The organism is Halobacillus sp. Marseille-Q1614, assembly GCF_902809865.1.
Classification (GTDB): Bacteria; Bacillota; Bacilli; order Bacillales; family Halobacillaceae; genus Halobacillus_A.
Genome location: NZ_CADDWH010000001.1, coordinates 1034505 through 1090606, shown reverse-complemented (window position 1 = coordinate 1090606; position 56102 = coordinate 1034505). Strand labels below are relative to the sequence as shown.

General features: G+C 41.5%; 65 protein-coding genes, 5 tRNA genes and 1 riboswitch (2 of these 71 cut by a window edge). Of the genes, 17 read left to right on the top strand and 53 right to left on the bottom strand.

Translation table 11 applies throughout. The annotated features are described in order from the left end of the window. From folD to HUS26_RS05365, 17 genes are all read right to left on the bottom strand, one after another. Positions 1-375: the start of a bifunctional methylenetetrahydrofolate dehydrogenase/methenyltetrahydrofolate cyclohydrolase FolD gene (gene folD, locus HUS26_RS05445; RefSeq protein WP_173916190.1), read on the bottom strand. The gene continues 477 nt to the left of window position 1, outside the view; 375 of the gene's 852 nt are visible here — the first part of the coding sequence; the start codon lies at positions 373-375; its stop codon lies off the left edge, out of view. Between the two features lie 26 nt (positions 376-401). Beyond that, complete coding sequence (gene nusB, locus HUS26_RS05440) at positions 402-782, bottom strand: transcription antitermination factor NusB (RefSeq protein WP_173916189.1); 381 nt, start codon at positions 780-782, stop codon at positions 402-404. A 112-nt stretch (positions 783-894) separates the two neighbouring features. Next, the gene (locus HUS26_RS05435) at positions 895-1293 is read right to left on the bottom strand and encodes an Asp23/Gls24 family envelope stress response protein (RefSeq protein ID WP_173916188.1); all 399 of its coding nucleotides are present in this window, start codon (positions 1291-1293) and stop codon (positions 895-897) included. Positions 1294-1301: 8 nt separating this feature from the next. Further along, on the bottom strand, positions 1302-2669 hold the full coding sequence (gene accC, locus HUS26_RS05430; RefSeq protein WP_173916187.1) for an acetyl-CoA carboxylase biotin carboxylase subunit: 1368 nt from the start codon (positions 2667-2669) through the stop codon (positions 1302-1304). A 15-nt stretch (positions 2670-2684) separates the two neighbouring features. Beyond that, on the bottom strand, positions 2685-3182 hold the full coding sequence (accB, locus tag HUS26_RS05425; protein ID WP_173916186.1) for an acetyl-CoA carboxylase biotin carboxyl carrier protein: 498 nt from the start codon (positions 3180-3182) through the stop codon (positions 2685-2687). Positions 3183-3616: 434 nt separating this feature from the next. Next, positions 3617-4153: a SpoIIIAH-like family protein gene (locus HUS26_RS05420; RefSeq protein WP_173916185.1), complete on the bottom strand. Its 537-nt coding sequence runs from the start codon at positions 4151-4153 to the stop codon at positions 3617-3619. 12 nt (positions 4154-4165) lie between these two features. Next, the gene (gene spoIIIAG / locus HUS26_RS05415) at positions 4166-4777 is read right to left on the bottom strand and encodes a stage III sporulation protein AG (RefSeq protein ID WP_173916184.1); all 612 of its coding nucleotides are present in this window, start codon (positions 4775-4777) and stop codon (positions 4166-4168) included. Beyond that, a complete protein-coding gene (gene spoIIIAF, locus HUS26_RS05410; RefSeq protein WP_173916183.1) occupies positions 4770-5372 on the bottom strand; it encodes a stage III sporulation protein AF in 603 nt (200 codons plus the stop codon). Before spoIIIAF ends, spoIIIAG begins: the two co-directional genes overlap by 8 nt. 10 nt (positions 5373-5382) lie before the next feature. Further along, positions 5383-6540 (bottom strand): stage III sporulation protein AE, encoded by a 1158-nt coding sequence (gene spoIIIAE, locus HUS26_RS05405; protein WP_173916182.1) that lies wholly within the window; start codon positions 6538-6540, stop codon positions 5383-5385. 17 nt (positions 6541-6557) lie between these two features. Continuing rightward, positions 6558-6956 carry a stage III sporulation protein AD gene (spoIIIAD, locus tag HUS26_RS05400; protein ID WP_173916181.1) on the bottom strand — a complete coding sequence of 133 codons (399 nt, stop codon included), beginning with the start codon at positions 6954-6956 and terminating at the stop codon, positions 6558-6560. Between the two features lie 6 nt (positions 6957-6962). Continuing rightward, the gene (spoIIIAC, locus tag HUS26_RS05395; protein ID WP_173916180.1) at positions 6963-7169 is read right to left on the bottom strand and encodes a stage III sporulation protein AC; all 207 of its coding nucleotides are present in this window, start codon (positions 7167-7169) and stop codon (positions 6963-6965) included. 18 nt (positions 7170-7187) lie between these two features. Further along, positions 7188-7697, bottom strand: a complete 510-nt coding sequence (gene spoIIIAB, locus HUS26_RS05390; protein WP_173916179.1) for a stage III sporulation protein SpoIIIAB — start codon at positions 7695-7697, stop codon at positions 7188-7190. Next, entirely contained in the window at positions 7642-8619 is a 978-nt protein-coding gene (gene spoIIIAA, locus HUS26_RS05385; RefSeq protein WP_173916178.1) for a stage III sporulation protein AA, read from the bottom strand. Before spoIIIAA ends, spoIIIAB begins: the two co-directional genes overlap by 56 nt. A gap of 133 nt (positions 8620-8752) precedes the next feature. Further along, the gene (efp, locus tag HUS26_RS05380; protein WP_173916177.1) at positions 8753-9310 is read right to left on the bottom strand and encodes an elongation factor P; all 558 of its coding nucleotides are present in this window, start codon (positions 9308-9310) and stop codon (positions 8753-8755) included. Between the two features lie 15 nt (positions 9311-9325). After that, positions 9326-10387 carry a Xaa-Pro peptidase family protein gene (locus tag HUS26_RS05375; RefSeq protein ID WP_173916176.1) on the bottom strand — a complete coding sequence of 354 codons (1062 nt, stop codon included), beginning with the start codon at positions 10385-10387 and terminating at the stop codon, positions 9326-9328. Further along, a complete protein-coding gene (aroQ, locus tag HUS26_RS05370) occupies positions 10387-10842 on the bottom strand; it encodes a type II 3-dehydroquinate dehydratase (RefSeq protein WP_173916175.1) in 456 nt (151 codons plus the stop codon). Before aroQ ends, HUS26_RS05375 begins: the two co-directional genes overlap by 1 nt. Before the next feature lie 69 nt (positions 10843-10911). Continuing rightward, positions 10912-11403, bottom strand: a complete 492-nt coding sequence (locus HUS26_RS05365; RefSeq protein WP_173916174.1) for a YqhR family membrane protein — start codon at positions 11401-11403, stop codon at positions 10912-10914. A gap of 364 nt (positions 11404-11767) precedes the next feature. Between HUS26_RS05365 and HUS26_RS05360 the strand changes: the two genes are divergently transcribed. Next, entirely contained in the window at positions 11768-12172 is a 405-nt protein-coding gene (locus HUS26_RS05360; protein ID WP_173916173.1) for an SA1362 family protein, read from the top strand. Between the two features lie 20 nt (positions 12173-12192). Here HUS26_RS05360 and HUS26_RS05355 read toward each other — a convergent pair whose 3' ends face one another. The 3 genes from HUS26_RS05355 to HUS26_RS05345 all read right to left on the bottom strand — a co-directional run bounded on the left by HUS26_RS05355 (position 12193) and on the right by HUS26_RS05345 (position 16778). After that, on the bottom strand, positions 12193-13086 hold the full coding sequence (locus HUS26_RS05355) for a patatin-like phospholipase family protein (RefSeq protein WP_371809552.1): 894 nt from the start codon (positions 13084-13086) through the stop codon (positions 12193-12195). 281 nt (positions 13087-13367) lie between these two features. Then, positions 13368-13802, bottom strand: coding sequence for a transcriptional regulator MntR (mntR, locus tag HUS26_RS05350; protein ID WP_173916171.1), 435 nt, complete (start codon positions 13800-13802; stop codon positions 13368-13370). Between the two features lie 399 nt (positions 13803-14201). Continuing rightward, positions 14202-16778: a vitamin B12-dependent ribonucleotide reductase gene (locus HUS26_RS05345; RefSeq protein WP_173916170.1), complete on the bottom strand. Its 2577-nt coding sequence runs from the start codon at positions 16776-16778 to the stop codon at positions 14202-14204. 391 nt (positions 16779-17169) lie between these two features. On the opposite strand from HUS26_RS05345, the gene HUS26_RS05340 reads away from it, so the two are divergent. Continuing rightward, the gene (locus HUS26_RS05340; RefSeq protein ID WP_173916169.1) at positions 17170-17550 is read left to right on the top strand and encodes a rhodanese-like domain-containing protein; all 381 of its coding nucleotides are present in this window, start codon (positions 17170-17172) and stop codon (positions 17548-17550) included. A gap of 29 nt (positions 17551-17579) precedes the next feature. Here the strand turns inward: HUS26_RS05340 and gcvPB are convergent, their stop codons facing one another. The 3 genes from gcvPB to gcvT are packed head-to-tail and all read right to left on the bottom strand — an operon-like array spanning position 17580 to position 21504. After that, positions 17580-19040, bottom strand: a complete 1461-nt coding sequence (gcvPB, locus tag HUS26_RS05335) for an aminomethyl-transferring glycine dehydrogenase subunit GcvPB (RefSeq protein WP_173916168.1) — start codon at positions 19038-19040, stop codon at positions 17580-17582. After that, positions 19033-20382 (bottom strand): aminomethyl-transferring glycine dehydrogenase subunit GcvPA, encoded by a 1350-nt coding sequence (gene gcvPA, locus HUS26_RS05330; RefSeq protein ID WP_173916167.1) that lies wholly within the window; start codon positions 20380-20382, stop codon positions 19033-19035. Before gcvPA ends, gcvPB begins: the two co-directional genes overlap by 8 nt. Positions 20383-20403: 21 nt before the next feature. Then, entirely contained in the window at positions 20404-21504 is a 1101-nt protein-coding gene (gene gcvT, locus HUS26_RS05325; protein WP_173916166.1) for a glycine cleavage system aminomethyltransferase GcvT, read from the bottom strand. 167 nt (positions 21505-21671) lie between these two features. Further along, positions 21672-21764, bottom strand: a riboswitch (glycine riboswitch). Between the two features lie 166 nt (positions 21765-21930). On the opposite strand from gcvT, the gene HUS26_RS05320 reads away from it, so the two are divergent. After that, positions 21931-23568: a DEAD/DEAH box helicase gene (locus tag HUS26_RS05320; RefSeq protein ID WP_173916165.1), complete on the top strand. Its 1638-nt coding sequence runs from the start codon at positions 21931-21933 to the stop codon at positions 23566-23568. Continuing rightward, positions 23565-24365, top strand: a complete 801-nt coding sequence (locus HUS26_RS05315) for a YqhG family protein (protein ID WP_173916164.1) — start codon at positions 23565-23567, stop codon at positions 24363-24365. Before HUS26_RS05320 ends, HUS26_RS05315 begins: the two co-directional genes overlap by 4 nt. Positions 24366-24367: 2 nt before the next feature. On the opposite strand, the gene HUS26_RS05310 is transcribed toward HUS26_RS05315, so the two are convergent. Together HUS26_RS05310 and HUS26_RS05305 are read right to left on the bottom strand one after the other, a co-directional pair. Continuing rightward, positions 24368-24544 (bottom strand): YqzE family protein, encoded by a 177-nt coding sequence (locus HUS26_RS05310; RefSeq protein WP_173916163.1) that lies wholly within the window; start codon positions 24542-24544, stop codon positions 24368-24370. A 50-nt stretch (positions 24545-24594) separates the two neighbouring features. Then, a complete protein-coding gene (locus tag HUS26_RS05305; protein WP_173916162.1) occupies positions 24595-25080 on the bottom strand; it encodes a shikimate kinase in 486 nt (161 codons plus the stop codon). Between the two features lie 100 nt (positions 25081-25180). On the opposite strand from HUS26_RS05305, the gene comGA reads away from it, so the two are divergent. The 7 genes from comGA to HUS26_RS05270 are packed head-to-tail and all read left to right on the top strand — an operon-like array spanning position 25181 to position 28980. Further along, positions 25181-26173: a competence type IV pilus ATPase ComGA gene (gene comGA, locus HUS26_RS05300; protein ID WP_173916161.1), complete on the top strand. Its 993-nt coding sequence runs from the start codon at positions 25181-25183 to the stop codon at positions 26171-26173. Then, complete coding sequence (gene comGB / locus HUS26_RS05295) at positions 26148-27200, top strand: competence type IV pilus assembly protein ComGB (protein WP_173916160.1); 1053 nt, start codon at positions 26148-26150, stop codon at positions 27198-27200. Before comGA ends, comGB begins: the two co-directional genes overlap by 26 nt. A gap of 14 nt (positions 27201-27214) precedes the next feature. Beyond that, positions 27215-27505, top strand: a complete 291-nt coding sequence (gene comGC / locus HUS26_RS05290; RefSeq protein ID WP_173916159.1) for a competence type IV pilus major pilin ComGC — start codon at positions 27215-27217, stop codon at positions 27503-27505. Then, the gene (locus HUS26_RS05285) at positions 27502-27936 is read left to right on the top strand and encodes a competence protein ComG (RefSeq protein WP_173916158.1); all 435 of its coding nucleotides are present in this window, start codon (positions 27502-27504) and stop codon (positions 27934-27936) included. The genes comGC and HUS26_RS05285 overlap by 4 nt, the downstream gene beginning before the upstream one ends. Further along, positions 27926-28243, top strand: coding sequence for a prepilin-type N-terminal cleavage/methylation domain-containing protein (locus HUS26_RS05280; protein ID WP_173916157.1), 318 nt, complete (start codon positions 27926-27928; stop codon positions 28241-28243). Before HUS26_RS05285 ends, HUS26_RS05280 begins: the two co-directional genes overlap by 11 nt. Next, a complete protein-coding gene (gene comGF, locus HUS26_RS05275; protein WP_173916156.1) occupies positions 28200-28643 on the top strand; it encodes a competence type IV pilus minor pilin ComGF in 444 nt (147 codons plus the stop codon). The genes HUS26_RS05280 and comGF overlap by 44 nt, the downstream gene beginning before the upstream one ends. Further along, entirely contained in the window at positions 28612-28980 is a 369-nt protein-coding gene (locus HUS26_RS05270) for a hypothetical protein (protein ID WP_173916155.1), read from the top strand. Before comGF ends, HUS26_RS05270 begins: the two co-directional genes overlap by 32 nt. A 27-nt stretch (positions 28981-29007) precedes the next feature. Here the strand turns inward: HUS26_RS05270 and HUS26_RS05265 are convergent, their stop codons facing one another. Beyond that, on the bottom strand, positions 29008-29391 hold the full coding sequence (locus HUS26_RS05265) for a Spx/MgsR family RNA polymerase-binding regulatory protein (RefSeq protein WP_173918745.1): 384 nt from the start codon (positions 29389-29391) through the stop codon (positions 29008-29010). A 372-nt stretch (positions 29392-29763) separates the two neighbouring features. On the opposite strand from HUS26_RS05265, the gene HUS26_RS05260 reads away from it, so the two are divergent. Continuing rightward, complete coding sequence (locus tag HUS26_RS05260) at positions 29764-30009, top strand: DUF2626 domain-containing protein (protein ID WP_173916154.1); 246 nt, start codon at positions 29764-29766, stop codon at positions 30007-30009. Between the two features lie 40 nt (positions 30010-30049). On the opposite strand, the gene HUS26_RS05255 is transcribed toward HUS26_RS05260, so the two are convergent. Beyond that, positions 30050-30673 (bottom strand): MBL fold metallo-hydrolase, encoded by a 624-nt coding sequence (locus tag HUS26_RS05255; protein WP_173916153.1) that lies wholly within the window; start codon positions 30671-30673, stop codon positions 30050-30052. A 162-nt stretch (positions 30674-30835) separates the two neighbouring features. On the opposite strand from HUS26_RS05255, the gene HUS26_RS05250 reads away from it, so the two are divergent. Continuing rightward, positions 30836-31000 carry a DUF2759 family protein gene (locus HUS26_RS05250; RefSeq protein WP_173916152.1) on the top strand — a complete coding sequence of 55 codons (165 nt, stop codon included), beginning with the start codon at positions 30836-30838 and terminating at the stop codon, positions 30998-31000. A gap of 43 nt (positions 31001-31043) precedes the next feature. On the opposite strand, the gene fetB is transcribed toward HUS26_RS05250, so the two are convergent. From fetB to HUS26_RS05220, 6 genes are all read right to left on the bottom strand, one after another. Next, a complete protein-coding gene (gene fetB, locus HUS26_RS05245) occupies positions 31044-31832 on the bottom strand; it encodes an iron export ABC transporter permease subunit FetB (protein ID WP_173916151.1) in 789 nt (262 codons plus the stop codon). A gap of 16 nt (positions 31833-31848) precedes the next feature. Next, positions 31849-32535: an ATP-binding cassette domain-containing protein gene (locus HUS26_RS05240; RefSeq protein WP_173916150.1), complete on the bottom strand. Its 687-nt coding sequence runs from the start codon at positions 32533-32535 to the stop codon at positions 31849-31851. Positions 32536-32663: 128 nt separating this feature from the next. Next, positions 32664-34523, bottom strand: coding sequence for an LTA synthase family protein (locus HUS26_RS05235; RefSeq protein WP_173916149.1), 1860 nt, complete (start codon positions 34521-34523; stop codon positions 32664-32666). Between the two features lie 214 nt (positions 34524-34737). Then, positions 34738-35691 carry an ROK family glucokinase gene (locus tag HUS26_RS05230; RefSeq protein ID WP_173916148.1) on the bottom strand — a complete coding sequence of 318 codons (954 nt, stop codon included), beginning with the start codon at positions 35689-35691 and terminating at the stop codon, positions 34738-34740. Positions 35692-35696: 5 nt separating this feature from the next. After that, the gene (locus HUS26_RS05225; RefSeq protein WP_173916147.1) at positions 35697-35906 is read right to left on the bottom strand and encodes a YqgQ family protein; all 210 of its coding nucleotides are present in this window, start codon (positions 35904-35906) and stop codon (positions 35697-35699) included. A 68-nt stretch (positions 35907-35974) separates the two neighbouring features. Further along, positions 35975-37432, bottom strand: a complete 1458-nt coding sequence (locus HUS26_RS05220; protein ID WP_173916146.1) for a spore germination protein — start codon at positions 37430-37432, stop codon at positions 35975-35977. A 148-nt stretch (positions 37433-37580) separates the two neighbouring features. Here HUS26_RS05220 and HUS26_RS05215 point away from each other — a divergent pair, with 148 nt between their 5' ends. After that, on the top strand, positions 37581-38435 hold the full coding sequence (locus HUS26_RS05215) for a hypothetical protein (protein WP_173916145.1): 855 nt from the start codon (positions 37581-37583) through the stop codon (positions 38433-38435). Here HUS26_RS05215 and HUS26_RS05210 read toward each other — a convergent pair. From HUS26_RS05210 to rpmG, 4 genes are all read right to left on the bottom strand, one after another. Further along, positions 38419-39951, bottom strand: coding sequence for a rhomboid family intramembrane serine protease (locus HUS26_RS05210; RefSeq protein WP_173916144.1), 1533 nt, complete (start codon positions 39949-39951; stop codon positions 38419-38421). The two genes, HUS26_RS05215 and HUS26_RS05210, sit on opposite strands and share 17 nt — an antisense overlap. Positions 39952-40054: 103 nt before the next feature. Continuing rightward, the gene (locus tag HUS26_RS05205) at positions 40055-40237 is read right to left on the bottom strand and encodes a hypothetical protein (RefSeq protein WP_173916143.1); all 183 of its coding nucleotides are present in this window, start codon (positions 40235-40237) and stop codon (positions 40055-40057) included. A 55-nt stretch (positions 40238-40292) separates the two neighbouring features. Continuing rightward, positions 40293-40865 carry a 5-formyltetrahydrofolate cyclo-ligase gene (locus HUS26_RS05200; RefSeq protein WP_173916142.1) on the bottom strand — a complete coding sequence of 191 codons (573 nt, stop codon included), beginning with the start codon at positions 40863-40865 and terminating at the stop codon, positions 40293-40295. Between the two features lie 213 nt (positions 40866-41078). Beyond that, positions 41079-41228 carry a 50S ribosomal protein L33 gene (rpmG, locus tag HUS26_RS05195; protein ID WP_082233831.1) on the bottom strand — a complete coding sequence of 50 codons (150 nt, stop codon included), beginning with the start codon at positions 41226-41228 and terminating at the stop codon, positions 41079-41081. Positions 41229-41404: 176 nt separating this feature from the next. Here rpmG and HUS26_RS05190 point away from each other — a divergent pair, with 176 nt between their 5' ends. Together HUS26_RS05190 and HUS26_RS05185 are read left to right on the top strand one after the other, a co-directional pair. After that, on the top strand, positions 41405-41767 hold the full coding sequence (locus HUS26_RS05190; protein WP_173916141.1) for a hypothetical protein: 363 nt from the start codon (positions 41405-41407) through the stop codon (positions 41765-41767). Beyond that, positions 41764-42261 carry an endolytic transglycosylase MltG gene (locus HUS26_RS05185; RefSeq protein WP_173916140.1) on the top strand — a complete coding sequence of 166 codons (498 nt, stop codon included), beginning with the start codon at positions 41764-41766 and terminating at the stop codon, positions 42259-42261. The genes HUS26_RS05190 and HUS26_RS05185 overlap by 4 nt, the downstream gene beginning before the upstream one ends. A gap of 32 nt (positions 42262-42293) precedes the next feature. On the opposite strand, the gene phoU is transcribed toward HUS26_RS05185, so the two are convergent. The 15 genes from phoU to HUS26_RS05110 all read right to left on the bottom strand — a co-directional run bounded on the left by phoU (position 42294) and on the right by HUS26_RS05110 (position 54675). Next, positions 42294-42953, bottom strand: coding sequence for a phosphate signaling complex protein PhoU (gene phoU / locus HUS26_RS05180; RefSeq protein WP_173916139.1), 660 nt, complete (start codon positions 42951-42953; stop codon positions 42294-42296). A 21-nt stretch (positions 42954-42974) separates the two neighbouring features. Continuing rightward, a complete protein-coding gene (pstB, locus tag HUS26_RS05175; protein WP_173916138.1) occupies positions 42975-43733 on the bottom strand; it encodes a phosphate ABC transporter ATP-binding protein PstB in 759 nt (252 codons plus the stop codon). Between the two features lie 34 nt (positions 43734-43767). Further along, positions 43768-44511, bottom strand: coding sequence for a phosphate ABC transporter ATP-binding protein PstB (gene pstB / locus HUS26_RS05170; protein ID WP_254434262.1), 744 nt, complete (start codon positions 44509-44511; stop codon positions 43768-43770). A gap of 129 nt (positions 44512-44640) precedes the next feature. Beyond that, complete coding sequence (gene pstA, locus HUS26_RS05165; RefSeq protein ID WP_173916136.1) at positions 44641-45528, bottom strand: phosphate ABC transporter permease PstA; 888 nt, start codon at positions 45526-45528, stop codon at positions 44641-44643. Continuing rightward, the gene (pstC, locus tag HUS26_RS05160; protein WP_173916135.1) at positions 45528-46448 is read right to left on the bottom strand and encodes a phosphate ABC transporter permease subunit PstC; all 921 of its coding nucleotides are present in this window, start codon (positions 46446-46448) and stop codon (positions 45528-45530) included. The genes pstA and pstC overlap by 1 nt, the downstream gene beginning before the upstream one ends. A gap of 138 nt (positions 46449-46586) precedes the next feature. Continuing rightward, positions 46587-47495, bottom strand: coding sequence for a phosphate ABC transporter substrate-binding protein (locus HUS26_RS05155; protein WP_173916134.1), 909 nt, complete (start codon positions 47493-47495; stop codon positions 46587-46589). 162 nt (positions 47496-47657) lie between these two features. Then, positions 47658-49769 (bottom strand): penicillin-binding protein 2, encoded by a 2112-nt coding sequence (locus tag HUS26_RS05150; RefSeq protein WP_173916133.1) that lies wholly within the window; start codon positions 49767-49769, stop codon positions 47658-47660. Positions 49770-49848: 79 nt separating this feature from the next. Further along, complete coding sequence (locus tag HUS26_RS05145) at positions 49849-51087, bottom strand: MFS transporter (protein ID WP_173916132.1); 1239 nt, start codon at positions 51085-51087, stop codon at positions 49849-49851. Positions 51088-51189: 102 nt separating this feature from the next. Further along, entirely contained in the window at positions 51190-51804 is a 615-nt protein-coding gene (locus HUS26_RS05140) for a superoxide dismutase (RefSeq protein ID WP_173916131.1), read from the bottom strand. 281 nt (positions 51805-52085) lie between these two features. Next, positions 52086-52158 (bottom strand) — tRNA-Phe (locus tag HUS26_RS05135). A gap of 14 nt (positions 52159-52172) precedes the next feature. Beyond that, a tRNA-Ser gene (locus tag HUS26_RS05130) sits at positions 52173-52265 on the bottom strand. A 9-nt stretch (positions 52266-52274) separates the two neighbouring features. Next, positions 52275-52351 (bottom strand) — tRNA-Ile (locus HUS26_RS05125). Positions 52352-52355: 4 nt separating this feature from the next. Beyond that, positions 52356-52431 (bottom strand) — tRNA-His (locus HUS26_RS05120). 205 nt (positions 52432-52636) lie between these two features. Further along, positions 52637-52710, bottom strand: a tRNA-Met gene (locus tag HUS26_RS05115). A 327-nt stretch (positions 52711-53037) separates the two neighbouring features. Continuing rightward, positions 53038-54675: a Na/Pi cotransporter family protein gene (locus HUS26_RS05110; RefSeq protein ID WP_173916130.1), complete on the bottom strand. Its 1638-nt coding sequence runs from the start codon at positions 54673-54675 to the stop codon at positions 53038-53040. A gap of 216 nt (positions 54676-54891) precedes the next feature. Here HUS26_RS05110 and HUS26_RS05105 point away from each other — a divergent pair, with 216 nt between their 5' ends. Further along, the gene (locus HUS26_RS05105; RefSeq protein ID WP_173916129.1) at positions 54892-55383 is read left to right on the top strand and encodes a DUF1189 family protein; all 492 of its coding nucleotides are present in this window, start codon (positions 54892-54894) and stop codon (positions 55381-55383) included. A 102-nt stretch (positions 55384-55485) separates the two neighbouring features. Here the strand turns inward: HUS26_RS05105 and HUS26_RS05100 are convergent, their stop codons facing one another. Then, positions 55486-56102, bottom strand: the 3' portion of a protein-coding gene (locus HUS26_RS05100; protein WP_173916128.1) for an NfeD family protein. Its footprint extends 28 nt past the window's final position; only the last 617 of its 645 coding nucleotides appear in the window; its start codon lies beyond the right edge, outside the window; its stop codon occupies positions 55486-55488.

The window sequence follows — 56102 nt, the reverse complement described above, 5'->3', positions numbered from 1 at the left end:
GATTGGATGAAATCCATCTACATCTTTGGCTGGATCTATCGCTTCAATTACCTTTTGTTCATCTATCTGCTTAGGAAGCGGAAGCTGAACGAGTATACCATGTACGGAAGAATCCTCATTCAAATCGTTTATAATGTTCAGAAGCTTCTCTTCGGTAGTATCTTCTGGTAGCTCGAGTAAATCAGAATTCATTCCTACATTTTCAGAAGCCCTCTGCTTTCCTTTAACATAAGACTTAGAGGCAGGATCTTCTCCGACAATTACCACAACCAGCTTTGGATGGATTCCCTGCTCTTCTAATTGAGCGACTTCTTCTTTCATTTCCTGACGCAGCTGTTGTGCCAAATCCTTACCATAAATTACTTCTGCACTCATAAATCATCTTCCCCTCTTTTTAAAATTTACTTGACCATTTTAGACAGTACACCGTTAATGAATTTGCCGGACTGTTCCTCTCCGAAAACTTTTGCCAGCTCAACTGCTTCATTAATGGCTACCTGCGGCGGCACTTCGTCCTGATGCAGCAGTTCGTAGGCTGCAATACGGAGAAGCGTCTTTTCTACTCTTGCTAAGCGGGAGAAAGACCACCGCTCCAGGTTCTTTTCTATGGCAGCATCGATTTCTTCCTTATGTTCGATCACTCCGTATACAAGTTCCGTTAGAAATTTATCTTCCTGTTCTTCTTCAATAACGTGTTCAATCGCTTCCTGTTCGGTAATTTCATGTGAATCCATTTGAAACAGGGCCTGAAAAGCTTTTTCTCTTGCTAAACGTCGTTTCATCTATCTTGCTCCTTTAAGGTCATATCCGTTAGAATCATAACATTTTCACTTATAAAATGCTATAAACCGACAAAAGACCAGCTTAGGGTTTCCCCTGCTGGCCTTTATCTCTTTATTCTTCTTCCGTATCACTGTCTTCTTTCGTCTCCATCTGGACACCGACTACGTGAACGTTTATTTCTTTAATTTCTAAAGCCGTCATGTTTTTTAGAGCCTGTCTCGTATTATCCTGGATTTTCTTAGCAGTGTCAGGTATAGAGATACCGTAATCAAGTACGACATAAGCGTCAATAGCGATTCCCTCTGCTTCCAGCTCAACTTTTACACCTTTGCCGTGGCTTTTCTTTCCTAAGCGTTCCACTACACCTGTAGCGAAATTTCCGCGCATGGAGGCAACACCCGTCACTTCAGAAACCGCAATCCCTGCGATCACTTCAATAACTTCTGGTGCAATTTCTACATTACCTAAAGTAGAACCTTCTGTAACGTTCAACAATTGTTTTTCATCCATTTTATAGACTACTCCTCTCCTGTTTCGTCACTCATTACGCTGTAATTCTCAAGGAATTTAGTATTAAAGTCTCCACCCACAAAAACCTCATGCTCCATCATGCGCTGATGGAACGGAATGGTGGTATGAACGCCTTCAATAACAAATTCATCTAAAGCACGCTTCATCCTTTGAATGGCCTCTTCACGATCCCGCCCATAAGTAATTAATTTGGCAACCATTGAATCATAATATGGCGGAATCATATAGCCCGGGTAAGCCGCGGAATCAATGCGGATTCCAAAGCCGCCCGGCGGAAGGTACATATCGATTTTTCCTGCGGAAGGCATGAAATTTTTAAAAGGGTCTTCGGCATTGATACGGCATTCAATGGCCCAGCCTTCAAACTCGATTTCCTCCTGTGTAAAGGAAAGCTTTTCATTATTAGCAACTTTCAGCTGCTCTTTAATTAAATCGACGCCTGTAACCATCTCTGTTACAGGATGCTCTACCTGAATACGAGTATTCATTTCCATAAAATAAAACTTCTGTTCATTCTGATCAAAAATAAATTCCACGGTACCTGCACCGGAATAATCTACGGCTAAAGCAGCCTTAACTGCCGCATCACCCATTTTCTCCCTGATTTCCGGTGTAACGGCAGGAGAAGGTGTTTCTTCAATCAGCTTCTGAAGACGGCGCTGAATGGAGCAGTCACGCTCGCCTAAATGAACGGCATTGCCATGATTATCCGCAAGCACCTGGATTTCGACGTGGCGGAAATCTTCAATATATTTTTCAATATAGACGCCTGGATTACCAAAGGCCGTTTCAGCTTCCTGCTGTGTCATATTAATACCTTTTACAAGTTCTTCCTCTGTTCTCGCCACGCGGATTCCTTTACCTCCACCGCCTGCCGTCGCTTTAATGATTACAGGGTAGCCGATTTCTTCAGCCACTTTCTTTCCTGCTTCTATGTTTTCAATGATCCCGGTTGAACCTGGTACGACAGGAACCCCCGCTTCTCTCATCGTTTCTCTGGCCACATCTTTCGTACCCATTTTTTGAATTGCGTAAGAAGAAGGACCGACAAAGATAATATTGCACTCTTCACACATTTCGGCGAATTCTGCATTCTCCGCTAAAAACCCGTATCCCGGGTGAATCGCATCAGTTTCCGTTAAAGTCGCCAAACTCATAATATTCGTATAGTTTAAGTAACTGTCTTTGCTTAAAGTAGGGCCGACACAGTATGCTTCATCAGCGATTTGCACGTGAAGCGCCTCACGGTCCGCTTCTGAATAAATCGCTACTGTCTCGATCCCCATTTCTTTGCAGGCACGGATAATACGAACTGCGATTTCGCCCCGGTTTGCAATTAAAACTTTCTTAATCATTTTTTCACTCCCCAATTAAGCCGATTTCACTCTGAATAAAGGCTGTCCGTATTCTACAAGCTCTCCATCATTAACTAAAATCTCAACGATTTCTCCAGAGACTTCTGCTTCGATTTCGTTAAATAGTTTCATCGCTTCTACTATACAAACAACGGAATCCTGTTTGACTTGATCGCCTACTTTAACATAAGCATCTTGATTAGGGGATGGAGACTGATAGAAGGTTCCAACCATTGGGGAAGTAATTTCTTTATCATAATTTGTGGATGCTGGCTTTTGCTCAGCTTCACTTTCTTCTTTTGGAGCTGGTTTCTCTGCTGATTCAGGTGCCGTCTGCTGAACAGGCTCAGGTTTAGGCTGGCTTGATTCCTGCTGCAAAGGGGCTTCTGTTACTACTGCTCCATTGCTCTTCTTCATGCAAACTTTCGTTCCATTTGATTCATATGAGAACTCATCAATTTGCGATTTGTCGATTAACTTAATTAATTCACGAATTTCCTGGACTTTTAACATCCTTGTCCACTCCTTTATGTAAATATACTTAGCAGGTAGTAAAATCTCCTTTTAATATTTTACGATACATTTCCACATTACTCAACTATCCTGAGAATTTGGCCCATAACCAAAACCCTTAATCTTTCTTATGGGGTCTGACTGTCGAGAAAGTCTCAACCGTTTTTTCCCATAGAATTTCCTGATAAAGCTAACGTGGTTGGCAGGATCCCATTGGCCATAAAAGAAGACTAATGGCGCGGGAACCACCTCGATTTCCTACGAGAAGACGGCAAGCCTCCTCGGGCTTTTTGCCCTGTGACTTCTTGCCAGCCTTGCGTGTCCCTTAAGGAGTCTCGCTGCACTCCCCTTCGAAAGAAAAGTCGGTCGTCAGAAAGCATGAGTTTTTTCTACAAACTAAAAACCCTTAACGGTTGTGTTAAGGGTCTTAAGCTTTAGTTCTCAGGCTGAAATTTCACTTCGACTCGTTTTTGACCAAATTCATCAGAAACCATCTGCATGATCTCTCTCGTTTCAGCTTTGGTGAGCTCGTTTGCTTTGATTGTTACTTGAATGACATCTGCTTCTGCTCTTACTAAAACGTCCTCATAAGGAACACTCGCACGAATCGTATTTTCTAAAACGGACTCTTTGGAAGCTGTTGCTTGAATAGATTCCATTTCTTCCATGGCTTCATTTTTCTCTTCCGCAGAAAAATCGCTGGATGCTACGATCTCGGATAATTGCTCGGTTTTTTGGTCACGCTCATTCTGCTTTTCAAGACGGATAGAAGCAAATAATTCTTCGGTAGATACATCTGAAGTGACTGCGTTTTCTGATGTGGCTTCGCTGTCTCCTGTTCCTTCCTCAAGCCACTGATCATCCTGAATAAATGCCATTTCTCCATTATCCGGTGACGTCATGTAATACACGCTTAACACAATTAGTAAGCTTAACATCGTTAACAACCAAACCGTTTGTTTTTTAACCAAGAGAATCCCTCCCTATGTTTTAGGCAACACTGAAACCCTATGACTAGGTACATCTAATACTCGCGACACGGCTTCCACAACCCATTCCTTTACCTTCATGTTCTCTACACCTTTAGCAGTGACAAACACTCCACTGACAGGCGGTTTATTAGTTTTTGTCAGTAATGGAACTTCGCGGTCCCCCTGCCGGATAAGTACTAGCTGCTGTTCCTTTGAATAATCCTCAATTTCTCTTTCCCCTCCGTTCTTATCTGTTTCATTCGTTGTCTGCTTTCCAATGATCAAGTTTTTGTCATATACTTTTTCTTCTGTTGCTGCTAAATTCACCATCAAATCCACTTCACTTACTCCCTGGATGTTTTCAAGCAGTGGCGTTAGCTGAGCTTCATACTCTTTTTCCAAATCAGCTACCGCCATGACGGGTGCCTCAGGCCCGCTTCCAGATGTCTGCTTATCGGCAGGCGGCTGAGGCTGTACCGTAGTATCAGGTGTCTGGAACAAGTTGCTGAGTAAAATAAAAAATACGCCAACCAAACCTATGATGATGAAATATTTTCTTTTATTTATTTTTTGTCCTTCCCCAGAAGATAAAGGGCTCAAGAGTTTATTCCACCATTTACTCATGATCTTCCTCCCACCGAATTTCAATTTGCTGCACATTTAACCCAAGTTTTCCGGCAACTAAATTCTTTATGTCTGCTTCATTCGGATGATTCGTTCCGGATGCGGTCTGGTCATTTGCAGAAATGACCACTTCTTCCACCACACTTTCTTCTTCTTGAGACGATAAAGTGAGAATCAGCTTGTCCAGTGATTCAACGCTGTAAGGTTCAGTAGAGAACTCAAAATCCGCCGTTTCTATTGATACCTTCTCTTCTTCAAGAGGGCCTTTCAGCTGGCCGGAAACTGCCTCCTCCACCTGTTGTAATGTATATGCATCTTGTCCACGCATTATTTCATTTTTCTTTTCTTCTATTTCAGCCTTTAGTTGTTCGGTTTCAAACCCTGCATTCATCTGCTGGTGAACCGATTGAACAATCTGATGGGGATTCACTTTCAATAACTGGAGGAGAGGGTCTATGATAATCAATAAAAGCAAAATGGCTAAGACCAGCCGGGCATATTTCTTCATCAATCCAGAAGGCAGAAGAGCATCAGCCAGTATCGCGAGTACTAAATAGAGTACAATTTCAGTTATCCATTGCGTAAAAACCTGCATCTTATCACCCTTATCGAACCATCATCGTAATATTGCTCGCTGCCACCATAATGACAATAACTAAGAAGAACATCATCGATACCATTAACAGCGCAGCAAATATATACATCATATGGCGGCTGACGATTACCATCGCCGTAACTACCGGTCCATCTCCAATCGGCTGGAGGATGGCGGCTGCAAACTTATAAACTAAAGCCAGGGCAAAAATTTTGAGTGCCGGAAATAGCGCGATCCCAAGTAAAATGACGACACCGGCAAGGCCTACCGTATTCTTCAACAAAAGAGAAGCTCCCAAAATAGTATCAGTGGCATCGGTGAATAGCCGGCCAACCACGGGAACAAAGTTACCGGTTACAAATCTAGCTGTCTTCATAGTGACTCCATCCTGAACAGCTGTTACGGTGCCCTGTACAGAGATCACTCCAAGAAACAGCGTTAGATAAGCTCCCATTATTGCCACCCCCACTTTTCTCAACAGTTCAGCTAACTGGTCCACCTTAAACCCACTGTTTAGAGAACCGATGACCATAAGTAAAGCAGAAGAAGTAAATAATGGAATGAGCAAATATTTTACGAGCAAACCGCTCGACTGGACAAGTGCGATGATAATCGGATGGAAAAATGAGATCGACATCAAATGGCTAAAGGAAGCCATTATTCCTAAGAGCAGAGGAAGCAGGCCGATCATAAAGCTGCTCATCTGCTCAATCGTAGCCGTCGTATATTGTATGACTTGTCCAAAGCTTTCAAGGGCCAGGCCGATCAGAACTAGATAGATCACCATGTAGGCGATTTTACTGACGACTGTGTTTTCAAACGATGACTGAATTGCCTGCAGTAAAGCACTAAACATTGTAAGAAAGAGCAGCGAACCCAACAGTTTTCCATTTGCAAGAAGCTCATGAAAGAGGAAATTAATAATTCCGGAAATCCACCCTGAAGATGGATTTCCTTGCTCGCTCCACTCAGAAATATCGTCGAATGATATGGAAGGCATGTATTCTCCGTATTGTTCGTGGAGTTTATCGTAATTCTTTTCGAGCTCTTCAGTGGAAATGTAATCAGTTAGTGTACGTACATTCTCTTCCGATGTGGAAGCATGGCTCATCATGGGATTAGTGAAAACGGCAATGATCAGGAAGCTTAGACATAATAAATATTTCATCTCGTACCTCACTATTCTCAACCTGCTGCCACAGGTATAAAGTCCAAGATTGTTTCAATAAGGGCAGTTATTATCGGTATGGCCAGCATCAGGATGAACAGTTTCCCGGCCAGCTCCACCTTGGATGCTAAAGCCCCCAGCCCGGCATCTCTGATTAATTGAGCTCCAAATTCGGTAATATAAGCGATCCCGATAATTTTTAAGATGGTTTTTAAATAAACAGCTTCTACCTGCGCCTGTTCGGCGATGTAGTGAAGAAGGGTAAAGATATATTTCACATGATCTAATACCGAGATAAAAATGAGCAGCGCTGTAAAAATAAGCAGTAAAAAAGCGATCGATGATTTTTGTTCTTTAAGCAAAACAATCAGTACAGTAGCTACCAGTCCTAAAGAGACAATCTGAACAATATCCATAGACCGCTACCCTTGATAGAGAAAAACCGACTTAATTTGCTGAAATAAATCCGCTAAACGGTGCAGCACGATAAAAAGAACGATAATAAAGCCTGTTAATGTAACGATCTGGGCAATTTCTTCTTTACCCATTTGCTTTAAAATGCTGTGAATCATGGCTACTATAATACCTATGCCGGCAATTTGAAACAGGATGGATGCGTCTTGCAGCACAACGTCCCCTCCCCCTTATCATATGAGTAGTAAAACAACTAAAAGTCCGCTTAACACACCAACCCCTCTCGCCAGTCTCTGATGCTTGCTTGATACTTCAATGGCTTCGTTTAACTGTAAATCGAGGTGATGAGATGTCAGTTTAATCTGTTTTTGCTGCTGGACTAAATCATGCTGGCCCAGCGTACTGCCAAATTGGACTAAAATGTCTAAATCACTTTTCGTCATAGAATTCCAGAACCACTGTTTCCGCAGCTCGGAAGCCCATAACGCACTAAAATCGGTACAAGTCCCTTTTTCACTTAATAGACCGGTAAAGAAATAGCATATTGGAGAAGGCAGTACTTTAGACAGCTTTTCACAGACTTCCCATAAAGAAGACTGGCTGTAAACCATTTCAGCTTCTATCATTTGCAAAGCACTTTTCCACTGCCTGATCTGCCCAGGTCTCCTTCTGAATTTAGCAGCAGTATCAAACCCGATCCACGTGGTAGCGACTAAAACGATTACGGCCCCGATCCATTCCATATCCTCTCTCCCCTTTTAATAGAGCCAGTTCCCTGCCAGATTCATTTAAAATTTGAACCCTGTTTTCTCCATCGATATTGAGACGTTCTAAAATAACATAGCGGTCAAAAATTTTTTCTTTCATCATGTGATGAATAGATGGACGTTTAGCCACAGATTCAAAACTCGAACCGTGGACACTGCAAATCACTTGCACACCTGAATAAACAGCTTCCTGTACGGCTGCAGCATCCGCTAATCCGCCCATTTCATCCACAATAATGACTTCAGGAGACATGGAACGGATCATCATCATCAGCCCCGATGCTTTCGGACACCCATCCATTACATCCGTCCTTTCCCCGACATCTAACTGCGGAACACCATCCTGACAGGCAGCAATTTCTGAGCGCTCGTCCACTATGGCGACTTTCTTAGAGCCCGGTTGATCGGCCCTTGCACCAGCCAGCTTTGCTAAGTTACGCAGTATCGTTGTTTTTCCTGAATGCGGCGGACCGACGATTAACGTGTTTAACCACTGGCCGTCTTCACATAAATAAGGCACGAGATTCTTTCCTGCTTGAAGAGAGGACCGGGCAATACGAATGTTCATAAAAGTAATATCCTTTAACGTGGCTACCTTCCCATTATCCAGGTTGGCTTTGCCAGCCAGTCCCACTCTGTGCCCGCCTTGAATCGTGATAAACCCTTCCTTCACTTCTTCTTTAAACTTATAAAGCGAAAAGTGACTGACCTGATTTAAAACGTATGACAAGTCGATCATCGTTATTTTAGAGGAGGGAATTGCGGTAACCCTGTCGGCGCTGACCACCTCAATCGGCTTTAACACCCTCAGTCTTATCTCCTGAACAGTCTTCCAATTTACGTACTGAGATAGAGTAGAATGATAGGTTTTTGGAAATAAGCGAATGACTTCCTCCATAATCAAAAGCTCCTTTTGTCAATGCTTTATCCTATATGTATGTCCAAAACTATTAAATTATGACCTCAACAAAAAGACGAAAAAAAGAGCAATCCCGATCGATGGGATTGCTCTTTCAGTTAATTATATTACCTTAGGCTCTTGAAACGTATTTGCCGTCCGTCGTACTTATTAACAGGACTTCTCCTTCATTAATAAAGAAAGGAACCTGAACCGTTAAACCTGTTTCAAGAGTAGCTGGTTTTGTTCCGCCGCTCGCCGTATCTCCTTTGATACCAGGCTCTGTCTCTGCTACTTTTAACTCAACATTTTTAGGAAGTTCGACACCGAGAGTCTCTCCCTGGAACGTCATGATCTGTACTTCCATGTTTTCTTTCAAATAGTTCAGCTGGTCGGAAATCTGAGCTCCTGGAATTTCAACCTGCTCATAAGTATCCGTATCCATAAAGGCGTGCATATCTCCTGCTGCATAAAGATACTGCATCTTTCTATTTTCTATATGAGCTTTCTCTACCTTCTCCCCGCCACGGAAGGTTTTCTCCTGAATGTTACCGTTACGTAAATTACGCAGCTTAGAACGAACAAACGCTGCTCCTTTGCCAGGCTTTACGTGCTGAAATTCCATAACCTGCCAAATCCCTCCGTCTACCTCGATCGTCAATCCTGTTTTAAAATCGTTTACTGAAATCATATACCCTGCCTCCTGTTATAAAGTAATAAGTTCTTTCGGTGCGAAACTTAATTTTTCATTGCCATTTTCCGTGATTACGGCGTCATCTTCAATTCTGCAGCCGCCAACATTAGGTACATAAACGCCTGGTTCTACTGTTACGACCATTCCCGGCTCGAGCGTAACATCCGACCGGAACGACAATCCCGGGCCTTCATGAACATCAAGACCAATGCCGTGCCCTGTAGAATGACCAAAGTAGTTCCCATAGCCTTTTTCCTTAATGTAATCTCTTGTAAGTGCATCTGCTTCTTTCCCTGTGATGCCTGCTTTTAAACCTTCCATCCCTTTTAATTGAGCTTGAAGCACCGTGTCATAAATATCTTTAAGCTCATCGCTTATCTCACCGACGGCTACCGTACGAGTGATATCTGAACAATACCCGTTGTAAAGGGCTCCAAAATCTAGAGTGACCAGCTCGCCATTTTGAATTTCCTTTTCAGATGCGACTCCATGAGGGAGTGCCGAACGAAAGCCGGAAGCCACGATAATATCAAAGCTTGAAGATGTCGCTCCTTGCTTTCTCATAAAAAACTCTAATTCATTTGAAACATCAATTTCTTTTATACCCGGCTTTATGTAATTTAAGATATGTTCAAAAGCGTCGTCTGCAATCTTGACTGCATCCTTTAATATACTAAGCTCATCTTCCGACTTTATCAAGCGTAAATTCTCTATTAACCCAGCGGTAGGTACTAATTTTTCTGTCAGTCCGCTTTGCAGACTTTCATACTGGCTGTACGTTAAGTGATCTTTCTCAAAACCTACTCTTTTTAGCCCCTGCTCCTTGATAAGCTTCGTAATTTCTTCTTGAAGTGGCACTTTATGTTCGATGACTTCAAACCCTTCCGCCTGTTCAGCTGCCTGTTCCATGTAACGGAAGTCTGTTATAAACAGTGCTTTTTCCCGGCTGATTAACAAAGCACCTGCCGTACCGGTAAAATTAGCAAGATACCTTCTATTTTTTGCACTCATCACCAGCAGCCCGTCCAGATTATTTTCTATTAATGACTGGCGCAGCTTGTTCAGGTTGGACATCATAAATTTCTCCCTTCACTTTCTATCTTTTGAATAAGACCCATGGCGGCCAGCCAATATCCATCGACACCGAAACCGACAATCTGGCTCAGGCAGACGGCGGCCAGCATGGAATGTTGGCGAAATTCTTCCCGCTTATGAACATTAGAAATATGAACCTCCACAACCGGCGGCTCTATAGCAGCTATCGCATCGCGAAGAGCAATACTTGTATGCGTATAAGCGGCCGGATTAAAGATGATGCCTGCCGCTTCCTTATTTGCTCTCTGCAGACGGTCCACCAGGTCGCCTTCATGGTTGGACTGAAAGGATTCCAGTTCGTACCCATGCTGGTCACATACTTCTTTGACCATTTCCACTACATCTTTCAAAGTAGTACTGCCATAAGTCTCAGGTTCTCTTTGTCCTAACATGTTTAAGTTAGGACCATTTAACAAAAGTAAGCGCTTCCCCATTCATTAACCATCCTTACTCTGTTTTGATATGAATAATCCCTATTATTTTACCATACTATGTTCATATCATCACTGAGGCTGATGGTTGTATTCCTGATACTCATAAGAAATTGAATAACCTGTAAACACACCATATAAAATAAACACGCAAATGTTTGTTACATAAGAATCACTCGACATCTCCGACCAGCTTGGAACTGCTGAGAACACAGGGTTTACAGCTACAAAAATAATAGCATAAAGCAAAAGACCATAAATCAGTCCCGGCCAGATCCCTTTTCTCGATTTAAATACTAAGTAGTATACCAGCGCGACTACTATTGATAACAGCCCCACGATAATAACCGCTAAGATTTCCGCAAGCAGAGATCCAGTCCAATCAGTCTGCCAAAAAGAACGGAAAATAAAAGTCGCGGCCGATACTTGAGTAAAGTTAAAGTAGTAAAAGACACTCCCAAGTGTACTCCAGATCAAACCGGCCATAAATCCGATCGTCAGCGTCTTAGCAAGTACACTTTGCGGCGGCTCTTTTTGCTGCTGCTGTCTTGGTTTATCTGACATGTTCATCACCTCATTCTTATATTTTCCAAAAACATAAAATTCATGCTCTCCTTAGACGTTTTAAGGCTAGTGAATGACGGAAATTTGCGGTAAAATATTAAGTATAGATAAAGTAATTAAAAAAATATTCTGCAGTGACAGAAAGTCCGATATTTTTTAAAGAATATTATTTAAAATATAGGTAAAAATGAAAAGAGCTCTTTATGATAGTCTTCTTTTTTCGCATATTCAATAGACTTTCTATAAATAAGTCGGTTAAACTTTCAAAAATATGCAATTTGATGATAGAAGACGTCCTTATAGTGGTATAGGTACTATTAATGGGGTATTTCTAAACAGGATTTTAATGAAGGAGGTTCTATATATGTCAAGAAACTGGATGACATCACTGATTTATTCTCTTATCGCCCTGGCCATTTTTTACGTAGGGATTCAATTATTCACGAACACATCATCGTTTCTCTCTTCTATAATAATGATGATCGGTATTGCAGTCCTGATTTACGGCGCGCTTTATTTTTTCATACTTCGCCATCGTACAGGCGGAGGTGGAGGCGGCAGCCGCAATGAAATGAAAAAATATAAACAAGCTGTTAAGCAGTCCAAGCAAAAATACAAATCTCCAACTGTGAAACCTAAGAAAACACAGCCGTCACCAGTAAAGCCGTCTCTAATGCAGAAGAAGAAACAGCGCCGCAGAAGCGCTGCCCATCTCCGCGTGATTGAAGGACAGAAAAATAATAAAAGAAAAGATCGAGCCTCATTTTAAAATGAATGGCTCGATCTTTTTTATCTTGACCAGCGCTTTAAAAAAAGCGAAGCTTGATTTTTTCCGATCTCAAGAAGCTCTTGTTTCTGAGATTCGCTCAGGCAAAAATCTGTCGTCTGCACTCCTGTTACAGGGATAAAAATCACATCCCGGCTTTTTGTTACAGATATATAGCGGCCGTCATGTGCCTGCTTCATCGTCCGAAACAGAGCGTGAAACATCTGGATTGCATTTTTAATCTTTTGCTCGGGCAGCTGATCAGGAGGATCGCTCAACTGCATCCCAATAATCGGCCTTTTTCTTCTTCCGTGTTCATTTTCAAGCAGCCAGATTGGAAAGTTACTAAGCACGCCTCCATCGACTAAGAGCGAGCGTCCTTTCTTGCCGTGAAGTTTTACCGGCATAAAAAAATATGGAAGGCTTGAACTGATCCTTACAGCTTTGGCTACAGAAAAGGTGTGCGGATCTATGCCATAAACTTCCTGTAGATCATCTGGAATCACGACCATCCGTCCTAAGGTAAGATCGGAACATATGACTTTCAAACTGTTTTCAGGCAAGTGGGCAAAGGTCCGAATGCCTTTTTTAGAAAGCCACTTATCAATCAGCTGTTCGAGACGATTTCCTTTATAGAGCCCCATCCGGTAATAGAGAAACATCCATTTGGAAAATGGCATAATTCGATCAGTGAGCGGCTGATCAATAACTTTTTCCAAAGAGAGTTCTTCCAATATAATTTTTAAGTCTTTCGCTTTGTAACCGGCAGCGAGCAGGCTGGCCACAATGGCTCCTGCTGAGGTTCCCGCTAGACGCTGAAACTTATAATGGTTTTCTTCCAATACTTCAAGGGCTCCAATAAACGCTAAGGCTTTTACACCGCCACCTGAGAATACGCCATCTACATTCACGCCCATCCCCCCACGTTTTATATATAGAAGGGAAGGCGAATGTCTAGAACTTCACGATAAAAAAAGACGCCACTATTTCTGCAAAGCTTTGTGCTGACGTACGAGCAAATCACTTCGCTTTGGAGCGGACGAACGCCAAAGCCTCCATGCGAAAACCCTCACTCCGGAGTCTCGGATCACCCGTTATTCTGCAGGAGACTCGCGGTATTCACCAAGCAGATGTTTCTGCACCTAAAAAAGCTATCGAGACTTTCTCGACAGCCTAAAGACGACTTTTAGTCCGTCTTTTAATCTTCATTATTCTGTTCTTCGTTCTTGCGCTGAACTTCTCTTAATTCTTTAAGCCGTTCATTATTTTCGTCGAAATATTGGACTAAGTCTCCGATGCGATCAATTGAATTCCAGCTTAAGTGATGCTCAATGCCTTCTACATCTTCATAAATCTTATCTGCATCAACGCCGATAATCTCTAGAAACTGCTCGAGTAATTCATGGCGGTATACGAGGCGTTTGCCGATCTTCTTCCCTTTAGCTGTGAGAATCAGCCCGCGGTATTTTTCATAGTTCAAGTACTTGTCCCGGTCTAATTTCTGAACCATTTTCGTTACCGATGACGGGTGAACTTGCAGATTCTCTGCTATGTCAGAGACGCGGGCGTACCCTTTATCTTCAATTAATATGTAAATTTGTTCGATATAATCTTCCATACTTGGCGTCGGCATGGTAAACCCCCAATACAGCTTTCGGTATCTTTTCATGAAAATGATACACTAGATTCCCTTTAAAAACAAGGAAGCGGCCGTTCGAATAAAAGGGCTGGCCTATCCTATCTTATACTGGCACCGGGAACACAGATCGCTCGCTATTTGCAGATGCACGCCCGAGCCTCCACGAGTAACCCTCGGTGCGGCGGCTCGGATCGTCCATTTTTCATCATGTGTCTCTCATCTTTGCTCCCTTCTCCTTGTGAACCGAATATTTCCCTTAGTTACGCAATATTCCTTTCAACCAACAAAGCCTATCCTATTTATTTTCCAAACCTGACATTCATTTTCAGAAATTCAAAAAAACAGCTGCCGAGAATTTCTCGACAGCTTGTTTTATTTGCTTTTAATATTTGTTTATAGTCCACATTTCAGCTGGGCATTACAATTGGTGCATGTATTACAGCCGCCAATATCTTCAACCGTACCTTTGCGGCAGACCGGGCAGGTATCTCCCACCTCTGATCCAATGGTTACATTTGTTTTCTCAAGTTCATGGACAGTATCCATTAATACAACACGAGGCTTCTTATCCTCTTCAAATTCAAATTCGGTCTGCTCTCCATCAAAGGCGTTTTCTTCTGCCTTTAAAGTAAGAACCTGGCTGTCACGGCTTCCGTCTACATAGACTGTACCGCCTTTTGCACCTCCGTGATACAGGCGCTGATAAACTTTTTCTACCTGTTCCACTGAATAGCCTTTTGGTGCGTTTACCGTTTTAGAAATTGAGCTGTCGACCCAGCGCTGAATAATGCACTGTGTATCCGCGTGAGCTTCCGGTGTCATCGTCATGGCTGTTATAAACCAATCTGGAAGGTTTTCTGGATCCTGATCAGGATTTCTATCCAAATATTCCTTCACAATATCGGCTTTTACTTCAATAAATTTACCTAAACGGCCGCTTCTATAGTAAGAGAAGGAGAAGTAAGGCTCGAGCCCTGTACTTACTCCGACCATTGTTCCGGTACTTCCGGTAGGAGCAACAGTCAGAAGGTGAGAGTTACGGATTCCATATCTCAAAACACCCTCTTTAATATCCTCCGGCATATCTTTCATATAGCCGGTTTGGATGAAGTTTTCTCTTAATTGCCTCGTTTCTTCATCAGTTTTTCCAACTAAGAACGGGAAGCTTCCTTTTTCTGCAGCAAGTTCAATGGATGCGCGATAAGCGGTTGTTGCAATAACTTCAAAGATTTCATCAACCAGCTTATTACCTTTTTCAGAACCATATTCTGTTTCGCAGTAAATTAAAAGGTCATGAAGACCCATTACCCCAAGTCCGACACGCCGCTCTCCAAGTGCCTGCTTTTTATTTTCTTCTAGGAAGTAAGGAGTAGCATCGATAACGTTATCCTGCATTCTTACGCCTGTTGCCACTGTTCTCTTAAGCTTATCAAAGTCCACCTTCTTCGCTTCTTTATCTGCAACGGATGCAAGGTTAACAGCTGCTAGGTTACAAACAGAATATGGAGCAAGAGGCTGTTCTCCACATGGGTTAGTCGCTACCACTTTCTGGCCATATGCATTTGCATTTGTTTTTTCATTTGCATTATCAATAAAGAAAATGCCCGGCTCTGCTGAATATGTCGCACAAATGTTGATCAGGTTCCATAATTCAGCTGCTTGAACAGTACGATAGGTTTTAACTCCCATTCCTCGCGCTTCCCATTCCCGTACATCGCCGCTTTCCTGCCATTCTTCATTATAAACGGCCATTTCTTCCGGTGTGTACGATTCTACATCCGGAAATCTTAATCGATATTCGGTTTCATTTTCTACAGCTTCCATAAATTCCTTTGTAATACATACGGAAATATTGGCTCCTGTCAGAAAATCAGGGTTATTCACTGTATAAGTTCCGCCAGTACTCAGCTTTTCTTCTGCTTCACGAATGGCAGCTTCGGTAAAACCGCCAAGACCAGGCATTGATTTATAGTTCACAACGCTTTGATACAGGTCTCTTTCGGTTTCAGTTAAAGGAGTAAACTTCAGCTTGTCCTTCGCCAGGCTTTTAATCTGTTCATCTTCGGTATTCTCGATCAAATACCTCAGAATTCTTGGGTTCTGCATTTTTGAAATGATGAATTCAATAATATCAGGGTGCCAGTCCGACAGCATAATCATTTGTGCACCGCGTCTTGAACCTCCCTGCTCTACTAAGTGAGTCAGCTTGGCGATATCATCAAGCCAGGATACAGACCCGGAAGACTTTCCATTTACCCCTCGGGCAAGTGTGTTACGCGGTCTAAGAGTAGAACCATTTGTTCCAACACCGCCGCCTCGGGACATAATCTCCATAACCTGTTTGCGGTGATCAGAGATTCCTTCCCGTGAATCCTGAATGTAAGGCATAACATAACAATTAAAGTACGTAACGTCTGTATTTGACCCGGCTCCGTAAAGCACTCGTCCGGCAGGAATAAAGTTTAAGCTTGATAGTTCTTCATAAAACTTTTCAAAGCTTTCCTGTCTTTTCTGTTCATCCACTTCTACTGCAGAAAGACCGGTGGCATTCCGCAGTGCGATCTGCTCGTAATATACTTCCAGAGGTTTATCGATCGTGTCGAGATTTCGAGTGATTAATCCGGTTTCCCGCTCCTCTTCCCCTTCGAGCACATTCACGAATTCTGGTTCAACTTTTACCACTGCTTTGTGTGTCTGCCAGTCAATGTTCTGGATGAACCCAAATCCACGTGCTGGGAACTTTGGATCGTCTTTAACCGTCAGGACAACGAAATCCCCTTCAGATAAAGAGATCTTTTCCGTATCTTTAAAAGCATAGCGGTCGAGCATAACTAAGCGAGATACCCCGCTATGGGTCAGCTTCATATCTGGTGTAATTTCATGTACTTGTTCAAACTGTCTTATGTCTGCATTTAAGCGGTCAATATCAATTTTGGAGTTAGCGTCACTGCTAGTGGGCGTTATCTGCATCCAAACCTCTCCCTTCTTCCATGCTGCCGTAGAGGAAGCACGTAGAAACAAATATTTATAAGTCTATTAGTAACATACCACATTTACAAAATCTTAATCAATATATTGTACTGAAATATATTTCGACCTCCATATATTGTGTTATTGAACAACATTGTAGAACTTTGTCAATTTAAAAAACTTCCAATAAATCAAGTGAAACAGAGATAATGAAAGAAAAATACCTTCAATTTCTCTGCCACTAGATTTTTTCTCACTTGCATGATTGTAAATGATGGAGCGGGTTTCGTCCAAGAAAAATAATTATCATTCTCCTGAGCTTTTCAAATAAAAACTTTGAAATCAACCGCTATCCCTCATATAATAGATAGGGGAAGAGGGGGTAGAGAGAATGGAACTTTGGATTTTAATCGGAGCCATCGTCTTTTTAATCGGCTTTGGAATTTTCCGATATTTAAAAACTAGAAAAGTATTGAAAACCTTAACAGAAGATGAGTTTCGACAAGGATATAGAAAAGCGCAGCTGATCGATGTTCGTGAGCCTAAGGAATTTGAAGGGGGACATATTTTAGGAGCTAGAAATATTCCGTTGTCCCAGATGAGAAACCGGCTCGTTGAAATTCGCAAGGACAAGCCTGTCTATCTTTATTGTCAAAGCGGTGCCCGTTCCACACGTGCTGCACTCATGCTTGATAAAAAAGGGTATAAAGATTTAAACCAGCTGCAAGGCGGCTTTAAAAAATGGCACGGCAAAATTAAATCAAAAAATTAAAAGACGCTGCAGCTACGCAGCGTCTTTTTTTAGTTTTTCATATAACGCAAGACAGGTTTTCTGGCGGCTTTCGTTTCGTCCATACGACTGACAATCGTCGTATGGGGCGCCTCCTGTACGATTTCCGGGTTTTCTTTAGCTTCTTCTGCGATTTGAAGCATAGCATCGATAAATGCATCGAGCGTTTCTTTGGATTCTGTTTCTGTCGGCTCTGCCATAATCGCTTCCTCTACATTAATAGGGAAGTAGATCGTAGGAGGATGATAGCCAAAATCAAGCAGCCGTTTGGCGATATCAAGTGTACGGACTCCAAGTTTCTTCTGGTGCTTTCCAGATAAAATGAACTCATGCTTACAGTGCTGATCGAAAGGAAGTTCGTATTCCTTCTGCAGCCTGCGCATCATGTAGTTCGCGTTTAATACCGCATACTCACTTACTTTCTTTAATCCTTCTGCACCCATTGTACGGATATACGTATAGGCACGCACATTGATGCCGAAGTTGCCGTAATACGGCTTCACCCGGCCGATTGATTTAGGACGGTCATATTCGAACCCGAACTGATCATCTTTCTTAATCAGCACCGGCTTCGGCAAGTAAGGTTCAAACTCAGCAGTAACACCTACCGGCCCTGATCCTGGTCCACCGCCGCCGTGAGGGCCTGTGAACGTTTTATGAAGGTTTAAGTGCACGACATCAAATCCCATATCTCCCGGGCGCGCATAACCGAGGATAGCATTTAAGTTAGCTCCATCATAATAAAGCTTACCTCCTGCTTCATGGATGATAGAAGCCATTTCTTCAATATTCTCTTCGAAAAGTCCAAGCGTGTTAGGGTTTGTCAGCATTAAAGCAGCCGTCTGATCATCAACAACCCGTTTTAAATCCTCTAAATCGACAAGGCCGCGCTCATCAGATTTTACTGTTACAGCTTCAAAGCCGGCAACTGTTGCCGAAGCCGGGTTTGTTCCGTGAGCGGAATCAGGCACGATGACCTTCGTACGGTTATAATCCCCATTCGCCTCATGATAGGCACGGATCATCATTAAGCCGGTCCATTCTCCATGTGCTCCTGCAGCAGGCTGCAGGGTCACCGTATCCATCCCTGTAATTTCTGTCAAAGACTCCTGCAGATCGTACATCAGCCCTAAAGCTCCCTGAACCGTTGCCTCCGGCTGCAGCGGATGAATATGACTAAATCCTTCTATACGGGCAATATCTTCATTGACTTTCGGATTGTATTTCATTGTACATGATCCCAGCGGGTAAAAGCCTGAATCCACTCCATGATTTCTAGTGGACAGCCCTGTATAATGCCTCATAATTTGAAGTTCACTTACTTCAGGAAGGTCAGGCGCTTCTTTTCTAACAAACGTTTCTCCCAGCATCTCGTCTATATCTGTTTCCGGCACATCGAATTCCGGCAGGCTGAAGCCTGTACGGCTTTCCTGGCTCAGTTCAAAAATTAATGGAAAGTCCTGATTAGCCACAAATATCCCCCATTTCTTTTACGAAATGATCAATCTCTTTTTTTGTACGTACTTCCGTGACCGCAACGAGCATATGTCCCTGTAATTCTGTGAAGTCTCGGTTTAAGTCATAACCGCCGATGACTCCTTTTTCAAGAAGCTTCTCATTCACCTGGCTGACGTCATGCTTAACGTTGACAACGAGTTCATTAAAGAACGCCCCTTTAAAAGCTGTTGCAAAACCGGCTGATTCAAGCTGTTTTTTCATATAGGCAGCTTTCTGAATATTCATCCAGGACATTCGTTTTAAACCCTGCTTCCCTAGAGAAGATAGTGCAACTGAAGAGGCTAGAGCGTTTAACGCCTGGTTTGAACAAATATTAGACGTCGCTTTATCCCGGCGGATATGCTGCTCTCGCGCCTGAAGTGTCAATACAAAACCGCGGCGGCCTTCTTCATCATTTGTCTGTCCGACTAAACGGCCGGGTACTTTTCTCATCAGTTTCTTCGTTGTCGCGAAATAGCCGCAGTGAGGTCCTCCGTATTGGGCAGGAATTCCAAACACCTGTGTGTCACCAACGACGATATCCGCGCCAAATTCGCCTGGAGGTGTTAAATAACCAAGAGCTAATGGGTTGCTTGAAGCAATCAGCATCGCTTTTTTCTGGCTGTCCACGAGCTTTTTCACTTGATCAAGCGGCTCCACCTGACCGAAGAAATTAGGATATTGCACAACTACGCTCGCCGTTTCTTCATCGAGCTCTCTTTCCAGATGATCTAAATCTGTCATACCATCTTTGTGATCGATTTCAACAACTTCAAGATTAGGCCCCTTCACGTAAGAGTGAATGACAGCCAGGGACTCAGGGTGAATCGCTTTTGAAACGAGCACTTTTTTCTTCTTCGTCTGTCCTGCTGAAAGGTTTACAGCTTCGGCAAGAGCAGTTCCTCCGTCATACATTGACGAGTTAGCGACATCCATACCTGTTAATTCGCAAATCATTGTTTGGAATTCAAAGATCGCCTGCAGCTCTCCTTGAGAGATTTCCGGCTGATACGGAGTGTAAGCCGTATAAAATTCCGACCTCGAAATGACATGGTCTACAATAGAAGGAATATAGTGATCATAAACCCCGGCCCCTAGAAAGCTGGTATGGCTTTTTGTGTTGACATTTTGACCGGCCAGCTCGGTTAACTCTTTCGTCAGGGCGTATTCATTTTTAGGCGGCTTAATGTTCAGTTCACCCTGATAACGAATGTTTTCCGGGATATCTGCAAATAATTCATCTGTGGAAGATACGTTGATTGTTTCCAGCATTTCTTTTTTATCTTTTTCAGTCATCGGTAAATAGCGAAATTCCATGTTCAAACCCTCCCTCTTTCTCTACCTTTTGTAAAATGGAGTCGGCACTACTTTTGCACGTAATTTGCGCTTTCGAACTTGTACTTCAACCTCTGTGCCGGCTTCTGTATATTTTGTATTAAGCAGGGCTAATCCGACATTTTTACCAAGTGTCGGCGATTGAGTCCCTGTAGTCACAAAACCAACCTCTTTATCCCCGTCAAAAACCTGGTAGCCTGTGCGCGGAATTCCTTTATCTATCATTTCAATACCGACAAGCTTACGCGATAACCCTTCTTCTTTCTGCTTTTTCAAAGCTTCCTTGCCAATAAAATCTTCTTCTTTCTTAAGCTTAACAGCAAATCCAAGACCCGCTTCGAGCGGCGAAATTTCCGCGCTGAGCTCCTGGCCATAGAGAGCCAGATTGGCTTCAAACCTTAGTGTGTCCCTTGCTCCAAGTCCGACGGGCTGGACTCCATATTCAGCTCCTGCCTCAAGAATGGCTTGCCATAGATCCGGTCCTGAAGCACTCGGAAGGTAAATTTCAAAGCCGTCCTCACCCGTATAGCCGGTGCGGGAAACAATCGCTTTGTCTTTGACTCCTTTAAACGAAACATCCTGCAGAAAGCGAAAGAATTTAATAGAAGAAAGATCTTCATTGGTCAGCTGCTGAAGAGTTTTTTCTGCATGCGGACCTTGAAGAGCCAATTGGACATAGTCATCCGATACATCTGTAATCGTTACTTTTTCCTCTTGATGAGACTTAAGCCAATCCACATCTTTCTCACGGTTGGCTGCGTTCACTACTAGTAAATAATTGTTTTCATCAAGCATGTAAACAATTAAATCATCAACTGTGCCGCCGTCCTCATAGCACATAATTGTGTACTGGGCTTTTCCTTTTTCTAGTTTTGAAATATCATTCGTTAACATCTTTTGAAGGAAAGCAAGACTTCCTTCTCCTTCTACCAGTACTTCACCCATATGAGATACATCAAAGAGGCCCGCCTTTTTCCGTGTAGCTTCATGTTCTTTCTTTATACTTGAGAATTGAACAGGCAGGTCCCATCCGCCAAAATCAATGGTTTTGGCCCCTTGTTTTTGATATTCATCAAAGAGAGGGGTACGTTTTAAGTCAGCCATTCTCTCACTCCTCGCCCAATTTTTTCCATAATAAAAGAGACTCCACCGCTTATACAGGAGTCTCTGTCCGTTCACCAGAAAGTTTCACGTTGTCCATACGTTCCATTACGCACCTAACGCTTGCTTCTTGGGTGGTTTATTCCTTTGATAAACACTCTCCAGAGCTGCGTCCTACAGAGGTCTGCTTTGCCTGAGAGATTCACAATTTCTTGCTTGCTCCTTCGGCGCTACGTTTATGTAGACTCTCCCCCTGCAGTCATTCGCTTTAGTATTTAGTTAGATTGATCTGGGTATACTAACCTTTAAAGCTTACGACAAAACTCTCTTAATTTCAGCTTCATTATACCATAGCGTTCTTTGTCGTACAGGTCAGATTTTAAAATTTCAAAAAAATCTTACGACGATTGCGTTTTAGGAGGTATACAGATGATTGATATACATTATGATGAGCCATTTATTAAAGAATTAAACACACGTTTGGATCAATCAGATTCCTTATGTTCCTGGGAAGAATTTAAGCTGGCTTATAAAAGCTTGAAGCTGCAGGCCATTCCTTCATTTGACGGGCTGCTTTCTATTGAACAGCTTCCCCATATAAATTTTCTTGAGCATCAGGTGAAAGCTTGTGAAACGGTCGTTCATGAAATGAATGGACGGGCAATCCTGGCTGATGAAGTAGGACTGGGAAAAACGCTTGAAGCCGGGTTAATTTTAAAAGAATATATGATCCGCGGCATGGCGAAAAAAGTTCTAATCTTAACACCCGCTTCTCTCGTCAATCAGTGGATCCAGGAATTAAGCGAAAAGTTCTATATACAAGCTGCTGCTCCAAGAAAAAAACATGCCGATTGGAAAAACTGGGACGTGACGGTCACCTCCATTGATATGGCAAAAAGAGAAAACCACCGTGAAGAAATTTTAGAAATTGATTATGACCTGATTATTATCGATGAAGCTCATAAGCTGAAAAACCATCAAACGAAAAATTACCAGTTTGTTAAGCAGCTGAAAAAGACATACTGCCTTCTCTTAACAGCTACGCCGATCCAAAACCATCTGAGCGATCTGTTTAACTTAGTGTCGATTTTAAAACCGGGGTATCTAGGAGATTTAACTTCCTTTAAGAAGAAATATAAAAATGTACAGCTGGACGAACAAGACACACAGCAGCACATTCATTCCTTGCTAAGCAAGCTGATGATCCGAAATTTAAGAAAAGATACCGGCCTTGACTCCTCTAAAAGGAAAGTTAAAAACATCAGCCTGGCTTTCAATGAAGAGGAACAGCAGTTTTATAATGATTTAGAAGAAATTCGGACCTCTTATCCATCTTTCACCTGGCTGACGCTCGCTAAAGAGCTTTGTTCTTCCAGAGAGGCCTGCTACATGTCGCTAAAATCCATGAATGATAAGCAGCCTTCAGAATTACTTACTCAGTTAATGGAAAGACTGGGGACTCTGCCTCATCCTACTAAAGCAGAGAAAATGGCCGATCTAATCGAACAATCCGGGGAAAAGTTCATCGTTTTTACAGAGTACCGGGCCAGCCAGTTTTACCTGCAGTGGTTTCTGCAGCAGCGCGGCATCTCTTCAGTTCCATTCAGCGGAAAGTTCAACAAAAGTAAGCGTGACTGGATGAAACAGCTGTTTAAAACAAGAGCTCAGGTCATGGTAGCTACTGAAGCGGGAGCTGAAGGAATTAACCTGCAGTTTTGTCACAACATGATTAATTATGACCTGCCTTGGAACCCTATGAGATTAGAACAGCGAATCGGGCGGATTCACCGATTCGGTCAGGAATCTGATGTTAACATTTATAATTTTTCGATTAAAAACACGCTCGAAGACCACATTATGACACTGCTCTATGAAAAGATTCAGCTGTTCCAAAATGCGGTCGGCGACCTTGATGCCATTTTGGAAAAAATACCTGGCGGAAGCTTTGAACGTCACGTGCAGACGATTCTTCAGGAATCCGAATCCCAGGGAGAAATCGATATTAAGATGAAAAACTTAGTAAGCTATGTTGAATACTCCGCAAACGAAAGGAAGGAATCAAGTTGACGTCTAACCCGCATTATGAATTTACGAAAGAATTCTTTTCGATAAATGGCTGTACGTTGGAAGAGAGAAACGGCAAGTTTTTAAAAGTCCAGCTTACCCAGGAGATGGATGAAGCTCTAATGAACCGTCCCTTTTACTGGCATTATATTAAGAAGATGAACAGGGCGGGTGATCCGATGAGCTTGTCATTTAAAGATATCAGCTTAGGCGATGAGGAAGATGGTGTGTTCCTCCATGCCGGGACACCGAAACTTCACCAGATATACGATTTTGCCCTTAGTAAAGGAAAGTTCACCCGGCTGTATGAATCGATCGCTCACCAGTCGACCCACCTTCCGCTGCAGCCCTGGATGTTTGTCAATTTACAGCTTACCTTTAGAGGGAAACAGACGCGGAATGAAATCCTGTCTCTAGGACTCAATTTAATAAACGGGATGGTATTATCAAACGCCATGGAAAAAATAAAAGACCTCCCGCTAACACCGAAGGTCTCTGACTTCACGTTTCCTATGACGCCTCTGATTCGTTTAGAAAGCGGCTATAACCGGCTTATCCAGTATGCGGAAGACTATATTACTCAAATGAGCAGCACTTGGGCGGTAGAATCAGAAGAACAGCTGAACACAGAAAAGGGACTGCTGGATGACTTTTATACAAGAGATGATATGGAAGAGGAAACCTATATGAAAGAAGCTGAACAGCTTGAGGTCCGCTATAAGCCGAGAATCACTCTTACAACAGCTAATGGCGGCTTGTTCTATCTTTCTCTTTATACAGGACAAAAAGTAGCCCAATAAGGCTACTTTTTGTTTTTTCGTCTTATCATTTTTAAGGCAAAAGGCAAAAGTCCGAACCAGTAAGATGTACTTCGTTTTGAAGGCTTAGCTTGCTTTTTCTCCATTTTCTCTTCCTTGGTCATGTGCATATGCCTGATCATTTCTTCAGTGAGAAACTGTGCATACTCGCTTTTCTTCATTATTCCATCCCGCCTTTTTAACATCATCTGTCTTTATTATGTCCCGGTGGCTAGATGTTTAGACAGGAGAGTATTTCTTCAGCAATTTCTTCTGGTTCTTTTTTATCCACCTTTATAGTGTGCGTAGCCGCCGACTGATAGAGTGGAAGGCGATCCTGATAGCGCTGCTTATTTTCCTCTTTCTGCCCGGACCAAAGCGGACGAGTGGTATCCTCTTTAAGCCGCTCATCAATCGTATCAAAAGAAGCATCAAGGAAAATGACCGTTTGATCTATCAGCCAATCACGATTCTCTTTCGAAAGAATCACCCCGCCTCCAGTTGAAACAATCACTTTGCCTCTTATCGACTTAAGCAAATCCGTCTCGGCATTTCGAAAGTAGTCCTCCCCGTAATTTTTAAAAATTTGTGGAATCTCCATACCTTCCTTCCGCTCAATTTCCTGATCCATCTCTATGTATTCATAATTTAATTTCTTACTCAGCAGAGAGGCAACGGTAGACTTCCCGCTTCCCATATAACCGATAAGATAAATCATTTTTCATTCCTCCTTTAATCTTTATCGTTTAAGGCAGGATTTTACTATTTCATGTCGAATAATACAACTATGAAAAAATAAAATGAGGTGATATATGCCAGTGAGTACAGTAGCTCTTAATGCCAAGGAAATTATTACTTCAGCCATAAAGCAATCCGCGTCAGATATTCACTTTTCCCCCTATAAAGAGAAGACTAGCATTTATTTCCGAGTTCATGGAGAACGGCTCTTCTACTCTTCCATGCCAAGTCTGACGTACCAGAAACTGCTTGCCTACTTTAAGTTTACCTCAGGTATGGATATCGGGGAAGTGACAAAACCACAAAACGGTGCATTAGAACACCGTACGAAAAATTCCCTTTACAGCCTCCGCCTTTCCACATTACCCACCACAGCCTTTGAAAGCCTGGCCATTCGCATTCTCTCTCCTCACGAACACCTTCAGATCCAGCGGCTATTCCTTTTTCCCTCTCAATTACAGGTGATTAAACGATGGCTTTCCCACAAAAGCGGAATGATCCTCTTTACAGGGGCCACAGGAAGTGGAAAAACGACTACTCTATACGCCCTGCTTCAGTCCCTCATGAAAAACCAATCTTTCCAGACGATCACACTCGAAGACCCGATTGAGAAAAATTTAAATGAAATTATTCAAGTCCAGGTAAATGAACGAGCCGGTGTCACTTACGATACGGGTTTAAAAGCAGCATTAAGACATGACCCTGACCTGCTTATGGTCGGAGAGATCAGAGACCAGGAAACCGCACACTTCGCTTTCAGGGCAGCGCTAAGCGGCCATCTTGTTATCAGTACCATCCATGCAAAAGATGCCTATGGTACCATCCAGCGCTTGAAAGAAATGAAGATCCAGCCTGCAGATTTAGAACAGACGCTGATTGCGATTGCCGCCCAGCAGCTGGTCCCGTTAAGAAGTATGGGAAATACTCCGTCTCGCGCGGCTATCATCGAGCTATTGGAAAAAGAAACTCTGCAAAAGGCGATTCATAATAAACCGCCTGCAGAGGATCCTTCCTATCAGACCTTTTCTTCATTAAGGAGGAAAGCCTATGCCCTCGGCTTTACATCCATTTAGACGCTTGCGAGAGGGTAAATCATTATCCATAAAAAAACAGATTACTTACTTAAACCGGCTGAGCAAACTGCTGAATAAAGGCTATCCAATTTTAGGTTCCTTAAAAATGGCAAGCTGGGACCCTGCTTTTCATAAAATATCCAGCCAATTGATGGATGAACTAAACAGCGGCAGTCCGATTGATACTGCCTTTAAAAAAGCAAATTTTTCACCTCGTGTTGTAGCTTTCCTGTACTTCGCAAGAATCCATAAAGATTTACCCCTGATCATTCAGCAGTGCGCAGATCTGTTGGAACTCCAATATAATTATTCCAAAAAGCTCAGTGATTCCCTGAGATACCCCCTGCTTCTATTCATCTTTTTAATTCTTTCTTTTACAGTCATTAAACATACGATACTGCCCAGTTTTCAGACGCTGTTTAATGACAGCAGCGCACAGCCGTGGAGCCTGATGATATTAGATACAGTCGATATTTTAATAACCTCCATTTTTTTCACCTTTGTGGCCTTAATATGCTTCTGTGCAGGCTTTTATGCTTTAAAGCATCGACTTTCAACCAGCCAGCTCCTTAATATTTACGAAAAGATTCCAATAGCAAAAAATTACCTTATGTTTACGGTCACCTTTTCATTTGCTACGCACTTAAGCTCTTTATTAAAAGCCGGCCTCTCTTTGAAACCTGCGCTTGAACTCATCAAAGATCAGAACCGAAGCCCCTACATTTCTTATTATGCTGATCACATTCTTAAGCAGTTAAACGAAGGACAGCTGCTCGGAGCTTCTGTGCAGTCATGTTCATTCCTTCGCGAAGAGATGACATCTATTTTTCACCACACAACAGATTTACAAAATTTAAGCCGCGAACTGCAGGTATTATCTGAGCTGCTAATTGATCAGTTAAAAGAAAAATTGACGAAAATTATTCTAATCCTGCAGCCGGTTTTCTTTTTAGGAGTCGCTTGTATCGTTGTTTTAATCTACGCTTCAATTATGCTCCCCCTCTATCAATGGCTAAATGAAATATAAAAGGAGAGAGACTCATGTTTAATCAAAAAGGATTCACTCTTATTGAAATGCTGATCGTACTGCTTATTATTTCGGTACTTCTTATGATTGCCATTCCGAACCTGACGAATAACACGGATAGTGTCCGTGAAAAAGGGTGCGAAGCTCTAGTGCTGACAGCTGAAGCGCAGATAGAAGCTTATTATATTGATCATGATAATTATCCAGAATCCATTACTGCTCTAGTAACTGAAGGATATTTAAACTCAGCGGAATGTCCTAATGGCGATCCCTTAGAAGAAAAAGTACAGCTGCCAAACGGATGAATGACCGTGGTTACACACTAAGCGAAGTCGTGCTTGTGCTTACCATGATTACGACCCTTCTTCTTCTTGCGGCTCCAACACCTGTTAAGATCTATAAAAATACGCAAACGTCTCTTCATCTAAATCAGCTGAAGAGTGATTTGCTGCTGGCCCAGCAGCTGACGATGCAGGACCACCCCAATTACTGGATTATGATCCGTCCTGCTTCACAAGATTACTATCTATACGACTATAAAAAGAAGGAAGCGCTGTTTACCCGCTCTTTCCCTTCAGACTGGACGATCGAACTGCAAAGCTTAAGTATGCCTCTTCGCTTTAATTCCTCAGGTACTCTCGAACGGCCGGGTACGATGAAAATTGTCACTTCTTCCACAAGCTATAAAATTACTTTTCCTTTTGGAAAAAGCCGGGTGAGGATTGATGAACAATAAAGGATTCACGTTAATTGAAGTCATTAGTGCTTTCGGTCTTCTGATGATTATCATTCTATTTACACTGCCTTCTTTAAGTCAGCTGAGAATGGAGCAAAAATACCTTTCGATCGAGCGAAGCACAATATTAAAACTGGAGAAGAAGATTTCCGAGTTAAATTCCGACGCTTCTTATCCTTTCTCAGTTAAGGATGAACGGGTGGAATATGAATTCTTCCTGTCTTCCGATTATATAGAAGGATGTGCCGTATGGGAGGGATACCGTGATCAGAAAAAAGAAATATGTATGTACTCCCCTCTTCAGTAGTCATGGCTTTACTTTATTAGAAACCATTATGACGTTAACTGTCCTATCCATCCTTCTCAGCTTTTGTCTGCCGATTTTGAAATTATATGACAGCCCCGCTTACACTGAAGAAATGAGTGCCTTTCAGTACTTTACTTTTATCCAAGACGAGTTAAATACGAGTAAGGCTTGGACGGTTAAGAATGAAGAATTATTAATTACTGATCCGGAGAACCGATTGATTAAAATCTCCAAATACAATCAGGACATCCGCCGTCAGGTTAATGGAACCGGACACGAGCTTTTACTACAGCAGATTATCTCCCATTCATTTATAAAAGAAGAAAACCAGTTAATTATCCGTCTTAGTTTTGAAGAAGGGAGGGTTTATGAAAAAGTTGTATACTTTCCCAAGGAATGAGAAGGGATTTATTTTTCCGTGGTTCTTAATCGCATCATTTATTATGATTATGATTACGGTATTTACAGCTCACCAATATAAAAATCAAATTTTATCAACAGAGTCTCTTACAAACTATTCCCAGCTGCAAAATTTATTTACCTACGCACAAAGCCGGTTTCTTCAGTCTGAGGAATGGGCAGAATTCCCGGTCACAGCTTCCTATCAATTGCCGAACGGCTTTGCCATGGTAGGCTGTGAGACGCTTTCAAATGAAACCGTTGAGTGTGCATATGATCTAGAGCTCGACAATGGAAAATCAAAGAAAATTACAAAAATATACCCCACACCTAATTAGTGTGGGGAAAAAACGTATGATATCATTTTAAGATATTTGCTCGCTGAGCTCCCTGCGCTTATTCGTAATTCCGCGAAGACCTTCGACATTGTAGCCGACAACCAGTTTCTCACCGTCAGTAAGAATCGGGCGTCGCAGCAGCTTAGGCTTCTCGATAACAAGCTCCAGGAACTCATTAATGGATAGTTCGTCTACATTTATACTAAGTTTTTTAAATTCCTTGCTTCTCTTCGCTAAAATTTCATCAATTCCATTTGTTGTTAAGGAAAGAATCCGTTTAAGCTCGTCGGCGTTTGGGGTATCTCTAAACAAATGCTGTTCTTTGAACGGGATATCCTGGCTCTTTAGCCAAGCTTTCGTACGGCGACAAGATGTGCAACTAGGGTAGCTGTAAAACGTTAATCCTTCCATCATGATCGCTCCTTTAAGTAATGTCGAGATCGCTCTCTGTATAGTCATTGTATAACCTTTGTACAATTATTTAAACCTCTTTTTTCGACGTTTTTCGATTTTTTTATAAAATGTATGGTTCTTTGGAACGAAGTTGTTGATAATCCCGATAAAAAAGCAAGGAGGACAGCCAGATTCCTTCAGTAAAATAGGCATTTAAGCCCGAAGAAACAAGTAAGCTCTAATAAAAAAGAGGTAACGAACGTTTAAAAAAATCATATTGAGGAAACATATTAAAAGTTCGTTCACCCGTTTTATTTACAATCTGTGAGCAGTCGTTTATAATATGAATGATAGTTTTACGATGTTAGATGAAAAAGGAGGGGGAAAAGCATGGATCGCACGTTTCGAATGCTGGCTTTTTGGACGGGTATCTTTGCTGTCATGTTCTACACGGGAGACATGATGGAAGCAGCATTTTTATCTCTTGCTCAAACGGCCTTTTTCCTTACAATTGGCTTTCTAAAGCTGTCTGAACGTATGTATGTATACATATTCTTCTCATACCTGACAGTGTTTATGATTGGTTTTACGTACTACTCATCTTTTATTCTCGTACCTTCATTTGGCGGGCACTAAAAAAACCTGTTATCCTCCTTCGGATAACAGGCTTTTTTTATTACCGCAGAAAAGGATTATTTTCTTTTTCTGCCTCTATTGTTGTCGGGCTTCCGTGTCCGGGATAAATTCTCATATCATTTCTTAAACTGAGGAGCTGACTGTTAATACTGTCTATCAGCTGTTTATGACTTCCGCCCGGCAGGTCTGTACGGCCAATGCCGCCCTGAAAAAGGGTATCTCCTCCGATTGTAAACCTTTGGTTCCTAAAAACTAAAGAAACACTTCCAGGTGAATGTCCCGGCGTATGACGGACTTCAAATGTAAATGGTCCTAACTCCATTGGACCTGGCTGTAAGTCATAATCAGCGGGGCCAGCTGTAATTTCTCCCATTTGGAAAAACGCGGAACCATTTAAGGAACTGTCCGTCAGCCATTCATGCTCCGCCTTGTGCAGATAAACAGGTGAATTATAGGCTTTCCGCACTTCCTCAACTGCACCAATATGGTCAAAGTGGGCATGAGTTAGTAGGACCGCCAGCACCTCCACCTCTTTTTCCTCAATCCATTGCTTCAGCTTTTTGAAATCTCCGCCAGGATCAACGATAATGGCTTTGCCTTGTTCTGATAAAATATAAGCATTCGTTCCTAATGGCCCTAAAGGAAGCCTGGAAATTTTCAACATATACCGACACCTCTTTTTTAACATAATAAATTCACAGTAGAAGACTCGACAAATCAGCGCTTTTCATATAAAATAAGTGGAGATAAAAGCGCTACATAGAGTAAGTATAACATCCATAACTCTGCGGTGATAATAAAGAAAAGCGTATGGGAGGTCATAAGCATGTTTACAGCCATTCTTCTACTACTTGTTACGATTCTGTGCGTGTTTGCAGTATTTCGTGAAATTAAAACTAAAAATTTCTTTGCTGTAGGTTTTGCGGCATTGTCAGCTCTTATTTTCGGATGGTTCTCCGTAATGACAATTTATGCGAACTTATTCGGCTAAGCCGTTAAAAAACCAGCTGCCCTCTTCAAGGCAGCTGGTTTTTTTAATGTGATTGTGCCTGAATTTCTTCTTCTGTTTGAAGCAGCTGTTCATTTTCGTTAAAGAAATATCTATACATAGCAAGGGTAATAAACATTGCGCTGATTGAAACAGATGAAAAAATACTCAATGATATGACAAGCTGATATTTAATTGCCATCACGGGTTCTACTCCACCCAAAATTAAGCCGGTCATCATACCCGGCAGCTGAACAAGCCCAATAGTTTTTAACTGATCGACATTTGGAATCAGTGCGGCATTTAAAGTCTTTTGGACGATCAGCTTGGAAGCATTCTTCGGTTTGGCTCCTAAGGAAAGAGCAGCTAATAAGCGACCATTATTTTCTTTGAACTCATTTTTCATCCGCTCCAGAGCAAGCCCCATTGCAACCATACTGTTTCCAATAACCATACCGCTCATTGGGATCACTTCAGACGGAACAAACTGGACCATATCAAATAAAAGCCACATGCTGAGTACCCCAGCTTCAATTACAATCAGGCCGAATAATAAATACCATATGACATTCGGCAGTTCTTTCCCCTTTTTTCGCGCGTGAAAAGCAGCCACGATAATCATAATACTAATCATAATCGGAATGCCCACTAGTGCGGGCAGATCGAATAAATAAGTGAGTAAGTATCCAATGGCAAAAAGCTGAATCGTCCCCCTGATGGAAGACCAAACGATATCCTTGCTCATCCCAAGCTGATACAAATATGACAGCGATAAAGGAATTAATACAAAAACAATAAGAAATAATAATGACTGGTTTGAAATTTCCGGTTCCATAAACGTCTACCTCCCTCTACTCCTTAAGAAAAGCCTCGAGTTCCTGAGACTTCGGATGGGTGAGCATGTCTGGAATTTTACCATCTTCCATTATGGCTCCATCCGTTAAAAAAATTCCACGATTACCTAGTCTTTTCGCCTGCTTTAAATTGTGAGTGACCATAATCATCGTTAAATTGTTCCGCTCAATCAGCTGATCCAATACTTCTTCAATTTCCTCAGCTGTCCGGTAATCAAGCGCACTAGTGGGTTCATCTAATAAAAGCACTTCAGGCTGATTGGCCAGGGTTCTCGCCAGCGACACACGCTGCTTTTCACCGCCGGAAAGCTGTTCTACGTCCCTATCTAAGTAAGCTGATGGAAGTTGAACATATTCCATCAGCTTTTCTGCCTGCTTTACTTCCCATTCACCAAATAAGCTTGGTCCGTATTTTATATTTTCTAAAACGGTCCCCGGAAAAAGATTGGGTTCCTGAAGAACCAGTCCCACTTTTTTTCTTAATTCAGACACAGGATGCTTATCTATATTTTCGTCCTCATAGTAAATTGTTCCCGATTCAGGACTGTGCAGCCGATTAAATAAAAACAGCAGTGTACTCTTTCCGGCACCGGATGGGCCAAATAATATCACTCGTTCCTTTTTTGCAATATTGAATGTCAGATCCTTTAAAGGACCATGCGAAACACTTTCAAATTTAAACATATAGCTCGTCTCCCGCCCTTTCGTCTATGTAAATCTTTTACTAAATGACACGTTCTTATACCTACCCTAATTGAAGAGGCATTAAGCAAAAAACCGCTATGGGCAGGACCCATAACGGCTGTAATACCTTATTTGAAATCATAGAACCTGAATAAGTCTCCGTAAATGATGTCATTCGAATACTGCAGTTCTTTATCCACTTTTTCCTGGATAGGCTGGCAGGCTTCTTCCGCCGGAGGTATTTCTATTCCGGACTCGCGTTCGTAGCAGATACTATCTGTGTAAATATATTCATCGCTTACGAAGCTTCCGTCACGCATGGCTATGAAGTTCTTGCGATCTTCTGAAAACATATCTGATCCGAAAGTTAAATCCTTTTTATCCTGAATGCCCAGCAGGTTGAGCAGCGTCGGCTTTACATCAATTTGCCCGACGACTTCTTCACGGACTTCCCCTTTTTCATACCCTGGGATATGAATCATAAAGGGCACTCTCTGAAGCTGGATATGCTCATAAGGCGTGATCTCTTTTCCTAGGAAGTCACTCATGGCATTGTTGTGGAACTCACTTATGCCGTAGTGATCGCCCATTAGAACAATTATTGAATCTTCATAAATTCCCGCTTCTTTCAGATCAGCAAAGAACTCCTCGATCGCTTCATCCGTATATCTGGCTGTCTGAAAATATTGGTTTAACGTTTGAGATCCGGAATCATACATATCGATATTGGCTCTGTCTTCTGGTAATTCAAACGGAAAGTGGTGGGTTAACGTAATAAATTTACTGTAAAATGGCTGCTCCTGATCTTTTAAATAAGGAATCGATTGTTCAAAAAACTCCTTATCCTCCAATCCCCAGCCAAATGTATTTTCTGGTGTCTCTTCAAATGAGTCTTCCCCATAAAAGTGATCATACCCAATGTTTTCATACATTACATCACGGTTCCAAAAGCTCTTATTATTCGCATGAAACACAGATGAATAGTAACCGTTATTTCCTAAAATCTCCGGCAGGGCATTATATTCATTTTGGGCATGCGTAAAATAAACGGCCCCGCGGTCTAAAGGATACATTGAATTTTCTACAATAAATTCAGAATCCGAAGTTTTACCTTGAGCCGTCTGGTGGTAAAAGTTTTTAAACCAGATCGTGTCGCTGCTTTCCTTAAGATCATTTAAGAAAGGAGTGGTTTCTGTTCCGTTGATTTCCGTATCGAAGAGGAAATTTTGAAAGGATTCCACACTCACAAAGATCACATTTTTGCCCTCGGCTACTCCAAACATTTCTGAAGGTTCTTTCGATCCTGTTTCCTCTTTCATATAGGAACCGATTCTATTGACTTCACTGCCATCGGCGAAAACCCGCTGAGCTTTTGTTTTCGTATGCATCGTCGCGTCATACACATGATAATTGAATACCCCGATATTTTTCACTAGATATTCCCTGTCAAAAGCACGAACGAATAACATCGGACGTTCGATTTCCGCTACTACAACATTTCCGGCCAGCAGCAAAAACGTAATCGCCGTCGCCGCAACTTTCGCATGACGGTTGAATATAACAGCCGGTTCGTCAAGCTTTTTACTTAATACCCAGACAATGATAATATCGACGATCAGCAATAGATCCTCAAAGTGGATGAGAGTTAAAATGCTGGAAGTCAAATCTGCTGCGTTATTTCCTTGAAATAATACAGGGATGGTTATGAAATCTGTAAAATTCCGATAGAACACAAGGTTTAAATATAAGATAATCGTCCCGATGATCATCACCCATCGTAAGTATCTTAACTGGTTTTTAGGTTTTAACCAGACACTGATAGCAAAGACGAGATAAGCACTTGCTAATGGGTTTAAAAACAATATAAATTCCTGCAGAGCATTTTCAATGGACAGGTCAAACATAAACCTATAGACAAAATAGGTCTTCAGTCCAAATAAAAAAGATGCAATTACAAATAAGGGTATTCGCAATCTATTAAATTGCATGGTGTTGTCCTCCTTCACCCCGCAACGCCAAAACAAATTTGCAGTCACTAAGATGTTTCTTTATATTAAATTCCACGATTGATATTTTTCAAACCGTATCCTTTATTATGACGAATATCGTACCACAAAAGTTTCATTAAATGTAGTTTCGCTGCTTTTTAAACGTTGCAGACGATACATAGACGTCTCACGTAAGGACCACCCCTACACTTTCTTACTTATGATACTGTTTCACTAGGAAAGCTCCTCCAATAACCCCGGCATCATTTCCGAGCTCTGCCAATTCAAAGGTGCAGGCTTCGCCGGCACGAGGAAGAACATAGGATTCATAGGCTTTTTTTAATGGAGTTATCAGCTGGTCACCTGCTGCAGACACACCTCCACCAAGAACAATCTTATTTGGATTTGTCACTACTGTTAAGTTAGCAAGTGCCAGGCCTAACGTGTCAGTAACGTTTTTTAACACCTCTTCAGCAGCTAGATCTCCTTGCGCAGCCGCTTGAAAAACGTCTTTAGCCGTAATGTTATTTATCTTAGACAGTTTCGAGTCCGGATATTCTTCCAATTTTTCTCCGGCTTTTCTCACGATGGCCGTGGCTGAAGTTTCTGTCTCCAGGCAGCCGCTTCGGCCACAGTTACACGGAGCCCCTCCTGAGGTTTTGACGAGCATATGGCCAATTTCTGCCGCTGTCCCATTAGCTCCGTTAATTACTTCTCCATTAGCGATAATCCCGCCGCCGACGCCTGTTCCAAGAGTCACAGCGATTAAGTTGTCTACTCCACGTCCGGCACCGAGCCAGTTTTCTCCAAGGGCGGCTAAGTTTGCATCGTTATCTACCCAGACAGGCAGTCCGGTCAGATCTTGGAGTTCGTTTCCGAAATCGAAATTTTTCCACCCAATATTTATGGCTTCATTTATGTAGCCTGTGCTCGAATCCACAAACCCAGGCGCTCCTGCTCCAATTCCTAATATAGAAGATTTATGTATATCGAGTTCTTTTAATGCCTGCTCAATAGCATCTTTAATATCGGAAGTTATATTTTTTCCTTTATCCGATGTATCGGTTGGTATTTCCCATTTTTTTATAATTTTCCCCTCTACTGAAATAACCGCCAGTTTAACGGTCGTTCCTCCGATGTCGGCTCCAATACTGTATAATTCTTTCATCCTCATCACTCTCCCGTTTCTTTATCTTTTTGTACAGCTATCTCTGACCTCAGCAGTAATATAGCCATTTCGAATTGTTCTTTAGAAAGACATTGCGATTGGTAAAGCTCCATAACCTCCTGCTCCATCAGCTCCAGCTCAGCGAGGCGGTCACCTATATAAATAAATGTCCCGAACTTTTTTAATAGTTGTTGCACATCATAGATTGTTTTCATTTTAATCACCTTTTTTATTATACCAATCGAACACTCTAATGAAAACGTAAAAATCCCCGGCCGATAAATTATCGGTCGGGGTCTTTTGGATGCAGAAACACCGGCCTTCGATTTTTCAAAGGAATCGGAGAGCGAATCAGTATATCCCGAAAGGCTCTTAAAGAAAAAGGCATAAACGGCCAGAAATAAGGTGTCTTAAATGTCTGCATCTGTGTAAGGTAAAGAAGCCAAAAAGTCATTCCAATCACATAGCCCTTAACCCCGAAGAAGCCGGTAATTAACAGCAGAGCGATCCGAGTGATGCGGTCAGCCAGGCCGACTTCATAGCTCGGTGTTGCAAAAGTACCTATGGCAGCAATCGATAAATACAAAACTACTTCTATAGAAAATATACCCACATCTACCGCTACCTGCCCGATCATGATAGCAGCTACCAGCCCTAAAGCAGTAGCTAAGGAAGACGGTGTATGAATCGCAGCCATCCTCAGCATATCAATACCTATTTCAGCAATGAGGAATTGTAACATCAACGGGATCTTCCCTACTTCTTCCGGACCTAAAAACGATAAGTTAACCGGCAATAGGTCAGGCTGTATGGAAAACAGATAATATAACGGTAATAAAAACAGGGAAACAAACAAAGCGAAAAACCTCACCCAGCGTAAGTATGCTCCCACAAGAGGCTTTTGGCGATATTCCTCTGAATGCTGCATGTGGTGCCAGAAGGTAGCCGGAGTAATCATTACACTTGGTGACCCGTCAATAATAATAAGAATATGGCCTTCATAAAGGTGTGCGGCAGCTGTATCCGGCCGCTCGGTATATCGAATCACGGGGTAAGGATTCCAGTGGCGCCCGCTTATAAATTCTTCAATCGTTTTTTCCGCCATCGGGAGAGCATCTGTATCAATTTCATGAAGCACACGCCGCAGATGTTCGACTCTGTCATCATCAGCAATTTCCTTTATATAACAAAGGCACACATCGGTTTGTGAGCGTCTCCCGATTTGAATATATTCCATACGCAGCGAGCGGTCTCTTACTCTTCTGCGGGTAAGCGCCGTGTTAAATACGATTGTTTCGACATATCCGTCACGTGAACCTCTAACCACTCTTTCCAAGTCAGGTTCTGCAGGTCCTCTAACAGGATAAGTTCTGGCATCGATCATTATTATTTCATCGATGCCCTCCACGACTAATGCAGTCGGTCCAGCAAGGACTAAGTCACCTGCCTGATTAAGATCCTTTACTCTATCTAATTCAACGTATGACAGATGGGTTTTAAATAATTTTTCCAGAGGGTCCGGCTCTATTTCATCTGGTTCAAGCCGTGAAAGAAGTCTCATTAAATAGTGTAGAATTTCATCTTTAACAAATCCATCCACCATAAAAAGAGACATTCTTCGGTTCGCATATACCAAATCGAGATGAATAACATCAAAGCTTTCATTTACACCCAAGTAGTCAGTTAAATAGTCTATATTCTCATCATAATGATTGAATAATGGCTGTTTCTTTTTGTTCATTGTATCCGCCCCTAATCGTCCCTTATCAAAATTAGGTTGTACTATTAGAAAGAAAAAATACGCTTCTTCCATAGATGATGAATTTTTTTAGCATGTCCTCTCTTTCTTTTTCATAAGGTTACATAGAGCTATTAAGGGAGTGGATGTAATGAAATACATCTGGTTATATATCGGACTTTTTCTCGTTGGAGTGGTCATCACATACTTTCATTTCTCCCATAAGGAGTTGTCTGTCATCAAATACTTTCCTATTGATGAAGAAAGAAAATTTGAGACAGCTTCCACTACTCTCGCTTTTAAAGAAAGCGAAGGAGACGATGAATATGAAATCGAATGGGAAATCTTTTCTAAAAGTGATGAGCCAGCCTATTTGAGACAGGATGTATCTCTTTTATTCGTAAACGGAAGGTTAAAAGGTGTCGTGAATAAGTGGAAGCAGGACGTTGAGGAAATCCATAAAGTGTCTTTTCTGCATGGGGAAGATACAAAAAGATATGAAGCTCTCTCCGTTCACCATGGCGAATACCATGAAGATGATACGATTAAAAGCATCCAGGCTGTATCAAATGACCGTCTCTATATCATAGATTCTCCCCATACCAAACGTTTTGCTTTTCATAAACCTAAATCACAAGAGGAAGAAGAATGGCAGAAAAAATTAGACCATTCCATTAACCAGCAGCTTGAAGCCCAGTGGGCAGAGCTGATGGAATATTATCAGCTTTCCACCGATCAATATATTACAGCACCTCTTACTGAACTGGCCAACTACACACAAAAAAACCCTTTCCCTTATACGGATCCTGAACAGTTTGACAGAATTTCTGGTCAGCTGTGGGAAGGACTTTATAAAAATTATGTGCTCGGTATAAAAGATTCGGAGTCCAGCCACCCGATTCAAAGCTACGAGCCTTTACTGCTGTTCGATAAAAAAGGCACCCATTTAATGGTACTGTTTGAAGATGACCAGGGGAAGAATCATCAGCTTATTCAATACTATTAAGTTCTTCTTTTAATTCAATGAACTGCTCATGATCCGGATTTAATCGTGCAGCTTCACGCGAATGCTTTTGAGCCAGCTCAATCTTCTTGTTCTGCTGATAGATAAGAGCAAGGTTATAGTGAGCTTCAGCCATGTCGGGCTGAAGCTCTATAACTTTTTCTAAATCAGACTGGGCAAGGTCCAGTTCGTCAGTCTGTGTATAAGCAAAGGACCGGTTGAATAACAATTCTGCTTCATACTCCCCCGGTTTTAACAGGGCATTGGTCGTACGGCTGATCGCTTCTTCATAATTCTCCTGGTCAATCAGCTCCTGTGAGAACTGAAGCTCCGTCAACCCGTATTCTCCTTGAACTCCTGATAGGCCTCTGAAAATAAGTATAAGAACAGCAGCCGTATAAACCACAGCTCCGAGAACCTGCTTCATTCCCTCTTTTCTTTTCGGCAGACTAACCGAAGCCGAAGCTAGAAATCCGCCCAGCAATCCTCCGAGGTGAGCGCCGTTATCTATTTGAGGAACAACAAATCCAAATACAACGTTAATCGTAATTATAAAAATCAAGTTATATCCCATCGTCTGAAAAAAGAGCCGTTTATTTTTTAAACCAAAGTAAAGCAGTGCACCAAATAGTCCGAAAATCGCCCCGGAAGCTCCGGCTGCCACGTTAGGATTAAAAGCAAAACTTGCCAGCCCGCCGAAAATACCGGCAAGAAAATAGATAACTAAAAATCTTAGGGAGCCGTAAATCCTTTCTACTGCTGATCCTAAATAATAAAGCGCCAGCATGTTCATTAATAAATGAAAGATCCCTATGTGAAGGAACATTGAACTGATAATCCTCCACCATTCTCCTTCTAATATAGCCGGGTTATACTTGGCACCTAACTCGATAAGCGTAACGACAGATGTACTCCCTCCGGACATCTCAAGCCACGCAAACATCATAAGGTTAATTGCAAGCAGAATATAAGTAATTTTAGGCGTCCCAAAAGAGAAAACCTGCTGCGCTTCTTTGATCTTTCTCTGCTGAATGGTATATAGCTGCTGCTTTAAATAACCAGCCTGCCTTTCCAGTTCCATTTCATCCAATTGATCAGGAATGACAGGCGGCGACGATAAGACAGGGGAAAAAGCTTCGTGTTCTCTTTGTTTTTCTTCATCATCAAGGTAATGGATGTGAAGTTTTTTTATATAACCGGCAGGATCTGCGTTTACATTTTCCCACTCATCAACAGGAGGGTATTCAGAAATATAGAGGCAGTGGACGTGAACATTTCTCCCGCCCAGAAGCCTGCTATTCTGCTTAATTTGCTGCAGTACATAATCAATATCCCGCTTCATCTCGTTTCTCCAGTTAAACACACCATGAAGCAGCCGATAGATATGACGCTCTCCTTTATGCTCTTTTTCCAGCCATACCTCACTTTTCTCCGATTCCACATGGAGGATCTCAAACCCATCATGACCGACCAGCTCATGGGCAAGCTTCCATAAATAATACTCTTGTTTAATGTACACCCATCACCCCTCCTTTCTTCGATCTTATCATGCTTATTTACTAAATGTGCCCAAAAAAGCTCACAAAAAAACTGCCTGATGAGCAAGCAGTCTTTAACAAAGTTTATGAACGAAATAATTGTCCCATGAATTTCTTCCTTATAAATGGGATCCGCATCGTTGTGCGAACCGCAAATTTACGAAGTACAGGAACAGCAGCAACAAAAGAAACAATTCGATTACGAAACGTATAACCGGCTACACCTACAGGAAACAAAATGAGCAGTAGAACTTTAAAGGCATTCATGCGGTTCCTCCTAAAACAGTCTGTTTAAAGGTAGGATGAGCATGGATACCTGGAATTATTCTTCCCTTTCGCAGGATAATAAGCCTTCTTCCGTAATCAGCTGATTTACTTTTACATCAAATGGCTCCACAGGGACTTTGTCAATAAGCTGTCGGGTTGATAATAATGAAACTGTCTCCCCTTCATAATCGATTAAATAGCGGTCAAAAAATCCGCCGCCGTATCCAATCCGGTACCCTTCTTTATCAAACAGAAGGCCGGGCACAATTATTAAACCAATTTCGTCCTTTACTATCGGAGTGGAGACTTCCGGTGAAGGTTCTTTCAGACCGTAATAGACGGTTTCTAACTGCTCAAAACTATGTAAGAGATAAAACGTCATTTCTTTAGTTTTAGGATCACACTTTGGCACGGCCACTTGTTTATTATCCTTCCAGGCTTTCTCTATGATGGAGTAAGTGTCCCATTCGTGCTTAAAGGAAACCGTGACGGCGACTGACTTAGCTTTCTTCCAACTCTCAGAATAAAACAGCCTGCTGTGGATCTTTTGCTGGAAATTTTGCTTTTCTTCTGGGGAAAAAGACTTCAAAATCAGCTTTCCATGCTCTCTTAATGCTTTTTTATTCATAATACCCCTCCATTAAATAAGAAAAGAGACACCCGTTCGCTATTAAGCAGACGAACGACCGAGCCTTCTCGTAAAAACGAGCGCTGCTGGGTCTCGCACCGCTCGTTTTTCCGCAGGAGCCTCGCAGAACTACCTACTTTTCTATCCAATATCAACAATGTCGATTAACAACGTCAAATATAAAAAAAACAGCAGGAGTGAATCCCCTGCTGCTTATTTAGTCTCACGGTGAAGCGTATGCTTTCCTAGACGCGGACTGTACTTTTTAAGTTCAATACGCTCTGGGTTCGTACGCTTATTTTTTGTAGTAATATAATTACGGTCACCAGTTTCAGTGCAAGCAAGTGTAACATTTACACGCATCATTATCCCTCCAAATCAAAAATCTATTCACTGTCTTTCATCACATAATCAGACTAACTTATCGTACCAAAACTTTGCTCAGCTTTCAAGTATGTATTCGATCAGGTGAAAAAAATCAATAGATATCCTCTTCAGGATGTGGTATAACTGTACGTGGTATGAGAGGAGTGAAAGAAATGACGACCGTATTAATTACTCTAGCTTCAGTGGCCGTTATTCTGTTAATCGCATCGTTTTTCATGAACGATCGCCTTAAAGATGTTGAAGATCAAGTAGAACAGCTGTCCATTCAAGCCATGCAAGATACATATCAAGTAAAGAAAAAATTGAATGTGTTAGAGGAAGAACTGCTGTCGGGAGATGAAAGCGGCCTGCCCGCGAAAAAACAGTACTTTTCAAAGCCTCGTTTAGAGCAGACTATTCAAAGTATGTATCGAGGCGGCTATTCTAAAGAACGCATCGCCCAAGAAACACAGTTAAATGTAGAAGATGTGCATTCGATTGTCAGTCAGCTGGAAGTTAAGGGTGTGAGAAAATGAAGAAGCCCCTGCAATTTTTCTCCATCGGTCTCTTAACCGCTACGGCTTTAATAAGCGTCTTCTTCATCACTTCACCTGATAGTTCTTCTAAAACTGTAACGGCCCTCTCCGATGAAAAAATGATCGATCAATTACAATCAAAGAATTATCACGTACTAACCGAGGAACAGGCTGCCGAACTGGAATCGATGGCGGCGAAAGCTGAAGAAATTGTAAAAGAAGAAAAAGCACAAGATCATGTAAAAGAAGAAGAAAAAGAGGATAAAGAACAGGTTGATGAAAAACCATCTACCTATACTCTAGTGGTTAACGCAGGTACAAGTTCAACAGAAATCAGCCAAATCCTTGAAGATAAGGGTTTTATCGATAGCGCTGAATCTTTTAATATCTACTTAGATGACCGCAATTTAACAGAATACGTACAAATCGGCGAATTCGAAATTGTTGAAGAAATGAACAGAGACGAAATTGCCGATAAAATTACGAGACAATAAAAAACAGGGAAGCTTAAGCTTCCCTGTTTTTTCTAATCATTTAAATCATACGAAACACCTTTTATTAAATAAAGAATGCTTTCCCCAATGTTTGTAATATGATCGGCAAATCGCTCAATATATCTTGAAGTATAAGCTGTCTGCATAATATATTGAATTTGATCTGGATTGCTTGCCGTCATTTCTAATAAATCTTTTGTGATACGTCCATATAGCTCATCCACCTTATCATCTTTCTCAGATAATAACATAGCAAAAGAAACATCCTCCAAATGATATGCATTAATTGCCGTATCTACCATCTCCAGGGATAGATTCATCATCTCCCTAATCGAAGAGTGAATGGAAATAGGCGGATTCTCCCCTAAAAATAAAGTAGCTTTTGCAATATTTTTTCCATGGTCTGCCATTCGCTCTAAGTCTGTCGAGATCTTAATAGCTACGATTAACCTTCTTAAGTCAGAAGCTACCGGCTGCTGCTTGGCAATCATAATTAAAGCCGATTCATTAATGTGCTGCTCTTTCTTGTTGTACACATGGTCATTGTCTATAATACTTTGAGCTACTTTTAAATCACTATTGTAAAGAGCATCTACAGAATTTCTCAGGACTTGCTTCGTATCCTCCGCTAATTCTTCCACTTCTACTTTCAGCTTCTCTAATTCTTCCACAAAAAAACGTCGTGTCTGCATATCCAGGTTCCTCCTCTGTTATTATCCAAACCTTCCGCTAATATAATCTTCGGTGCGTCTATCTTGAGGATTTGAAAATATCTGGTTTGTATTGTCATATTCCACAAGCTCTCCGTTCAAGAAAAAAGCGGTCTTGTCCGATACTCTAGAAGCTTGCTGCATGTTATGAGTAACAATTACAATCGTGTATTGTTCTTTTAACTGCTGAATTAACTCTTCTACTCTTAGAGTTGAGATCGGGTCAAGGGCAGAAGTCGGCTCATCCATTAAGATAACATCTGGTTGGTTGGCAATCGCTCGAGCAATACAAATTCTCTGCTGCTGACCACCCGAAAGCCCCATCGCATTCGTGTGGAGGCGGTCTTTAACTTCATCCCAAATAGCCGCCTGCTTTAAACTTCTTTCCACCATTTCATCCAGCTTTGCTTTTTTTCTAATACCCTGGATTCTAGCTCCAAACACAACATTTTCATAAATAGATTTAGGAAATGGGTTAGGGTGCTGGAAAACCATCCCTACTTTCGTTCTTAACTCTTCCGGGTGATAACTCGAATCAAAAATATTATCTCCATAATAATTTATCTTTCCAGAAACCCTTACTTCAGGGACCATTTCAACCATACGGTTTAAAGCTTTTAAAAAAGTTGACTTCCCACAGCCTGATGGACCGATGATGGCTGTTACTTTATTTGTAGGAATATCCATCTTAACTTCATATAGGGCTTGTTTACTTCCATACCATAGATTGAGATTTTCTACTTTATAAGAATGCTTTTCCATTTAACTCATCCTTTTTAATGTCATCACTTCAATATCAGCTGAACTTACCAGAAATATAGTCTTCTGTTCGTTTTTCCTTGGGATTAGTGAATAAATTTGACGTATTGCCAAATTCAACTAAATCTCCGTTGTACATAAAAGCTGTATTGTCTGATATCCTTGCGGCCTGTTCCATATTATGAGTAACTACAGCTATCGTGTAGTGTTTTTTCAATTCCATAATTAGATCTTCTACTTTAGCACTTGATATTGGGTCTAAGGCTGAAGTAGGTTCATCAAGTAAAAGCACTTTTGGCTCTAATGCCAAAGCGCGAGCAATACATAACCGCTGCTGTTGTCCGCCTGAAAGAGACAATGCGGAATCATCCAGCCTGTCTTTTATTTCATCCCATAAGGCTGCTTGTTTCAAAGAATCCTCTACCATTTCAACCATATCTGCCTTGGACATTTTCATGAACTTAAGCGCATGAGTTATATTTTTCCGAATCGGTTTAGGAAATGGATTCGGCTCTTGGAAAACCATCCCAATTTCTTTTCTTAAAGCAACAACATCGATATCATCTCTTAAAATATTTAATTCTTCATAGTTAATCTGACCTTCATAGCGGGCAATACGAATTTGGTCATTCATTCGGTTAATTGTTCTTAAAAGTGTTGATTTCCCACATCCTGAGGGCCCAATAAAAGCTGTTACTTTATTTTTTTCAATAGGCATCGAAACATTTTTAACTGCCTGGTTATCTCCATAAAACACACTAAGATCTTTTAAATCAAGCAGGGTTTCAGAATTTTCTTCCTGGTGCCTATTTTTCTCCAGGCTGAATTTGTTATGACTTAACCTTTGTTGCTCTTGTTTATTACCTTTGGATTTAACATTAACTTTTGCCATTAGTCATTTATCCCCTTCCTACTTAGAACCAGTGATCTTTTTGAAAATGATATTGCCGATAACACGTGCTGTTACATTAAAGATGAGGACAAAGATAATAAGCACTGCAGCAGAACCTGACGCTATCGCATCAACGTCTGGCATAATCCCTTGTGAATTAACCTTCCAAATGTGAACAGAAAGTGTTTCAGCTGATCTAAAAGGGTTTAAAGGTGAATTATTGTCAAAAGGGTTCCATGTGTTAAATTGTAAATTATTAGTCGACAAACCAGCGGTAAATAACAGGGCCGCTGCTTCACCAAAGATTCGGCCGGCGGATAAGAGGATTCCTGTTAATATTCCGGGAAATGCAGCTGGAATTAATACAGTCTTTACAGTGTGCCAGTGAGTTATACCTAATGCCAAGCTGGCATTTTTTTGTTTGCCAGGTACCGAACGGATCGAATCTTCTGTCACTCTTACAATAATTGGAAGGTTGAAAACCGTTAGTGCCAGCGATCCTGCAATGATGGAATAACCTAACCCCATATATTGTACAAATACTAATAAACCAAACATCCCCACTACTATAGATGGCAGAGACGATAGAACTTCTACACTAGTTCGAATGACATTCGTTAATTTCCCAGCCCGAGCATACTCAGCAAGGTAAATTCCGCCTAATATACCAAGGGGCACTGAAAGAATAAGCGTTACAATTAGGATATAGAAGGAATTCCATAGCTGGTTCTTAATCCCTCCACCTTCCATAAATGAACTGGAATCAGAAGTTAAAAAGGACATATCCACGTAGGATAACCCACTCGTTAAAATATAACCTAAAAGGTACACTAATGTGGCCGTCATAAGGACCGCACATAGAATAAACACTGAAGTTGCTAAATTATTGACTAATCGTCTATTCATTAAACTTTCCTCCTTGAGGACACCACGCGAATAATAATGATAAACACATAGGACATCACTAATAAAATTAGTCCAAGAGACCATAGTAAACTGTTGTGCACACTTCCATAAGTAGTATGCGGCATGTCCAGAGTAATGATAGATGTCAGCGTAGCAGCTGAATCAGTGATCGATGAAGGAAGACCTCTCACGTTTCCAATAACCATTTGTACAGCTAAAGCTTCACCAAATGCACGCGCCATTCCCAATACAATAGCAGTCATGAGGGAAGGAAGCGCTGCTGGAATAATAACTTTATAGATCGTCTGCCATCTTGTTGCTCCCAGGCCATACGATGCATTTTTAATATCATCAGGAATGGCTTTAATGGCATCCGCCGAAATACTAGTAATGGTTGGTAGTGTCATAACCCCTACAACGATCATCCCTGCAAGCAGACTAAAGCCTAAGCCTCCAAAATTATTCCGGATGAGGGGAACAATGACAGTAACCCCGATTAAACCATAGACTACAGATGGAATTCCTACTAAAATTTCAATCACTGGCTGAAGTACTTTTTGTCCCCACTTTTTCGCAATCTCTGTCATAAAGATCGCACTTCCAATTCCTAAAGGAGCTGCAAATAAAGCAGCTAAAAAAGTGACAGCAAAAGAACCAAATATAAAAGAAAAGGCACCACTATTTTCAGTTCCATCCCATCCCGTGGTTGTTAGAAAGTTCCATAAGCTTACATCAAAGGCAAAAAACGTCCTGATTCCTTTATAACCTAGAAATAAAGTAATGGCGATGGTTGCTACGATAACCAAAGCCGCACTTGAAAATACAAGAATTTTACCTCGTGTTTCATTTTGTTTGCTTGAAGAACGATTCGTTTTCAACAATCTATGATTATTTCTCTCAGAATTCTGGGCGTTCGCCATAACATACTCCTCCTAATGCATGGGAAATGGGCTGAACGGAAAGCCTACTTTTTACATGAGAAACTGTTTCTCAATGTGAAGAAGTAGACGAACCGGCCAACCCGTGTTGATTCCCTATTTACATCCTAAATTACTATTTTATTCAATTTCAGATTCGTTACCTTCAGCGTCACGTTCTACTTCCATTTTAGTTGATGGAATGTATCCTTGTTCTGGAAGAAGAGACGTTTGAACCTCTTCGCTCATCATATAATCAAGAAATTCTTTTTCAAGACCTTCCGGCTCACCTTTAGTGTAGCTGTGCTGATAAGCCCAGATTGGAAATTCTCCTGATTGGACATTTTCATCCGTAGGTTCTACTCCATCAATACCCATTGGAATAATGTCTTTATTCAGTTCAAAATAAGCAAAAGACAAGTAACCTACAGCTCCAGGAGTATCATTAATAATTTGCATTACACGGTTTGAAGAGTCCTCCGTAATTCCTTCAGCAGGTTCTTCACCATCAAGACCGAATTCATTAAACGTTGCACGGGTTCCAGATCCATCAGGACGGTTAACTATGGTAATTTCCTGATCTGCTCCACCAACTTCAGACCAGTTCGTAATTTCGCCTGTGAAGATTGCTTTTAAGTCTTCTTTTGAAAGGTTGTCTACACCAACTTCAGGGTGAGCTGCTGCGGTCATGCCTACAACTGCAACTTTGTGGTCAACCAGTTCATCTGCTGGAATATCTTCTTTTGTTTCAGCAAAATAATCAGAATTACCAATGTCAAAGTTGCCTGCTGCAACTTCACTTAGTCCAGTTCCGCTTCCTCCGCCTTGTACATTAATTTGAGCGTCAGGATTTTCTGACATGAATTGTTCAGCAGCTGCTGCCACTAATGGCTGCATAGCACTTGATCCGCCCACTGTGATTGAACCGGATTCTCCTTCGCCGCCGCTTCCTTCACCTGAGCCAGATTCTTCAGATGAACCGCATGCAGCAAGTACTCCAGCTGCTAGTATAAAAGCAAATAACAATGCAAACTTTTTAATTCTTTTCATTTCTAAATCCCCCACATCTCTATTTTAGTTAACTCGCTTACAGTCCCTATATTAAGAGAGGAGTTTTAACCCTATATATACTCAACGTTAAGGTTTTGTAAATTCAATCTTTCCTCCTGGTTATTTAGTATAAACAAAAAAAAGAGTGATGCGCTTAAGGCATCACTCATCTGCTTCTGTTAGATCTTTTTTTATTCCTTCTTCCGCCCGATCTTCTTTCAGCTCAAAGTAAGCATCTAGTATACGGCGGGAGATATATCCATTAATACTCGTGCTCGAGTCTTCCCCGGTAAATGGAACGATAACCGAGAAAGCGACCTCAGGATCATTATAAGGGGCATACCCGACCATCGTCAGGTTTAAGGTATCATACCCTACTGAATCTCCATCATCCTGCGTGTAATATTTCCTCTGCTGGGCTGTCCCTGTTTTCCCGGCTGCCTGGTAATCAGCATCATTAAAATAGCTGTAAGCTGTTCCTCCCGATTGAAATACTGCCCGGAAACCTTCCTGAACCCGCTCGATGTCACTCTGGTCCATGGTGACGCGGTTCATAACTTCCGTATCGTATTTCTTGTAAAGCGGACCGAGTCCATCTCCATCCTGACTAGGGTTATGAACTTCCTTGACCAGCTTAGGCCGGACACGATTACCTCCATTTGCAATGGTCGATACGTACTGGTTAAGCTGCATTGCTGTATACGTGCTGTACTGGCCAATCGCAAAGTCAAGCACTACCCCTGGATTCGGGAACTCCATTTCTTCAAATCCGCGAGCTTCGTATGGGAAATCGATTCCTGTCTCTACTCCAAGTCCAAATTGGTTAAAGTGATAGACGAATCGCTGCAGCGTATCACTTTTTAAGTTTAAATTCCCATTTTCCACGTATTCGTGACCGCCCATCCACATCGCAATGAAATACATATAAACGTTGGAAGACTGCTGCAGGGCGGAATAATAATTAACATTTCCGATGCCCGAACGATAAGAGCTCTTATTCGGCGAGCCTGCAAAGCGAAGAGTTCTATCATTTACATATGTTCCTGGACTAATGACTCCTTCCTCCAGCCCAGTCAGCACTGTGGCTCCTTTTACAGTCGAACCAGGCATATAGGAATTATAAAGCGCATGGTGGCCGACGTTCGTTACTTTGTCTTCTCCCGGCTCACGGTTACGGTTATATTCTTTGCCTGAAATAGCAAAAATCTCTCCATTGTTAGGGTCTGCCATGACAACAATCGCATTTTCCATGTGACGGTTTGCTGCCGGTTCCTGTTCAATGGCTTTAACCAGCTCTTCTTCAACGATCTTGTCTACTTCCTGCTGAAGCTCCATATCGAGGGACAATACGAGGTCTTTCCCCCTCGAACCTTCGCGGACGACTTCTGTGTTTACAACATTGTTATCACTATCTGTCGTATACTGAACTTTTTCTTTCGTGCCGCGTAACACTTCTTCATACTGTTCTTCAAGTCCGCTTATTCCAACGCGGTCATTACGGCTGTAGTCCAGCGACATATAATAATCTTCCTGCTCCCCCGGTATTCCCTGCTCACTAGTTGTAATGCTTCCTATATAACTTCTAAACATATCATCAAATGGATACTCACGATCCCAGTCAGACGTCACATTAATACCAGGCAGTTCTGATAAATGTTCAGCTACCGTAGAATATTCTTGCTCAGATATTCCTTTGTTTTTAACGACATGAGGCGCAAGTGCGTAAGCCTGATCCAGTTCTTTCTTAATAGCTATAACTTCCTTAGTCTCACCATCAAAGCTGCTAATTTCCTCTTCTGTAATGGTATCAAGCTGCGCCTTATACACTTCGCCATTATCCAGGCCTTCTAATTCTTCTTCTGATACCCGCTGGGTGATCACTTCTTCATTCTTTAAAAAGTAATAATCCTTTAAGTCTCGTTTCGTTAATTTGTCTTCATATTCCATATCAATGTACTGTGCAAGTTTTTCAGCCAGCTCTAAACGATCCCTTGGCTGTACCCCTTTTGGCGGTGTATATGTAATGGAATAAAGAGGCTTATTGTTTACAACTAAACGACCAAACCTGTCGTACATCTCCCCTCGAGGAACAGGAATAGTCGTCGTTGTATTCTCCGTCCGGTCAATTTGTTCCTGTGCTGCCTCACCAGTTAAAATCTGTACAACGCCTAATTGTAAAATTAAAATGGCAAACAACAGAAACACTACAAAAAATACGATATTTAAACGGAAAGGCAAATGTGACTTATTCCTGCCAGCTTTCTTCTTCCCCATCGGTTCCTCTCCCTTACCTCAAAAAAATTATCTAAACTTCAGTATAGCATTTTTTGATAGTAAAGAACTAGTGGGAGATTCAGCTATTTTGCACACTTTCTTTAGGCGTGAAATGTATATCTTTAATGAAAAAGTAGATAAAGAAATGACCTCCTCCTACTAAAAGCAAGATATATGGAATTCCTGTTTCCGGTGGAATAAAAACGATGGCTAATAAAAAAATGAAGATCGAAAGGATTCGCCCTGTATTGAGAAAAATTTCCCGCACTACAATATATTCAATCCTCATTTCCCCCGCATTCCATGACTTCCCAATCACATCATAAGTTAAGGACTGATACGGAACAAAAAGCACAGGGAAAAATACACCGGCAATCGCCCCATAAAATAAAATCAGAGACAGGCTGTCACTGAAAATTAGCAGCAGAACGGACAAATAGAGGGACAGTCCCGCAAGAAAGATGGCTTTCTTCCTCTTTCCAGGCTTTATCCAGCGGGTAACTAAAAAATAAAAAAGCAGTGAAAACCCAGAATACACAAGGTTAAAGATCCCAAGTGAAAATTCATCACGGGTTACAAGATAAATCCAAATGGTTACCGCAAATAAAAAAGTCCCTTCCCGAAACCCTTGAGAAATATGAGCTTTTAAAATTTTGTTCCAATTGCTGTTATACTTCCGTTCTAAAATAATCCGTTTAAACGAAAAATTACCTTTTGCTTTTCTCCTCGACAAGAAGAAACTCATCACGACCGCTACAATAAAAAAACTAAAGGAAATCGCAAAAATCACCGTGTAGCCTGTGAATTGGTTCATGCGCGAAATGACATAACCGGCAAACAGCGGTCCTGTCATGCCTCCGAAGGACTGAAGAATTCCCAGAAAGCCATTAAAAAAATCCCGGGTATCTGGTTCTGTGATTTCAAAAGTTAACACGTTGTAAGCCAGCCAGTAAAATCCGTATCCCACCCCTAGTAAAGCACCGAGAACCAAATTATACTGTGCAGCATTGTCTCCTATAAAAAGCACAGTTAAAAAAAACAAGGAAAGTACCGTCACGCCTGCCCGCAGTACAATGACCCGGTCGATCTTTTTTGCGCACTTCCCTGCAACAATAAAAGTAATCGGCTGCATAATATAAATGCATAAATTATATAATGCGATATCTGTATAGCTGTTAGATTGTTTCCATAGATAAACATTCACAAAGGTACTGGATAGAAAAATACCAAGCGAGTATAACCCGCCGATCACCAGCAGTAAAATTAAATCTTTAGAGACATTTTCTTGCGACAACCATGTTTTCAGCTTTTGTATCATAATTGAATATCTCCTTTGATTTATCTTTCCTTAGTGTGATCAAAGGAGATGGAGATATACAAAAAATAAAGGTACAGGCTATGCGCCTGTACCTTTAAATGTTTATTTAGCTTCGTCGTAACGTCTTGCAACTTCTTCCCAGTTTACAACGTTCCAGAATGCTTTAGCATACTCTGGACGGCGGTTCTGGTAGTTCAAGTAGTACGCGTGCTCCCATACATCTAATCCAAGGATAGGAGTTTTGCCTTCCATGATTGGAGAGTCCTGGTTAAGAGTGTCAATAACTTCAAGGTTCCCGTTATTCACAACAAGCCAAGCCCATCCGGAACCGAAACGTCCTGCAGCTGTAGCTTCAAATTTTTCTTTAAACTGATCGAAACCTCCGAAAGTCTCTTCAATTTGAGAAGCTAAGTCACCAGACGGCTGGCCTCCTCCATTTGGAGAGAGAATCGTCCAGAATAAGCTGTGGTTAGCATGACCGCCACCGTTGTTACGAACTGCAGTTTTAATATCTTCCGGTACAGCAGATAAGTTATTCGCTAAAAGTTCCTCAATAGACTTTTGCTGAAGGTCATCATGTCCTTCAAGAGCGCTGTTTAACTTAGTAACGTAAGTGTTGTGGTGCTTCGTATGGTGGATGTTCATCGTTTCCTTATCAATAGTAGGTTCTAATGCATCATAAGCATAAGGTAGTTCTGGTAGTTCAAATTTAGCCATGTTAACTCCTCCTTTAAATTGTTATGTAAATAATGGGTATACGTTTTCTCCCACAATTGTACATTACCAAACCCGTATATATCTTGCAAATATTATGCATAGCTACGGGCTCCGTAATTAAAATACCCGATACTGGTTTAAATAAACATAATATGAAGGGGTTTTTCTAAAAATAACAATACCCCAGAGCCCTTTCTAATACAATTTTAATAGAGAGGGGCTATGGTTTTCATCTCAACAACAGAAAAAAAACAAGCGCTGGGGGCGTTTGTTTAAAGAGGGGGCTCGGGACGAAATCAAACCGCCGACACACGGATTTTCAGTCCGTTGCTCTACCGACTGAGCTACCGAGCCGTTAAATATGTAAATGGCGGAGGAGGAGGGATTCGAACCCCCGCGGGCCGTGAAGCCCCTGGCGGTTTTCAAGACCGCTCCCTTCAGCCAGACTTGGGTACTCCTCCGCGAAGAAATGGTGGACCCTGCAGGACTCGAACCTGCGACCGATCGGTTATGAGCCGATAGCTCTAACCAGCTGAGCTAAGGGTCCAACATGGGGCGGCTGATGGGAATCGAACCCACGAATGCCGGAACCACAATCCGGTGCGTTAACCACTTCGCCACAACCGCCATAGTTGAATAAGTATAAGTTTTTTAAAATATGTATAGAAGATAGCTTCAGGGGCAAGCCCCTTGAAGCACTTGGTATCATCCGGCTTCATGGCTTAGATGCTCGCGTCATAAGTCAATCATCTGATTGTTCCAAGTGCAGGAACATTACAACTGCTTGTCTTATGCCTGCCGCTCTGATCAAAGCCCTTGAAGCACTTGTTAGTAGCGGCGGAGGGGATCGAACCCCCGACCTCACGGGTATGAACCGTACGCTCTAGCCAGCTGAGCTACACCGCCATATAAGTTCGCTTGATTGAAGCGACGCAAATAAATATACCATGATTTGCGAGAGCTGTCAACCTGTCCTTTTTATGTTTTTTGACTGCTTTTGTTACTGCTTTTTTGACAGCAAAATTAATATAGCATGAGCTTTTTTCCATTTCAATAGTTTTCTAGGATTTTTTTAAAGAGATGCTGTTAAATAACTTTTTAAAAGATCCAAGGATCGGGGTCAAGCCTCAAGAGAGGTCAAAATCGAGCAGGCTTTTTCCGTGAAAAAAATTCAACAAAACCATTCACAGATCCATATAAAAAAGCCGCTGCTCATACGCAGCGGCTCTGTAATTATAAGCTTTCTTTCTCTCCAAGGACTTCCTCTGCAATGTTAACGGCGTGGTCTCCAATACGCTCAAGGTTGCTGAGCATATCAACGAACACGATGCCCGCCTGTCCAGAGCATAATCCTTCATTCATACGGATAATATGCTTCTTACGGAATGATCTTTCCATGCGGTCAAGCTCATTCTCTTTCTGAACAACAGCTAATGCTTCTTCGCGGTCCATATTTTCTAAGGACTTCATCGCTTGTTTTACAGTCATTAGAGCAAGATCAAACATTTCGTTAAGATCATCTATCGCTTGATCTGTCAGTATAACTTTGTTGGAATTTTTATAATCAATCAGCTCAATAATGTTTTCAAAGTGATCTCCAATTCTTTCAATATCTCTTACAGAGTCCATTAATGCTGAGTGCTTATGGCTGTCCTCATCAGAAAGCTGAGCTTGAGATAAATCCACTAAATAATCCGTAATTTTACGGTCCAAATTATTTAATGCTTCCTCGATCTGCAATGCTAATTCTGAATGTTTTTGCTGTTTTTTATTCAAATAAAGACTTGTTTCTTCAAGTCCTTTATAAGCATATTCACCCATACGGATAACTTCTTCTTTTGCTTGATCCAATGCTAAGGATGGAGATTGTTCAATAAAGATTGGATCAAGGTGCTGCGGCTTGTACTCAATCAGAGAATCCTCGCCCGGTACAACTTTCATAACGACCCATGCAATCCCGGCAATAAACGGGAATTGAACAATTGTATTAGCAATATTAAACGAGCCGTGAGCAAACGCAATCGTCATTTCTGGATTTAAATCCAGGGTTGTTCTTAACCAATCAACATAAGCAGTAAACGGTACTAATAATATTAGGAATATTCCTGCCCCTATCAAGTTAAACATAACGTGTGCCGCTGCTGCACGTCTCGCCCCGACACTTGCACCTAGAGCAGCTAATACGGCTGTAATAGTTGTACCAATGTTATCACCAAACAATACAGGAAGTGCTGCCTGCAGATCAACTAAACCTTCGCCGAATAATTGCTGTAGAATTCCAATTGTAGCACTGGAGCTTTGAACGATTACTGTAAACAGAGTTCCAATAACAACACCAAGTATAGGGTTGTCACTCATGCTTACCGTTAAATCCTGAAACGCCTGTAGGCTTCGTAAAGGCTTCATTCCGCCGCTCATTACATCCAGCCCGTAGAATAAGGCACCAAGGCCGAAGAACAGCTGCCCGAAATTTCCGACCTTCTTATTCTTAAAGAAGAACAGCATAAATGAACCGACAGCAAGGATCGGAAGACCGTAGGCACCGATATCAATACCGATAATAAATGCAGTCATGGTTGTCCCTATGTTGGCACCCATGATAACCCCAATAGCTTGTCTAAACGTCATAAATCCGGCGTTAACTAAACCAACTGTCAAAACGGTCGTCGTGGAACTACTTTGAACCAACACGGTAACTACCGTACCAGCTATAACACCCATAAACGGGTTACTTGTAAACTTATCTAGTATTTCACGAAGGCGGTCACCAGCTGTACGCTGCAATCCATCCGCCAAAAATTTCAAACCGAAAAGGAATATACCTAGTCCACCAAGAAACTGAAACAGCATCTCTTGAACATTAATCTCCAAAATCCTCCACCCTTTCTTCATCCAAGTTTGTTTTTATTTTTTCTTTTTAACACCTTCCCCATTATTGACGAACATAAAAGGCTTTGTAAAGGAGATTTAGAAATCTTAACATTAAATTTACAATCGAGTTATTTAGACGTCATATTCTATTTATTTCCTTGATTCGCTATAGTATGTCGATTACTATAGAAAAGACATTAAGAAGGAGTCCAAAATATGAGCAAAACTCAGCAAATGATCAAAAGTTTTTACCACTTTAAGATGCTTTCCGCCTTTCGGATACTTCCGATGGGTAAAGCGATCAGCTACCTGTTTTATTTAAGCTTGGTTGTCTTACTTCCTGTTTTAGCGAGTGCGTTCTTTACTTATTGGCTTTCAAATGAAACGCCTTCTGCCTTAAACAACGTGTCAAGTGGAGTATTTGTGGTTATATTTCTTCCCTTTATTTATTTTTTAATTGCGGCTGTTTTATTCATCGTTGTCTCTCTCTTTGCTTTCATCGCGATGGGAGCCGTAAAATGGCGGAAGAAGCGGGCTGATTACAAACAGCTATGGAATATCGCGGCTTTTTCGATTACAGCGCCTACGATTGTCTTTGTACTTATTGAATCATTTTTATGGTCTCATTCGATCCTGCTTTACCTTTTTGTAATTAGTTCTATTATCTATACAGCTTTGGCCCTCCGCTACCTGCCTAAAAAAAATTAACACCCTTCCCGTAAAAATCGGGAGGGTGCTTTTTTTTGATATCTTCTATGTTGATTTTGAAAAATGGCTTTTTACACGATATTAAGTTTAACAGCCATTGTACTAATTCTCATTTATATTTACTTCTTTTTTTACTAAAATCCGTGTGCCGTCTACGGATGTAACCTTCACTGGATCTCCTTTATAAATCCATCGGCCATTAGAAATCGCACTATACTCTTCCCCATTAACCTCTATCGTCCCTACAGGCCTCATATCTGTTTTGGCTAAACCTTTCTGTCCAACTAAAGAAATGTATGTTTCCTTCATCGAATTGTACCCCATCTCTGAAGACAGCTGATCGGATAATGCGATTTTCGTCCACATTTCTCGTCTCTTAAACACTTTTAAAAACATAAACGAAGCAGCTCCGCCAATAATAACACCAATCACACTATATAATCCTGCCGTCCAATTAGGAGCACTAAATCCTACTGCAATAATCATGGCAGCTGCTCCTATAGTGGCCAGCGTTCCATCGTTAACTATTTTTCCGTCAATAATGATAAGAGCCAGGCCTAAAATATAAACTAACATCATAATAACGAACATATCTGGAGCAAGAAAGGAGTAAAAGTATACGGTAATAAAGCCAAATCCGATAATGCCAAATAATCCTCTCATATTAACGAGAAGCTCTCCAATTAAAAACATCGTACCAAATAAAGTTATAAACATGA

Bases quoted from the DNA above. Each gene is read 5' to 3' on its own strand.
- nusB (WP_173916189.1), bottom strand. From the start codon at position 782: ATGAAACGACGTTTAGCAAGAGAAAAAGCTTTTCAGGCCCTGTTTCAA.
- HUS26_RS05435 (WP_173916188.1), bottom strand. From the start codon at position 1,293: ATGGATGAAAAACAATTGTTGAACGTTACAGAAGGTTCTACTTTAGGT.
- accC (WP_173916187.1), bottom strand. From the start codon at position 2,669: ATGATTAAGAAAGTTTTAATTGCAAACCGGGGCGAAATCGCAGTTCGT.
- accB (WP_173916186.1), bottom strand. From the start codon at position 3,182: ATGTTAAAAGTCCAGGAAATTCGTGAATTAATTAAGTTAATCGACAAA.
- spoIIIAG (WP_173916184.1), bottom strand. From the start codon at position 4,777: ATGAGTAAATGGTGGAATAAACTCTTGAGCCCTTTATCTTCTGGGGAA.
- spoIIIAF (WP_173916183.1), bottom strand. From the start codon at position 5,372: ATGCAGGTTTTTACGCAATGGATAACTGAAATTGTACTCTATTTAGTA.
- spoIIIAE (WP_173916182.1), bottom strand. From the start codon at position 6,540: ATGAAATATTTATTATGTCTAAGCTTCCTGATCATTGCCGTTTTCACT.
- spoIIIAD (WP_173916181.1), bottom strand. From the start codon at position 6,956: ATGGATATTGTTCAGATTGTCTCTTTAGGACTGGTAGCTACTGTACTG.
- spoIIIAB (WP_173916179.1), bottom strand. From the start codon at position 7,697: ATGGAATGGATCGGGGCCGTAATCGTTTTAGTCGCTACCACGTGGATC.
- spoIIIAA (WP_173916178.1), bottom strand. From the start codon at position 8,619: ATGGAGGAAGTCATTCGCTTATTTCCAAAAACCTATCATTCTACTCTA.
- efp (WP_173916177.1), bottom strand. From the start codon at position 9,310: ATGATTTCAGTAAACGATTTTAAAACAGGATTGACGATCGAGGTAGAC.
- HUS26_RS05375 (WP_173916176.1), bottom strand. From the start codon at position 10,387: ATGTCCAACCTGAACAAGCTGCGCCAGTCATTAATAGAAAATAATCTG.
- aroQ (WP_173916175.1), bottom strand. From the start codon at position 10,842: ATGGGGAAGCGCTTACTTTTGTTAAATGGTCCTAACTTAAACATGTTA.
- HUS26_RS05365 (WP_173916174.1), bottom strand. From the start codon at position 11,403: ATGTCAGATAAACCAAGACAGCAGCAGCAAAAAGAGCCGCCGCAAAGT.
- HUS26_RS05360 (WP_173916173.1), top strand. From the start codon at position 11,768: ATGTCAAGAAACTGGATGACATCACTGATTTATTCTCTTATCGCCCTG.
- HUS26_RS05355 (WP_371809552.1), bottom strand. From the start codon at position 13,086: ATGGGCGTGAATGTAGATGGCGTATTCTCAGGTGGCGGTGTAAAAGCC.
- mntR (WP_173916171.1), bottom strand. From the start codon at position 13,802: ATGCCGACGCCAAGTATGGAAGATTATATCGAACAAATTTACATATTA.
- HUS26_RS05345 (WP_173916170.1), bottom strand. From the start codon at position 16,778: ATGCAGATAACGCCCACTAGCAGTGACGCTAACTCCAAAATTGATATT.
- HUS26_RS05340 (WP_173916169.1), top strand. From the start codon at position 17,170: ATGGAACTTTGGATTTTAATCGGAGCCATCGTCTTTTTAATCGGCTTT.
- gcvPA (WP_173916167.1), bottom strand. From the start codon at position 20,382: ATGGAATTTCGCTATTTACCGATGACTGAAAAAGATAAAAAAGAAATG.
- gcvT (WP_173916166.1), bottom strand. From the start codon at position 21,504: ATGGCTGACTTAAAACGTACCCCTCTCTTTGATGAATATCAAAAACAA.
- HUS26_RS05320 (WP_173916165.1), top strand. From the start codon at position 21,931: ATGATTGATATACATTATGATGAGCCATTTATTAAAGAATTAAACACA.
- HUS26_RS05310 (WP_173916163.1), bottom strand. From the start codon at position 24,544: ATGAAGAAAAGCGAGTATGCACAGTTTCTCACTGAAGAAATGATCAGG.
- HUS26_RS05305 (WP_173916162.1), bottom strand. From the start codon at position 25,080: ATGATTTATCTTATCGGTTATATGGGAAGCGGGAAGTCTACCGTTGCC.
- comGB (WP_173916160.1), top strand. From the start codon at position 26,148: ATGCCCTCGGCTTTACATCCATTTAGACGCTTGCGAGAGGGTAAATCA.
- comGC (WP_173916159.1), top strand. From the start codon at position 27,215: ATGTTTAATCAAAAAGGATTCACTCTTATTGAAATGCTGATCGTACTG.
- HUS26_RS05285 (WP_173916158.1), top strand. From the start codon at position 27,502: ATGAATGACCGTGGTTACACACTAAGCGAAGTCGTGCTTGTGCTTACC.
- HUS26_RS05280 (WP_173916157.1), top strand. From the start codon at position 27,926: ATGAACAATAAAGGATTCACGTTAATTGAAGTCATTAGTGCTTTCGGT.
- HUS26_RS05270 (WP_173916155.1), top strand. From the start codon at position 28,612: ATGAAAAAGTTGTATACTTTCCCAAGGAATGAGAAGGGATTTATTTTT.
- HUS26_RS05265 (WP_173918745.1), bottom strand. From the start codon at position 29,391: ATGGAAGGATTAACGTTTTACAGCTACCCTAGTTGCACATCTTGTCGC.
- HUS26_RS05260 (WP_173916154.1), top strand. From the start codon at position 29,764: ATGGATCGCACGTTTCGAATGCTGGCTTTTTGGACGGGTATCTTTGCT.
- HUS26_RS05255 (WP_173916153.1), bottom strand. From the start codon at position 30,673: ATGTTGAAAATTTCCAGGCTTCCTTTAGGGCCATTAGGAACGAATGCT.
- HUS26_RS05250 (WP_173916152.1), top strand. From the start codon at position 30,836: ATGTTTACAGCCATTCTTCTACTACTTGTTACGATTCTGTGCGTGTTT.
- fetB (WP_173916151.1), bottom strand. From the start codon at position 31,832: ATGGAACCGGAAATTTCAAACCAGTCATTATTATTTCTTATTGTTTTT.
- HUS26_RS05240 (WP_173916150.1), bottom strand. From the start codon at position 32,535: ATGTTTAAATTTGAAAGTGTTTCGCATGGTCCTTTAAAGGATCTGACA.
- HUS26_RS05235 (WP_173916149.1), bottom strand. From the start codon at position 34,523: ATGCAATTTAATAGATTGCGAATACCCTTATTTGTAATTGCATCTTTT.
- HUS26_RS05230 (WP_173916148.1), bottom strand. From the start codon at position 35,691: ATGAAAGAATTATACAGTATTGGAGCCGACATCGGAGGAACGACCGTT.
- HUS26_RS05225 (WP_173916147.1), bottom strand. From the start codon at position 35,906: ATGAAAACAATCTATGATGTGCAACAACTATTAAAAAAGTTCGGGACA.
- HUS26_RS05220 (WP_173916146.1), bottom strand. From the start codon at position 37,432: ATGAACAAAAAGAAACAGCCATTATTCAATCATTATGATGAGAATATA.
- HUS26_RS05215 (WP_173916145.1), top strand. From the start codon at position 37,581: ATGAAATACATCTGGTTATATATCGGACTTTTTCTCGTTGGAGTGGTC.
- HUS26_RS05205 (WP_173916143.1), bottom strand. From the start codon at position 40,237: ATGAATGCCTTTAAAGTTCTACTGCTCATTTTGTTTCCTGTAGGTGTA.
- HUS26_RS05200 (WP_173916142.1), bottom strand. From the start codon at position 40,865: ATGAATAAAAAAGCATTAAGAGAGCATGGAAAGCTGATTTTGAAGTCT.
- rpmG (WP_082233831.1), bottom strand. From the start codon at position 41,228: ATGCGTGTAAATGTTACACTTGCTTGCACTGAAACTGGTGACCGTAAT.
- HUS26_RS05190 (WP_173916141.1), top strand. From the start codon at position 41,405: ATGACGACCGTATTAATTACTCTAGCTTCAGTGGCCGTTATTCTGTTA.
- HUS26_RS05185 (WP_173916140.1), top strand. From the start codon at position 41,764: ATGAAGAAGCCCCTGCAATTTTTCTCCATCGGTCTCTTAACCGCTACG.
- phoU (WP_173916139.1), bottom strand. From the start codon at position 42,953: ATGCAGACACGACGTTTTTTTGTGGAAGAATTAGAGAAGCTGAAAGTA.
- pstB (WP_173916138.1), bottom strand. From the start codon at position 43,733: ATGGAAAAGCATTCTTATAAAGTAGAAAATCTCAATCTATGGTATGGA.
- pstA (WP_173916136.1), bottom strand. From the start codon at position 45,528: ATGAATAGACGATTAGTCAATAATTTAGCAACTTCAGTGTTTATTCTA.
- pstC (WP_173916135.1), bottom strand. From the start codon at position 46,448: ATGGCGAACGCCCAGAATTCTGAGAGAAATAATCATAGATTGTTGAAA.
- HUS26_RS05155 (WP_173916134.1), bottom strand. From the start codon at position 47,495: ATGAAAAGAATTAAAAAGTTTGCATTGTTATTTGCTTTTATACTAGCA.
- HUS26_RS05150 (WP_173916133.1), bottom strand. From the start codon at position 49,769: ATGGGGAAGAAGAAAGCTGGCAGGAATAAGTCACATTTGCCTTTCCGT.
- HUS26_RS05145 (WP_173916132.1), bottom strand. From the start codon at position 51,087: ATGATACAAAAGCTGAAAACATGGTTGTCGCAAGAAAATGTCTCTAAA.
- HUS26_RS05140 (WP_173916131.1), bottom strand. From the start codon at position 51,804: ATGGCTAAATTTGAACTACCAGAACTACCTTATGCTTATGATGCATTA.
- HUS26_RS05105 (WP_173916129.1), top strand. From the start codon at position 54,892: ATGAGCAAAACTCAGCAAATGATCAAAAGTTTTTACCACTTTAAGATG.